The sequence below is a fragment of the Catenuloplanes japonicus genome (genome assembly GCF_000717135.1).
Classification (GTDB): Bacteria; Actinomycetota; Actinomycetes; order Mycobacteriales; family Micromonosporaceae; genus Catenuloplanes; species Catenuloplanes japonicus.
Map to the genome: position 1 here is coordinate 1 of NZ_JNXY01000031.1, position 57,415 is coordinate 57,415.

The following is a 57,415-nucleotide window of genomic DNA, read 5'->3' on the forward strand; positions in this document are numbered from 1 at the left end:
GCGTCGGCCGGGAGGCGACAACCCAGATCAAGATCTCATTCATTTCCCGCTTCCGGCGTGGTCCGGCAGCGTTGCTCCCGCGGGCAAACCTCGCGCCGGGCTCCGCCGGCGCTCCGCACGACGCGAGGAGCCGGTTCCGCCGTGGTCCGGCACACCCGCGCGGGGTGCTGCGATCGGCCACGTCCGGGCGCTCCGCGCCAGGCATCTCTGGATTCAGCGGTCGGGCGGGTTTTCCGGACCACGGCGGCACCGGCAGGGAGGAGCGCCAGCGACGACCGGTGCCCGCGGGAGCAACGCTGCCTCACCACGCCGGAAGCGGGAACATGAATTTGACCTTGAATTTGATCGGTTCTGATCAGGCGGTCAGGCGGGCGGCGCGGGCGCGGAGGTAGTGGCGTTCCGGGAGGCTGGTGGTGAGGGTGGCGGCGCGCAGGTAGCCGTGGCGGGCCGAGACGGGGTCGCCGGCGAGTTCGTGCAGGTGGGCGCGGGCCGAGGCGAGGCGGTGGTGGGTGGACAGACGGGGGTCGGCGGCGAGCGCGGACAGCATCGTCAGGCCGGCGGCGGGGCCGTCCGTCATCGCGACCGCGATCGCGTGGTTGAGCGAGGCCATCGGGGACGGCGCGATGCGGCAGAGCACGCGGTAGAGGAAGCGGATCTGCGGCCAGTCCGTGGGCGCCTCCACGTGCAGCGATGCGATCGCGGCCTGGAGCTGGTAGGGGCCGAGCGGGGCGTGGCGCATCGCGTTCGTGACCAGGTCGGTGCCCTCGTGGATCCGGGCGTGGTCCCAGAGCGACCGGTCCTGCTCGGCCAGCGGGATCAGGCCGCCGTTCGCGTCCGTCCGGGCCGGTCGGCGCGCGTCCGTGAGCAGCATCAATGCCAGCAGGCCGGCCACCTCGCCGTCGTCCGGCAGCGTGCGGTGGATCGTCCGGGTCAGCCGGATCGCCTCCGTGGCCAGGTCGGGGCGCTGCAGGTGCGGGCCGGAGCTCGCGGTGTAGCCCTCGTTGAAGATCAGGTAGAGCACGTGCAGCACCGCCCCGAGCCGGTCCGCGAACGGCGTGCCCGCCACGATGCCGGCCGCGCGGATCCGCTGTTTCGCGCGGCTGATCCGTACCCCCATCGTGGCCTCCGGTACCAGGAACGCGCCGGCCACCTCCGCCGTGGTCAGCCCGCCCACCGCCCGCAGCGTCAGCGCCACCTGTGACACCGGCGTCAGCGCGGGATGGCAGCAGAGGAACAGCAGCTCCAGCGTGTCGTCGCGATCGCCGGGCCGGTCCTCGCCGGGGCCGGGTACCGAGGTGTCCTCGTGATCATCGGCGGCCTCCCGGTCGCGGCGCGCCCGCTCGCTGCGGATCTGGTCCACCGCCCGGCGCGACGCCACCGTGACCAGCCAGCCGCGCGGACGCTCCGGCACCCCGTCCACCGGCCACTGCACCGCCGCCGCCAGCAGCGCCTCCTGTAGCGCGTCCTCACACACCGGAAAGTCACGAAATTTCCGGACAAGGGCGGCGAGAACCTGCGGCGACAGCTCCCGCAGCAGGCCCTCGACCCCGTCACTCACGCCGCGAACACCACCGGCCGCACCTCGACCCCGAGCCCGTCCACCCTCGCGTCCGGAATCATCGCGGCCAGCTCGTGGGCCCGCTCCCGGTTCACGACGTCCACCAGGTAGTACCCGCCGAGGAACTCCTTGGACTCCAGATAGGGCCCGTCACTCACCGACAGCGCCCCGTCCTGCACCCGCACGACCGCGCTGACCTCCGGCCCGGCCAGCGCCACCGTCCCCAGCAGCTCCCCCGACTCCTTGATCCCGTCCAGGAACGGCCCGTGCCCCTCCATCACCGCGCTGCGCTCCTCATCCGTCAGCGCATCCCAGACCCGCGGATTCATATGCATGATCAGCAGAAACTTCACGTCGTCCCCTCCCGGCGGTCGGCACCTCGGATGATGCCGCCGCCCACCGGTCGGAGCCACCGACGACTCTTTGACATGATGCGGATCTGTGAGGGCTCGTCGTCGGCGGAGACCTGATGCGGATGCCCCGCCGGACAACCACGACGCGAAGAAAGATGGTGCGGAAGAGGGGACTTGAACCCCTACGCCCGAAGGCACGGGTACCTAAAACCCGCGCGTCTGCCGATTCCGCCACTCCCGCTGGCGCCTGCGATTCTACGGGCTCATCGCACGAACGGGATCCCCGGTGTCCGCAGCGGCCCGCTCGCGCTCCGCACAGGTGGCGAGGCCGGCCCGTTTCAGGATGGTGGAGACAGTGCCGTGGGCGATCGGGAAGCCGCTCGACCGCAGCTCGCGGGCGATCGACTTCGGCCCGACGGAGGGGTGGGCGAGCGCGAACGTGATCACCTGATCGGCGTTCTCCTCCGATCGGGGACGGCGGCGTGGCGCGGGCGCCATCGTGCCCTCGTCCCGCAGCCTGCGCCGGAGCCGGTACACGTGGTTGCGATGGCAGCCGATCAGCCGGGCGGCCGCGGAGACGGTGAGATCTCCGCTGTCCACGCGGGCCAGCACGGCCGTGACCTCGGACGTGTCCGCCAGCAGGAACCTGGTCGTGCCTGGCGGCGACGGCACGACGGGCGCGAAGATCCGGCGGTTGCGGCCGGCATACGTGCCGGTCTGGCTGTGACAGTTCGGGCAGAGGAAGCGGAGGTTCTCCCGGCGGCAGTCCGCGAAGTCGCCGTTGATGTGATCGACGTGCAGCGTGAGCGGACGCCCCTGCCACTCGTCGCCGACGTTGCAGGCCGTGCACCGGTACGCCACCCCGGATTCGGCCAGCGCACGGCGCAGCATGTCCGGGTGCGCGCGCCGGACGTCCGAGGCGCGCACCACGAGGATCTCCTCGGCAGTCCTCCGGCGTCGCGAGACGTGGCCGCGACCGTGCGCCCGCCCGAGGAAGTGCGACGTGTCTATGCCGAGCGCGTCGATGCGGCGCCGCAGGTGGGCGTGGGCGCCGCCGTTGAGCGTGAGGCCGAGGTGCCGGAGCACGTCGGCCATGCTGCGGGCGTCGCGGACCGCCTCCCGCAGCACGTCCTCGGTGTATTTCACGGCTCAGTCCAGCCCCAGGTCCTTGCGGAGCTTGGCGACGTGGCCGGTGGCCTTGACGTTGTAGAAGGCGTGCGACACGCGGCCCTCCTCGTCGATGACGAAGGTGGAGCGGATGACGCCGACGACGGTCTTGCCGTAGAGCTTCTTCTCGCCGTAGGCGCCGTACGCGGTCAGCACCGACTTCTCCGGGTCCGACACCAGCGGGAACGTGAGGGCGTCGTGCTCGCGGAACTTTGCCAGCTTGGCGGGGGTGTCGGGGGAGATGCCGACGACCTGGTAGCCGGCGGCGGTCAGGGAGGCGAGCGAGTCGCGGAAGTCGCAGGCCTGCTTGGTGCAGCCGGGGGTCATCGCGCTGGGGTAGACGTAGAGGATGACCTTGCGTCCGCGCAGGTCCGACAGGGACAGCTGCTCCCCGGTGTCGGTCGGGAGGGTGAACGAAGGTGCGGTGTCGCCGGCGGCGAGACGGATGGCGTCGGTCATGTGCGTCAGGTTACCGGGGACACAGGGCGGCTCAATTGCAAGTTCTTGGCAACAAGGTGCATGACCCAATAGTCTGAGCGCGACCTGAGAGAAGGAAGCGGCGCTCATGATTCCTGAGGCCCTGCACATATCGAACGGTGTCCTCAACGGGCCCGTCTCCATCGCCTACGCCGTCCTCGCCGCCGTCGCGATCGGGGTCTGCGTCGTCAACGGCCGCCGTGACCTGGAGGACCGCCTGGTCCCGATGGCGGGGCTGGTCGCCGCGTTCATCTTCGCGGTGCAGATGCTCAACTTCCCGGTGCTGCCGGGCGTCAGCGGTCACCTGCTCGGTGGCGCGCTCGCGGCGATCCTGGTCGGGCCGTGGGTCGGCGCGCTGTGCGTGACGATCGTGATCACGGCGCAGGCGCTGTTCTTCGCGGACGGTGGGATCACCGCGCTGGGGCCGAACATCACGAACATGGGCCTGGTCTCGACCGCGGTCGCGTTCGGGGTCACGGTCGTGCTGCTGCGCGTGCTTCCGCGTACCCCCGCGGGCCTGTCGATCTCGGTTTTCGTGGCGGCCGTGGTGAGCGTGGTGGTGGCGTCGCAGAGCTTCGTGCTGCAGTACGCGCTGGGCGGCTCGACGGAGCTGACCGGTGGCGGCCTGGCCGGCGTGGCGGCGACGATGGCCGGCACGCACCTGCTGATCGGCGTCGGTGAGGGGCTGATCAGCGCCGCGACCGTGGCGACGGTCGCCCGGGTCCGCCCGGACCTGGTCTATGCCCTGCGTGGTCTCAAGACGGGAGTCGCGGCATGAGGAAGTTCATCCTGGCCGGGCTCCTGGCGGCGCTGCTGCTGGCCGGCGTGGTGAGCAGTTTCGCGTCGAGCTCGCCGGACGGGCTCGACTCCGCGTCGACCAAGGGCTGCACCACGGACGCGGACGGCGAGATCACCGGCGGCACCTGCATCGCGCAGGGCGCGAAGGATCACGAGCTGGCGGACAGCCCGCTGGCGGACTACGGGATTCGCGGCATCGACAACGCCTACCTGTCGACCGGCCTGTCCGGCATCGCGGGCGTGCTGCTGGTCTTCGCGGTCTCCGGCGGCGCGTTCTGGCTGCTGCGAAGCCGGAAGCGCTCCTGATGCTGTACCGGGAGGGCGCCACGCCGATTCACCGCCTGGCGCCCGAGGTGAAGATCGCGGCCACGGTCGCGATCACGGTCGCGATGGTGGCGACGCCGCGCGAGGCGTTCTGGGCGTTCGGCGTCTACGCGCTGCTGGTCGTCGCGCTGGCCGCGACCGCGCGGATCCCGGGCCCGTGGCTGGTCAAGCGCAGCCTGGTGGAGACGCCGTTCGTGCTGCTGGCGCTGCTGATGCCGTTCGTCGGCGCGGGCGAGCGGATCGAGTGGCTGGGCCTGCACCTGTCCGTGGAGGGGCTCTACGGCGGGTTCAACCTGCTGGTCAAGGGCACGCTCGGCGTGCTGGTCTCGCTGATCCTGGCCGCGACCACCACCACCCGGGACATCATCGTCGGCCTGGACCGGCTGCGCTGCCCGCACGTGCTCACCCAGATCGCCACGTTCATGCTCCGCTACCTGGACGTGCTGACCGGCGAGGCCCGCCGCATGCACATCGCGCGCCTGGCCCGCGGCGACGACCCGCGGTTCCTCTGGCAGGTGCGCGGCTTCGCGACCGGCGTCGGCGCGCTCTTCCTGCGCGCGTTCGAGCGCGGCGAGCGCGTCTACCTGGCGATGCTGTCGCGCGGCTACACCGGCACGCTGTTCCCGCAGAGTCCGGGCGCCGGGGTCGCGCAGTGGGCGACGGCCGCGACCGTACCCCTGGTGACGGCCGCGATCGCGGTCACCGCCACGATCGTCACATGACCGAAGCCTCGAGCCTGGACGTCCGCGACGTCCGCTTCGCCTATCCGGACGGCCACCGCGCGCTCGACGGCGTCTCCCTGACCGTCGGCCGCGGCGAGCGGGTCGCGCTGCTCGGGCCGAACGGCGCGGGCAAGACCACGCTGGTCCTGCACCTGAACGGGATTCTCACCGGCGGCGAGGGCACCGTGACCGTCGCCGGTCTGACCGTGACCAAGGACCGCGGCACGCTCACCGAGATCCGCCGCCGCGTCGGCATCGTCTTCCAGGACCCGGACGACCAGCTGTTCCTGCCGACCGTGGCGGAGGACGTGGCGTTCGGCCCGGCGAACCTCGGGCTGCGCGGCGCGGAGCTGGAAACCCGGGTGAACGAGGCGCTGGACGCGGTCGGCATGCGCGAGCACCGCGAGCGGATCCCGTCGCACCTCAGCTTCGGCCAGCGGCGGCGGGTGGCCGTGGCGACCGTGCTGGCCATGCGGCCGGAGATCCTGGTGCTCGACGAGCCCAGCTCCAACCTCGATCCGGCGTCGCGGCGCGAGCTGGCGGACATCCTGCGCGGCCTGCCGGTCACGGTGCTGATGGTCACGCACGACCTGCCCTACGCGCTCGAGCTCTGCGACCGCGCGGTCATCCTCGACGACGGCCGCATCGTCGCCGACGCCCCCGCCCGCACGCTCCTCGCCGACCAGGACCTGCTGGCCACGCACCGGTTGGAGCTTCCCTACGGCTTCTCGGTCCCGGCGATCTAGACCTCACAAGCAAAGATCAAGATCCAAGAGCAGACTTGCATTTTCCCGCTTCCGGCGTGGTCCGGCAGCGTTGCTCCCGCGGGCACCGGTCGTCGCTGGCGCTCCTCCCTGCCGGTTTCGCGGTGGCAAGAACCCGGCCCCGTGCGGTCGTCCGGCGGCGTTGCCGCGCGAGGTCGTCAGCGCCGGGCGCACGCCGCACGGTCCGTTCGCGAGCGCGTGGATGTCCCCGTGGTGATCTGGGCGTCCCCGATGCTGTCAGAACGACATGATCACCGGTGGGGGCGTCAGTCGTCGTCCGGATTCTCGAGCGCGGCCTTGAGCGTCAGCGGGGAGCGATGGGCACGCGCGGGCACCGGCGCGGGCGCATCGCCGGACGCGGGCGCATTCCCCGACGTGGGCGCATTCCCGGACGTGGGCGCGGGAGCCGGGCCGGCCGGCGTGGCCGCCATCGCGGCGGCGCGCATCCGGAGCACGGCCGCGGCCATCAGTCCGAAGCCCAGACCGAGCGCCAGCACGTCCAGCACGCGGGCGACCACCGGTGGCCAGGGCGCGGGCACGACGGAGTTGACCAGCGCGCCCGCGTTGGCCAGGCCGACGAACACGCCGATGCAGACGCCGGCCAGCGCCAGTGCGAAGTCTGCCGAAGGGCGTCTGGCCAGTGCGAACGCGGCCGCGGCGAGCCCGCCGAGGCCGGTGAGCGCGGGCCAGAGCTGGGTGGAGAGCAGCGCCGGGAGGGCGGTGCCGAGCGTGTCGTTGCCGGCGTCCAGTTCGCGGCCGAGCGTGTAGGCGAGCGCGGCCAGACCGCCGGCCGCGGAGAGCAGGGCCAGGGCCGGGCCGGTCCAGCGCGCGCGGATCAGGCCGAGCAGCGCGACGAGCGCGCCGGTCAGGACCACGGCGGCCCACCAGGTCCCGGCGTAGGGCGGCGGCGCCCAGTCGAGCGTGCCGCTGACCGTGATCGGGGTGACGCCGTCGCGGAGGACGACGGCCCAGTCCCGTACCCGCTGAGGCTGTGTGGGGTCGGCGGTCACGGCCGGGGGAGGGGCGTCGCTCATCCAGTAGGTGCGGTGATCGTGCCAGCGGACCGTCGGCGAGTCGGAGATCTTGCGCCACGTCGGCGGCACGGTCGGTCCGGCCGTGGGCGGGATGGTGGTGGACGTGCTGATGCTCGTGTTGAGGTACGTCGCGGCCGAGTTGACGTTCTCCCAGACGCCGTCCGGGGTGATGCGCAGGTAGGGCTCGTTCTCGTAGCCGAGCACCTCGATCTCGCGCGCGGACGTGCTGGTCAGCTCCAGGCGTGAGCCCGCCTCGATCACCCGGACGCGGACGCCGGGCGTGGCCGGCGACGTGCCGGTGATCCGCGCGCGGTAGTTCGTGCCCGCGGGGGCCTCGCCGCCGTGTGCGAGCGCGGGCGCGGCCGGGACCGGCGTGAGGAGCAAGCCGGCCACGACCGCGGCCGCGACGCGGGCTACTTGACGGCGGACTCGACCGCGGTGGTCAGCCCGGCCGGCGATCGGTCCTTGAGCGCGGTTCCGGCGACGTAGACGGTCGGCGTGCCGGTCACCCCGCGCTCGCTCGACTTGTCCGTGATCTGTGCGCTCCACGTCTTGTATTTTCCGTCCTGCACGCACTGCGTGAAGGGATCCCCCAAACCCAGTTCGGTGCCGAGCGAGATCAGCTTGGTGTCGTCGAGGCCGGGCGTGTTCTCCTCGGGCCGGTTCGCGAAGAGCACCTTGTGGTATTCGGCGAACTTTCCGCCGTCCGCGGCACAGGCGGCGGCGCCGGACGCGCGGGTGGAGTAGTTCGTGCCCTGGGAGAACCGGTCCAGGATCGCGATCGGGTGGTAGACCACGGTGACCTTCTTGTCCGTGACCAGCTGCGCGATGGTGGCGCCGGCCGTGCTCTCGAACTCGCCGCAGGCCGGGCACATGAAGTCCTCGTAGACGTCGACCGTGACCGGGCCGGTGCCGACCGCGAAGCCGCTGCCGTCCGCGGTGGCGGCCGTGGGCGTGAAGACGTCGCCGGAGCGCTGCGCGGCGAAGATGCCGTAGCCGACCACGCCGGCCACCAGCAGTGCGGCGGCGGCGATCACCGAGGTCCAGAGCGTGGCCTTGCGGCGCTGCTCCCGGGCGAGCTGCTCGCGTACCATCCGATTTGCCTGCTTTTGATCTTTGCGCGAACTCATGCGATCTACCTTTGAGCTGGGCCGGCGGTGAAACGGCGGTCGGCGGAGAAACGGGAGTCGGGACGGAGGAGCAGGTAGCCGGCCAGGATCAGGAACCCGATGTCCCGGGCGATCTCCCAGCCGTAGGTCGGGCTCTCGCCGGAGGCGAGCTGCCCGCCGCTGCCGAAGCAGCCGCAGTCGATCTGCAGGCCGCGCGCCCACGCGCTGGCGATGCCGACGATGAACACGGCCAGCAGCAGCGCGGAGAACGCGGCGGCTGTCCGGGTCGCGAGGCCGGCGAGCAGCAGCAGCCCGACGACGATCTCGACCAGCGGCAGCATCGCGCCGATCACCTGGGCGACGCCGAACGGCATGATCTGGTACGCGTTGACCGCCCGCCCGGACGCCGCGAGGTCGCCCACCTTGGTGCCGCCCGCGTACAGCCAGACGCCGGCGAGACCGAGCCGGGCGACGAGCCCGGCCCACGGTCCGGCTCGATCCCACACAGAGAAGTCCACCCTCCTTGGTCGGCCCGGACCGTCGCCCGGTTCCGTGCCTACCGTCGCGGGCGGGCTGCCCGGCGGGCACGGCCGAAGGTCCCGTGATCGCCGGGAACTTTTCGGCCGTTCCGCGCGACTACCACGGCATGGTGTGCCGACCCCCGCTAGATGTCCCATTTGACCCAATATGCGGGGTCGAGATGGTAGGTGTAGGACACGCCACGCCGACCACGAGCGATCATCACCACATACGTGGGAGAGCATGTCGGGCATGACTGCCGATCAGAGACGCCGATGGGCCGTGCTCGCCGCCCTCCTGCTGGGCGCGCTCACGGCGCTCCTCGGCCCGGCGAGCCCGGCCAGCGCGCACGCCGTCCTGCAGCGGACCACGCCCGCCGCCCAGTCCGTGGTCCAGGCCGCGCCGACCGAGGTCACGCTCACGTTCAGCGAGGGCGTGCGGCCGGTCACCGGACGGGTCCAGATCATCGCGCCGGACGGCTCGCGTGCCGGCGGCGAGCCCACCGCGGACGGCTCCTCGCTGTTCATCCCGCTCACCGGCGACCAGCGCGGCACGTACCTGGTCAGCTACCGGGTGATCTCCGCGGACAGCCACCCGGTCAGCGGCGCGTTCACGTTCTCGGTCGGCGCCGCGTCCGCGGTGCCGTCGCTCACCGACGCCGGCGACAAGACCGACCCGGTCGTCTCCAACGCGATTCCGGTCGCGAAATTCATCGGGTACGCCGGACTCGTGCTGGTCATCGGCCCGGTCCTGGTGCTGCTGTTCCTCTGGCCGACCAGGCTCGAGCGCCGCGTGCCGGCGCGCGTCGTGAACACCGGCCTCGGCCTGATCGCGCTCAGCACGCTCCTCGCGCTCTACCTCCAGGCGCCGTACACCACCGGCGGCGGCCTGTTCAGCGCCGGCGCGCTCGGCGACGTGATCGCCAGCTCGTTCGGCACCGCGCTGCTGGTCCGCCTCGGCCTGCTGGTCGCGATCGCCATCATGCTCCGCCCGATCCTCGCGGAGCGCGCGGACGGCGTGCGGAGCGGTGACGGCCCGGTCGACCTGATCGTGCTCGGCACGCTCGGCGCGGCCGCCGTGATCACCTGGCCGCTCACCGGCCACCCCTCGGCCTCGCCGGTCGCGGCCGTCTCCGTGGTCGTCGACGCGATCCACCTGATCAGCATGGCGGTCTGGATCGGCGGCCTGGTCATGCTGCTCGGCTTCCTGCTCCGCCGGGCCAGCGCGCGCGAGCTCGGCGCGATCCTGCCGATCTGGTCCCGGTGGGCCGCGCTCGCGGTCAGCGCGCTGCTGCTGGCCGGCGTGGTCAACGCGCTCATCGAGATCGGCACGCTGGACGCGCTCACCGGCACCACCTACGGCCGGTTCATCATCGCCAAGACCGCGCTGTTCGGGGCCGTGATCGGCGTGGCCGCGTACTCCCGGTCGCTGGTCCGCAAGCACGTCGCGGCCGAGCAGCCGGGCCGGATGCGCGTGGCGATCTGGGCCGAGGTCGCCATCACGGTGGTCGTGCTCGGCCTCAGCTCCGTGCTCGTCCAGCAGACGCCCGCGCGCACCGAGGCGGAGAACGCGAGCACCGAGGACGGCGGGTACTACTCGGTGCTGGTCGACAGTCCGCTCTACACGCTGCAGGTCGAGCTGGACCCGGCGAAGACCGGCAACAACTCGATGCACCTGTACGCGTACCAGCCCGGCACCACGAACCCGCTCGCGGTCGAGGAGTGGACCACCACCACCGCGCTGCCCGCCGCCGGGATCGAGCCGATTGACCTGCCCATGCTCCGCTTCTCCCCGAACCACGCGATCAGCGACTTCCAGATGCCCGCGGCAGGCGACTGGGAGTTCAAGTTCACGCTCCGCACCTCCGAGATCGACCAAGCCACCGTCACCGTCACGGTGAACGTCACCTCCTGAAAGGTTTCCTCCCGATGATGTCCCGTACCGCTCGCGCGGCCCTGCTCAGCCTCGGCGCCTCCGTCGCCGGCGTGCTCGCCCTCGCCGGACCGGCCTCCGCCCACGTCACGGTCAACCCCAGGGAGGCGGTCCAGGGCGGGTACGCCAAGGTCGACTTCCGGGTGCCGAACGAGAGCGACACCGCGTCCACCACGAAGATCGAGGTCTTCCTGCCGGAGACCTCGCCGATCGGCTCCGTCTCCACCCAGCCCGTGCCCGGCTGGGAGGTCGCGATCGAGAAGGGCGCGCCGGCCGTGCCGGTCACCGCGCACGGCACGCAGATCACCGAGGTCGTCAAGAAGGTCACCTGGACCGCCGCGGCCGGCTCGGAGATCAAGCCCGGCACGTTCCAGGAGTTCGGCGTGTCCCTCGGGCCGCTGCCGGAGACGGACCAGCTGGTGTTCAAGGCGCTCCAGACGTACTCGGACGGCGAGGTCGTGCGCTGGATCGACGAGCCGGTCGCGGGCGGCGAGGAGCCGGAGAGCCCGGCGCCGGTGCTCACGCTGACCGCGGCCGGGGCGGCCACGGACGAGGGCGCGGAGGAGACGTCGTCGGAGGCGGCGCCGGCGTCGGAGGGCGACTCCGGGCCGGCGCTGGGGATCGCGATCGCGGGCCTGGTCGCGGGCCTGATCGGGCTGGTGCTGGGCGGGCTGGCGTACACGCGTGGCGGGGCGCGCCCGGCCTCCGCTGTTCCCGCTGCTTCCGGCGCCCCGGCCGCTGCCGCCGCCCCGGCCTCGGAGCCCGCCTCGGACAAGTGATCCGCTCCCGGCGGCCCGGTCTCCTCGTTGCGGGACCGGGCCGCCGGTCTGTTCGGGCACGTTTCACCGGCCGGATGGCCGTGTCGATGTCGCCGATTCGGACGTTTCCCCCTGTAGGGGGCGATAACGGGCCGAGAGGGAGCGTCGATGCGTTTTGTTCGCATGATCGTCGGAATGTTGCTGCTCACGGCCGGGCTGCCGATCCTGCTCGCGGCCGGCGGGCTGTGGACGGTCGCGCAGCACCGCGACGCCGGCGGCGCATTCCGGGCCGATCTGGAGAAGCTCGACGTACCAGGGCAGGCTCTGATCGTCGAGGACCTCGACGGGCTGCTCCGGCGCGACGCCGCGTTCGCCCGCACCGGCCGCACCGAACTCCGGATCACGGCCACGACCGGCGACGGCCCCGCCTTCATCGGGCTGGCGCCCGCGGCCGCGGCCACCGACTACCTCCGGACCGCACGGCACACCAGATTCGAGCACCTTGCGCTCACCAACGGACCTCTGCCGGTACGGGTGAGCACGGTCGGCGGCGGGACCACGCGCGATCCGGTCGCCAACCCGGGCCGGCAGGAGTTCTGGGAACGGTCCGGCGAGGGCGGGCTCACCTGGACCGCGGACGAGGTCCGCGACCGCGACCTGGCGCTGGTCATCATGAGCGAGTCCGGGCGGGCCGCAGGTCCGGTCACGGTGACGGCCGAACTCCGCCCCGACTGGCTGACGGCCGCGACCTGGGGCGGCCTCGGCGGCGGCCTCCTCCTGATCATTCTCGGTATGGCGGTGCTGGCCTGGCCTTCGCGTCCGCGCGAGCTCGTCTACCTGGTCGCCCCGTCCCACTTCCCGGACGTCGAGGCCCGGCTCGGCTCCCGCGCCTCGATCATCCGTAGCGGCGCCGACGGCATGCTCATCACGACGGCCGCGGGCCGCCCCGTCCGCGGCGGCCGGACAGCGACGCTGCTCGCGGCCCACGGCGCCGCGACGGCGGGCAGTTCCGCGACGACCGGTGATGACGCGGTGAGCGGCGATGCCGAAACAGCCGGCGAACGCGCGGTGAGCGGTGATGCCTCGATCAGCCGCGATCGCGATGCGGTGACCTCGCGGCCGGCGACGCTCGCGGAGGCGACGAGCGCGACGGTCACCGCCGATGCCGCTGTTCCGGCTCAGGATGTCGTGGAGGCGCTTCCGGCCGGTTCCGCCACACGGCCGAAGCGGCGGACCCGCCCGCGTCCGCCGGTGACCCCGCAGCTCACCTGGCCGCCGCTGACCCGCGATCCGGCCCTGGCCACGCCACCGCCGATCCCCGCCGACGCCACCGGCGGTTCCGGCCTGGAGCCCGCCGCCTCCGGACCGGTCGACGTGCCGGAGGCCATGCCAACCGCCTCCGCGGCCGCGGCCGACGCGCTGAAAGGGCACGTGACCGCCGAGGAAGTGCACGCGCCCGAGGCTGTCGTCGGCGCGTCCGTAAATGCCGCGGACACGGAGGAAGCGCGCACCGTCGAGGTGCCGCAGGCGCGCACGGAGGCGGCCGACGGCGAGAGCCCGGTGGTTACGCGGCGGGCGCGGGCGCAGACACCCCGTACCCCCGCAAAACGCTCCTCTGCCGCGCGAAGCGCCGCGAGCGCGGTGCCGGTGGCCGATGGCGAGACGCCCGCGGAGGCCGCGCGGGCGGGATCGGTGCCGGTCGGCGACCAGGCGGCGTCCGCCCCGGTCAAGCGCCAGCCGCGCCGCGCGTCGGCGGCGGCGTCCACCACACCCGCCTTGATCGCCGAAGAAACCGCGCCCGTCGACCCGGCACCGCCGGCGCCGCGCGTGGGACGGCGGCGGAAGGCGGAACCTGCTGCGGAGTGAGAGCCGCACGTCGAGCGGCCCTCCACGGGGGTGGAGGGCCGCTTCACCGGGGGGAACGGTGAACCTTGCCGCCTTATGGTCGAGTTTAGGCTTTTAGGTGTGATCCGACCAGATCTGTCCATCTAGGCGATGATCTGCTATAACGTGATCGCCGGGCGGGGAGACGGAATCCTTCCCTCACGCAGCGCCGGTAGGTGAGAGCAGCGCGTAGGCTGTCGGCGTGGCTGATCTTCTGGTGTGGGTGGACTGCGAGATGACCGGGCTCGATCTGGGCAAGGATGCCCTGATCGAGGTGGCGGCGCTGGTGACCGACCCCAACCTTCAGGTGCTGGGCGAGGGCGTCGACGTGGTGATCCACGCCGACGACGACGTGCTGGCCAACATGCCGGACGTGGTTCGCGACATGCACGCCAAGTCGGGCCTGACCGAGGAGGTCCGCGCCTCGAAGGTCACCATGGCCGAGGCCGAGGACCTGATCATGGACTACATCACGCAGTTCGTGCCGGACCCGCGCTCCGCCCCGCTGTGCGGCAACTCGATCGCGACCGACCGCGGCTTCCTCGCCCGCGACATGCACCGCCTCGACTCCCACCTGCACTACCGCATGATCGACGTCTCCTCGATCAAGGAGCTGTCCCGGCGCTGGTTCCCGCGGACGTACTTCGGCCAGCCCGCCAAGGGCCTCTCCCACCGCGCCCTCTCCGACATCAAGGAGAGCATCCGCGAGCTGGAGTACTACCGCCGCACCATCTTCGTCCCGCCGCCCGGCCCCGACGTCGAGACCGCCAAGGCCATCGCCGCCCAGCTTTGAGGTAACCCGCTCGACGTCCGCCCGGGGCGTGTGGCTATCATTGGTCAGCACGCGATACGGGCCGATGGTTCGGGTGAGCGGCATGGTGGTCGTAGCTCAGCTGGTAGAGCACCGGGTTGTGGTCCCGGGGGTCGCGGGTTCAAGTCCCGTCGATCACCCTTTGGTTAGCCCAGATCAGGGGCCCTCACCGCGAAAGCGGTGAGGGCCCCTGACTGTTGGACGTCCGGATTTGGGAGCGGAGCCGCTCGGAGCGTGGTCGGGCCGATGTCGGGGGCGCCACGATCGTGGCGCTGAGCATCGGATCAGCCGGGTCGGTCTACCTGAATCGTGTCCCAATCCTCGGAGCGGGGATTGCGGCGATAGGTTCGACATCTTTCTTGATTTGGAAGCGTCTCGGGTGGCTGACGCGTATGGGAAAAGCAAAGCCGGGCCTTGGGGCGGTGCCGCTCGGTAAGCCTTCATGGTTGTCGATATTGCATGCTCGGGGAAGGCGGAAATGTTACTCTCGTGCGGCCGGATCTGACTCGACCAGCGATCTCGTGATGAGCTGGTAGGAGTGGCCGCGACCGTTGCATTGAGCCCGTTGGCTTGGGTTCTGTTTCTGCTTCTGATGTTTGGTGCGTTCTGTCTCTCCTGCATCCTTTCGGACCTCATTGACGAGTTCGATTCACCGAAGGAGGGCAACATGAACGGTGCGAAGAAGGCAATCTGTTCGATGCTGAGCGTTGGCTCGGCCGTCCTGATTAACTTCGCAGCAGCAGCGACGGGCTGAGTGCAGCGTTCGTGAGTTTGACGAGGTGGAGGCGACGCGGCTCTGGGAGGCTCGGTCGGTTGCGGCCAGAGAAGGAGTCCGAACCACGCTGAGCTTGGGAAACCGGAAAGAAGCGGGACCGTTGGGTGGGGATGTGGTCCTGCCGCCAACTCCTGTAGATCACCCTTTCGGGTTGAGGCCGGTCCGTTCGCGGACGGGCCTCAACCCATTTCTTACCATTCCACCGGCAGGCGGCTCGGCCCGGACATGAGCGCGCCCGCCGGGAACGTCGCCTCCCCGGCCACCCACAGCCCGGAAGAGCGCGCGAACAGCGCCGGCAGCGTCACTCGCAGCTCCTCCCAGGCCAACTGCTGGCCGAGGCACCGGTGGATGCCGTGCCCGAACGTCACGTGGCCGGTCGCGCCGAACGGGCCAGGTCCAGCACGTCCGGGTCCGCGAAGCGTGACGGGTCGCGGTTCGCGGCCGGGATGGAGACGGCCACGGACTCGCCGGTGCGGATCAGTGTGCCGTCCAGCTCCAGGCCCTCCAGCACGGTCCGCACCGTGAACGGGACGATGCTCAGGTGGCGCAGCAATTCCTCGACCGCGCGGGGGCGGAACACATGATCGGACCGCGACCGGCCTCAACAGGCAAAACGCGTTGCCGCAGCTCGCGCCCGAGACAAATCGTGCAATGACCCTGCCGGTAGATGCATCAAGGACGGTGGCCCGGATGCCCGGAACACGACTTACGCCGCGGACCGCCTGCGCATCGCCGAGGGCCTGTGGTCCGGCTCTACGGTCAGCCGCGAGGTGGCGCGCGCCGGTACAAGCCGCGCCATGCCCAGCAGGCGACGGACTGGCGCGCCCGCCGCACTCTACGGCCCGTCCACCCCGGTCGGCGACCGCATTGCACACCGACAGCCTCTTCTTCCAACACGTCCGCCACGACATGGCCGCAGCCACGGAACACTGGCGGGCCACACTTGCCAGCACCCGTAACCGTCTATGACGATCCACATTCGGTTACGAGATTTGATCGTCATTAGATGCCCCCCGGTCGGGCCCCTGGATGATGTGGCCGCAATAATGGTGCTGCCGGACACCGAATGGGAACGAATGCAAATTACTCCATATCGACGCGGCGCCGAACGTCTTCGAGCACGATGAAGATAGCTCGAACTGTCTGCGTGCGGGGGTGACCAGCATGGGGGGCGACTAGTTGTCCGACCGCCTCTGCGTTCCGCTAACAGGGACGCAGAGGCGGCGGGAAACCGCTGACTGTGCGACTTTCATCAACGTTGTTTGGCAGGGATTGGCTTTCTGCTGTTTGGCCATTCCCGCATGAGGCCGTACGAGTGGTGAAGCCTGGGGTTCTTCTGTACGACTGTGTAGATGACGCCCCCCGCGTTGTCCCGGGTTCGTTCGAATTCGATTTTGCCTATTTTCTGCTGCCGCCTCATCACCCGGCCGGCAGTGTTCCACACCGCACCCGATATCTCCGTCGGTTCGTAATCCACGGGGAACCGCACCTCGACCCTGACCTCATCGGTCTGGTAGCGGCCGCCGCCTTGGCAGAAGTAGGGACGCTGTGGGGTCACGTTGTCGGAATGTGTCTGCAGCACCTCGACGTCGAGGGGTTCGCCTCGGCCCAGCGAACGCCCTGGATAAACCCATCGGTGCACGCGTCCGTCCTCTTCCGGGTGGCCACCGTCGAGGAGTTTCCCGCCGCCGGGCCTGATCAGTTCGATTTTCGGTCCACCGGGGGAGCCTGCGCCGGTCCAATGCTCGCGGAACTCCACCAGCCGCAGGTTGTCCCGGGTCGCCTCGATCTGCTGGCGCCTGCGGTATCGGTACTTTCGATAGGTGCCCGACGGCTCCACATCCATGCAACCTTCGAGCAGGATGATCCGATAGAAGGCGGGGTCGTAGCGGCGGACGACGAATCGCCACCCGAGCAGACCTGCGACGATCAAGGTCAGGCACAACGTGGAGAGGATGCCGATGTATACCCTCGGGGACCACGCGCGAACGCCACTGGTCGCAACGAGGCCGACGAGCAGCGACACCAGAAACATTGACGCGGTAATGGTGCCGACAAGGGTGCGAGTGTTCTTCAGTAGCGGGGCATCCAACACCTTCTCCAGGCTCACGACACCCCTCCCAGGCCACCGCCACCGTCGGTAACGACCCCATAATGCCCCAGGTAGGCAAGCATCACGGAAGGCGTTAACCCGGACGAGGCATGAATGAGTCGCGTCACGCATGAATTCATGAGCCTGTCGAGTTCCGGCGGTGCAGTGGCCAGCGTCGGCGCAGCACTCGGTGCCCATGGCTGGATTCATGGCGCGAAAACCGGATCGCGCGCATAGGACGCTCGGACGATCCTGGCCAGATGAGATGTCATAAAAGAAATCCCGGTCGGATCAGGGGATCCGACCGGGATTTTTGGAAGTGCGCCGCGTAGGACTTGAACCTACAACCCGCGGATTAAGAGTCCGCTGCTCTGCCAGTTGAGCTAGCGGCGCTTGCTCGGCAACGGAGAGGACACTAGCACGAGGCGGGGCAGGGGTTCCAATCCGTTTGGGGAGGGCGTGGAATGAGTGTGATCGGTGACGGGCTGTCCTATCGTGGCGACAATCCGCTTGTCCTTGCGGCCACGGATCGTGCAGGGAGGAGCGCCAGCGACGACCGGTGCCCGCGGGAGCATGCGGACCGCAACCACGCTGGAAGCGGGTATATGAATTGGCTTTTGGGGTTATGCCGCAGGCATAGGAAACACAAATCACCGGGTCGACGCCAGGTCGACCCGGTGAATGAGGAGTGCGCCGCGTAGGACTTGAACCTACAACCCGCGGATTAAGAGTCCGCTGCTCTGCCAGTTGAGCTAGCGGCGCTCGTCGGCAACGGAGAAACATTAGCACGGCCCTCCGCCGCACTTCCAATCGGTTACCGGCGCCGGCGGCAGGTGTGTCCGACGCAACGTGACCGGCCGTGCGGGGCTTGCCATGGTCAGGCAGGATGGTGCGGTATCTCGGCTGGTCAACGGATGAACCGGGCCGAGACACATCACGGCGGGGCATACATGCGTAGAAGGCTGGGTCGGATGGGGTGGATCTCTCGGCGTACCGCCGTGGTGGCGGCGCTGGCGATCATGGTGCCGCTGGGGCTGGCGGCGTGCGGTGGCGACGGCGACGACCGGGCGGAGGCCTCGCTGCCGTCGGCCGAGGTGACGACGCCACCGCCGGTGGAGACCTCGCCCGCGGTGCCGCTGGAACTGGCGATCACGCCGGCGGACAAGGCGAAGAACCAGCCGGCGAGCGTGGAGATCGGCACGAAGGTGGCCGGCGGCACGGTCGACACCGTGAAGGTGGTGGACAGCGCCGGCAAGGAGGTCGCGGGCGCGATGCGGGCGGACGGCAGCTCGTGGGTGCCGGCGAAGACGCTGGCGTTCGGCGCGAGCTACTCCGCGACCGTGACCGCGAAGAGCCCGTCGGGTGAGGCGATCACGCGGGCGACGAGCTTCACGACGATGGGCCGGCCCGGCAACGAGACCGGCACGGGGCTGTACCTGTTCGACGACCACACGTACGGCGTGGCGATGCCGGTCGTGGTCGAGTTCATCCCGGGCGTGCCGGAAAATTACCGGGCGGCGGTGGAGAAGCGGCTGTTCGTGCAGACGGATCCGCCGCAGCCGGGCGTGTGGTCGTGGGTCAAGGGCGGCAGCCAGGCCTACTACCGGGCGCCGGAGTTCTGGCAGCCGGGCACGAAGCTGACCGTGCGGATAGGGATCGGCGGCCTGGAGACCGCGCCGGGCACCTACGGGAACACGGACCGGACCGCGACCGCGGAGATCGGGCGCAAGCTCGAGATGAAGGTCGACAACTCGGACAAGCAGATGAAGGTGTTCGAGGACGGCACGCTGATCCGGACGTTCCCGGTGAGCCTGGGCCGGAAGGCGATGCCGTCCGCCAGCGGCGTGATGGTGGTGATGGAGAAGAAGGAGCAGACCGTCTTCGACACCCGTGAGCAGTTCGGCCCGGTCGAGGGCTACCGGGTGGACGTGGAGTTCGCGCAGCGGCTCACCTGGAGCGGTCAGTTCATCCACGCGGCACCCTGGTCCAACGCCCAGCAGGGCAGGGAGAACGTGTCACACGGCTGTGTGAACGTCTCCCAGGAGGGCGGCCAGTGGCTGTTCGGGAAGACGCTGATCGGCGACCCGGTGACCGTGACCGGCACCGAGGACAAGGTGGCCGTCGGCGACGGCTGGACCGCGTGGAACGTCAGCTGGGACGAGTTCATCAAGGGCTCCGCTCTGCCGATTCCGGACAATCTGAAGAGCGTCACACCGGCGCCGTCGAACACTCCCTGAGGCAGTAGCCAGTAGGGATCACTACGAGTAACGGGTTAAGAAGGCGTTACGACAATCGGTTCGTCCTTTTGGCCGTGTGTGATCTCGCCAGGTCCGGGTACCGTTACGGACCTGGCGCGTGGTGCAAGCCTGCATCCCCGCCGCCCGAAGGGGCCCGGCCGTCTCCACGTCTCCTCTTGCGTCGAGGTGCAACCGGAACCCGCTGTACCACGTGTAACAGGCACAAGCGGCTTCGGGATCGAGACCTGGGGTTAGGGGACAATGCACGCTTCCGGATCAGGCCGGGCACATTGGGGTGTGCCCGGCTCACGCATACGCCGGCGCGCGTTCGGCGCGCTCATCATGGCCGGGGTCATAGGCTTCGGCAGCGCCTGCAGCGGCGGGGACGATTCGCCCGCCTGGCAGGACAACGGTGCGGGCGGCACGCCCAGCGCGCCGCCGGTCTCGGAGAGCCCGGTGCCGATCGGCGCCGCGCTCAAGAGCCCGGCCGAGGGTGCCAAGGACGTCCCGATCACCCAGGACATATCGTTCGACCTGGTCAACGCGGTCTCCGCGACGGTCAAGGTGACGAATGCGAAGGGTGAGGACATACCCGGCGAGCTGTCCCAGGACGGCAAGACGTGGCTTCCCAACAAGAAACTCGCCTACGACACCGCGTACACGGCGGTGTTCACCGGCACCGACGCGGCCGGCAAGACCGGCACGACCACCGGCACCTTCACCACGATGAAGACGCCGAAGAACCAGGTCCGCACCGTGAGCTTCATGGGCGAGGGCGCGGTCGTGGGCGTCGGCATGCCGATCATGATCTCCTTCAGCCAGGCCATCCCGGACAACTACCGGGCCGAGGTCGAGCGGCACCTGAGCGTCGTCTCCGACCCGCCGCAGGAGGGCACCTGGGGCTGGACGTCCGACGACGAGATCCAGTACCGGCCGAAGGAGTACTGGAAGGCCGGCACGAAGATCACGTACCGGGTCGACCACGCCGGGGTCAAGATGGGCAACGGCTGGTGGGGCAAGACGGACTACGACGTCAACGTCACGATCGGCTCGCAGCTGATCATGGAGGTTGACAACAAGACCAAGCACATGACCGTCATCAAGGACGGCCAGAAGGTCAAGGACTTCCGGGTCAGCCTCGGCCAGCCGAAGTACCCCTCGGTCAGCGGCACGATGCTGGTCATGGAGAAGCTCCGCAAGACGGTCTTCGACACGTACGGCCAGTTCAGCGACGACGACGCCTACCGCGTCGACGTGGAGTACGCGCAGCGCCTCACCTGGGGCGGCCAGTTCATCCACGCCGCACCCTGGTCCGACGCCTCCCAGGGCCGGGAGAACGTCTCGCACGGCTGCGTCAACGTCTCCCAGGACGCCGGCAAGTGGCTCTTCGAGCAGACCAAGCTCGGCGACCCGGTCGTGGTCAAGGGCACCGGCGTGCCGCTGGTCAACGGCGACGGCTGGACGGCCTGGAACCTCAGCTGGGACAAGTTCAAGGAGCTCAGCGCGCTCTGAGTCTGCGTGACGGCCCCCGCCCGGAACGATCGGGCGGGGGCCGCTTTCTGCGGCGGTGGCGCATGATGTGCCGCGTGAGGCTTCGATCGGTACGGGCACGATCCGCTGTCGCCGCGGCGGCCGCGGCAGCGGTGATGATGGTCTGCGGCGCCGTCTGGATGCGGCACGAGGTGCGGGAGCAGCGGCTCGACGCGGCCTGGAAGAGCGCACGCATGCAGGCCGACACGATGCGGGTCCTGGTCGACGGGTCCTGGAACAGGCTCGATCCCGCGCTGGAGGAGGTGCTCCTGTTCGGGCCGGTGCAGTCACCGCTCCCGCCTCCGGCGTTCTTCCCCGGCGTCACCTACGCGGTCGTCTCGGCCGAGGGCCAGCTGGTCGAGACGACCGGCGACCTGGAGCCGTTCCGGTCGGCCGGCCTGTCGCTTCCGACACCGCAGCTCCTCCACGCGGACATGTCGTCCGACGCGATGCGGGACGGGCCGACGGTCACGCTCGGCGAGGTGCCGGGCAGCCCGCTCTCCGGACGCCGGATGCGCACGGTGCGCGTCGACGTGAACATCCTCGGGTGGCGGTCGAAGTCGACCCCGCAACGTACCTTCGCGATCTACGTGTTCGCCACGCCGCTGGACGCCGAGGGAGCGGTGGCGGCCGTCGACCGGATCCTGCTGCCCGCCGTACCGATCGCCGTGCTGCTGGTGTCGATGGTCGCCTGGTACGCGACCCGGCGCGCGCTGCGGCCGGTCGAGGCGATCCGCGCGCGTACCGCCTCCGTGTCCGCGGAGAGCCCGAAGGAGCGGGTGACGGTTCCGGACACCGGGGACGAGATCGCCGCGCTCGCGGTCACCATCAACGAGACGCTGGCCCGGCTCGAGCACGCCGGCGAGATGCAGCGCCGCCTGATCGCGGACGCGGCCCACGAGCTGCGCAGCCCGCTGACGGTCCTGATCGCGGGCCTGGAGGTGGCGCTGGTCCATCCCGGCACCGCGGACTGGCAGGACACCGCCGGCACCGCGCTCGCCCAGGGGCGGCGGCTGCAGCGGCTGACCGAGGATCTGCTGCTCATGGCACGGATCGATGCGGGCCTCCGGCCGGGCGCGGAGGCGGAGACCGTCGTGGTCGGCGATCTCGCCCGCGCCGTCGCCGGGCCGGGCGTGCCGGTGCACGACGACGCGGGCGTGACCGCGCGGGTGGTCCGGGCTGACCTGGAACGCGCGCTGCGCAACCTGATCGAGAACGCGGTCCGGCACGCCACGTCCGCGGTGACCGTCACCGTGACCGGCGACGGCGAGACCGTGCGGGTGCTGGTCGCCGACGACGGGCCGGGCATCGCGCCGGAGGACCGGGAGCGCGTCTTCGCGCGTTTCACCCGGCTGGACGAGGCCCGCGGCCGGGAGCACGGCGGCAGCGGACTGGGCCTCGCCATCACGCGTCAGCTCGCGGGCCGGATGGGTGGCGACGTCCGCGTCGTCGACGGGCCCGGTCCGGGCGCGCACCTCCGGCTCACGCTCCCGTCATGATCTTTTCAGGAGCAGAAAACCCGCCTCCCGGTGTACGACCCGATAGCCGGCCCGCTCGGCCTCCGCCACACGCACACCGCGATCCCCGACCGAGAGCGGGAAGCCGCTGCCGCCCGTCAGGTCGACGGCGATCCAGTCCGGATACGGGCGGTTCGCCGGCAGACCGGCGAAGAGGAAGACCGTGGTCCGGCCGGTCAGCTGGGGTGCCAGGTTGTTCGACGCGGCCACGGTCGTACCGTCGGGAATGCGGTCGAGAAGACGGTGCGCCGCGGCAACCCGGGGATCCGCGCGCCAGGTGTATCCCCGGAACGGCTCGAAGAGCGGGAACTGGGGCAGCAGCAGCACGGCCACCACGACCACCGCGGTCAGCTCGACGCGTATCAGCCGGCCGGCGGGCCTGAGCGCGTCGACCAGCGCGGCGAAGACCACCGGCATCAGCACCGCGCTGTAGTGGAAGCCGGTCCCCCAGTAGTACGGATTGTCCGAGGCGAAACGCCAGGCCAGCGTGGGGACGGCCACCAGGATCAGCGGCGAGCGGACTGCGGCGAACCCGGTGATCGCCACCAGCATGAGCACCGTGCCGACCTTGGCGGGCGCCAGCAGCGTGTCCTTCACATACCGTCCCGGCGTGACCGGATCGGTCTGCCCGTCCACGATCATCCCGGTGTACGCGTAGGCGTCGTCCGGATTCAGGGCCGGCAGCAGCACCGTCACGATGAGCGCCATGCCCAGCAACCCGGCCGCCGCGACCCCCAGCCCGAGACGCCGCCCGCCGTAGCCGGCGATCAGCAGGCCGATCGCGGCGACCGTCAGCCCCATGTCCTCCTTCACCAGCAGCAGCGGCAACGCCCACAGCGCCGCCGCGGTCAGTCGCCGCCGGCCGAGCGCGGACAGGCTCATCGCCAGCATCGGCACCGCGAACGCGATCTCGTGGAAGTCGAAGCCGATCGCCTGCGCGATGCCCCACGACAGGCCGTACCCGGTGCCCACCGCGAGCGCGGCGCCCGTGCCCAGCGCCCGGCGCGCCCAGCCGGCCAGCGGCACCACCGCGACCGCCATCAGCGCGGCCTGCGCCACCAGCAGCGTGTAGACGCTCGGGAAGACCCGGTAGACCGGGGCGAGGAGCATCAGGATCGGCGAGAAGTGGTCGCCGAGCTGCGGATAGTCCGGCCCCTTGATGTCGGTGATACCCATCCGGCCCTCGGCGTACGAGCGGACGACCTGGTGGAAGATGCCCAGGTCGTACCCGGTCGTCTGCAGTTGCTGGTGCGCCCGGACCGCGGTGACGGTGTAGAGCGCGAAGAGCACGAACGCGAGGCCCCATTCCGTGGGCAGCGTCCGCTGCCGGAGCGTGGACGGCGCCTGTTGCGTGATGGTCATGACCCGCAACATGCGCCGGGCACGCTGACCCGACGCTGAAGCTTCCTGATGCTCCTGTCAGGATCGGCGGGTGCGCATCCTGGTGGTCGAGGACGAACGGGAGCTGGCCGACATCCTCCGTCGCGGGCTGACCGCGGAGGGTTACTCCGTCGACGTGGCCCACGACGGTCGGCAGGGCCTGGAGCAAGCCCGATTCGACGAGTACGCCGCGATCGTGCTGGACCTGATGCTCCCGCGGCTCAACGGTTTCCAGGTGTGCGCCACGCTCCGGCGCGAGGGCAACACCACGCCGATCCTGATCCTGACCGCCAAGGACGGCGACTACGACCAGATCGAGTCGCTGGACACCGGCGCGGACGACTACCTGGCGAAGCCGTTCTCGTACCCCGTGCTGGTGGCCCGGCTGCGCGCCCTCCTCCGCCGCGGCCCCGCCACGCTCGGCCGCGTGCTGACCGTCGGCGACCTGGCGATCGACTCCGTCGCCCGCACCTGCCACCGGGCCGGGACCGCCGTGGCGCTCACCCCGCGCGAATTCGGCATCCTGGAACTGCTGGCCCGCCAGCCCGGCGTCCCCCGCACCAAATCGGAGATCCTGCACCACGTGTGGCCCGACGTCGTCGAGGACCCGAACCTGGTCGAGGCCCGGATCAGCGCACTTCGCCGCAAGGTCGACGCCGCCTTCGGCCGGGCCTCGCTGCAGACGGTCCGCGGCATCGGCTACCGCCTGATCGACGACCGCCCGGCCTGAATTCAAAGGCAGAAATTCATTTTCCCGCTTCCGGCGGGCCGAGTTCCGCATGCTCCCGCGGGCACCGGTCGTCGCTGGCGCTCCTCCCTGCCGGATCCGTGGCCGCAAGGACACAACCCGGCTGGCCGCTGTCTTGACCGTTCATGACGACGATCGAGATGGCCAGATTCACGGTGCACGAGGGCGCGGAGGCGCAACTGCTCACGGAGCGCCCGGCGATGGTGGAGGCGCTGCACCGCCGCTTCCCCGCCTGCCTCGCCGCGTACCTGACCCGCGAGGACGACGGTGCCTGGCTGGACGTGATCCTCTGGCACAGCCGCGCCGAGGCAGAGGAGGCCGCCCGCCTGATCGACTCGGCGCCGGAGTGTGCCTCCTGGTTCCGGCACATCGCAGAGTCCGGCGGGTTGCGGCACGTGGAGGTGGTGGTCGCCTGAGCTTGGATGTCAGGCAAGCACGCTTTCCTGTCGCAATTCGCTCCCGCCCTACCTCCGCTCTTCCAGCGGCCGAAACACATTGATATCGCGGTCGTCTCCGCCCCACGCCTGGGCTCTGCTTGCCTGCGATTTCAAATACGTAACCGGCACAGCGTCGTAACTTACCGTGTTGCTGGTTCGTTCCCTGCGGGGATTTAACTTTCAGGAACAGCACACCCTTGGAGAAATATGTCGGAAACCACAACCTGGGAGTACGCACGTCTTATGCAGCTTGCCGATCCCGAGGGGCGGCTCTTCGGCGTGACGCTGGAGACGGCTCAAGGGAGCGAGACCCTCACGCCGACCTTCCGCCACGAGCCATGCGACCTTGAGTTCCTCGATGACCTTGGTAGGAAGGGCTGGGAGGCATTTGCATTTGAGCGGTTTCCCCACCCGCAAAGACAGCAAGGCACGGTTGGTCAGTATCACCTCAAACGGCGAACGCGAGGATAGTGCCAAACAAGCCTTGACAGATTGATTGCCGGCCGACCTCCGGGAGGCTCTCGGTCTGCCGGCGGTTTGCCGCTCTCGAGGGCATTGTGGAGACCGTCGGTCCAGAGCGGTCGCTTGCGGCCTGAATCGCCGTTGTGACAACCGTGCAGCGTAACGCGCCCTGTCGGCGCTGCTAGCGGACCAGTTTCGAAGTGCCCTGACAACGTATGAGAAATTCCTGCCCGTCGGGAAATGGGCGGCGAAAAGGGCGCGACCCGAGATTCGGGTCGCGCCCTGCTCCGAGCGGAGCTAGATCCGCTGGGTCTCGGTGGTGGCGGGGTGCAGCTCGGTCGTCGTCTCGCGGACGAAACGGCCGGTGCTGGCGCTGCGGTTGACCTCGCGCTCGTCGCGGGCGTCGTCGGAGTCGCCGCCGACGTGCTCGGTGACGGTGGTGTCGGGGGAGCGCTCGGCGGTGGTTTCCTTGACGAAACGGCCGCTGCGAGTGCTGCGGTTGATGTCGTATTCTGCCATCGTTATCAGCTCCTCGTATCTCCTCTTATGGCTACCCGGGAAGCACGATCCGAAACGGGTGTTCAGCGAACGAGGCCGGCGACCGCGTCGTGGACGTCCACGCGGTAGGGGTCGGGATCGGCCCAGTTCCAGTTCGGGTGGGCGCGGTTGGTCAGCAGCACGACCACGACGCGGCGCACCGGGTCGACCAGCAGGGACGTGCCGGTGAAGCCGGTGTGGCCGAACGTGCCGGGGGACGACAGCGCGCCCATGAACCACGGCTGGCCCATGACCACGCCGAGGCCGTAGGCGGCGGTCCGTCCCGCGTGCTCACCGGCCGCGACCGGCATGCCGGGGTTCGCGTCCGTGCGCATCCGGGCGACGATCTCCGCGGAGAGGATGCGCGTGCCGCGGTAGGTGCCGCCGTCCAGCAGCAGCTGGCCGATGACCGCGACGTCCGCGGCGGTGGCGAAGATGCCGGCGTGCCCGGCGACGCCGCCGAGCGCGTCGCAGATGTCGTCGTGGACCTGGCCGCGCAGCAGGCCGCGGGACGTCCGGGCGTCGGTGGCGGCGATGCGCGAGGGGTCGCGCACCCAGGTCAGCGGCAGGTAGCCGGTGTCGGAGAGGCCGAGCGGGCCGGTGACGTGCTCGCGCAGCGCCCGGTCGAGCGGGAGCCCGGTCTGCTTCTCGATCAGCCGGCCGAGCACCATCGGGCCGACGCCGGAGTAGCGGAACACGGTGCCGGGCGCGGCGGCCGGTGGCGTGCTCAGGAACCCGGCCGGCGTCGCGGGGGAGACCGGCAGCCCGCTGGTGTGGGTGAGCAGCATCGCCGCGGTGACGCCGGGCGCGGTGAACTGCGGAAGAAAACGCGACAGGGGTACGTCGAGGTCCAGTTTCCCCTGGTCGACGAGGCGCAGCGTCAGGATGGCGGTGTAGACCTTGGTGATCGACGCCAGGTCGAGGATCGAGTCGGCGCGCATCGCCTCGCGGTCCGCGGCCGGTAGTTCGACCGGGCCGGCGCGGTAGCGCAGCGCGTCACCGACCGTGGCCGACGCCAGCGGCAGGCCGTCCTGCCACGCGATCGCCACCGCTCCGGCGTACCCCGGATGCTGTGGATGTTCCGGGCTCGGCGAGAGGTGCCGGGTCAGGACGGAGTGGATGGCGGCGTCCGCGGCCGGCGACGACGCGGCGCGCGGTGCCGGAGTGGGTTCCCCCGGCGGCGAGGGCGAGGGGGCCGCGGGAGATGACGGTGTGCCCCACAGAGGCGGAGACGGCTCGGCGCAGCCGCTCAGTGCGAGAGCGGCTGCGCCGAGACCGGAGCTCAGGACGGTACGTCGCGTGACGGGCACGCCGACGATGATGGTCCTACTTGCCGGTGAACGTCCAGTTCGCGATCCAGTCGCGGGTGTCGGTCAGGTTGGTGTTGCCGGTGCCGGCGCCGAAGCCCGCGTAGACCTTCGCGCCGCCGAACTTCTTCGCCAGGTCGATGGTGTGGCTGAGCATCGGTGAGCCGGGCTTCGAGGTGCTCTGGCTCGCGTAGACGCTCAGCTTCTTCGCGCCGGCGTCGTAGTCGATCCACACGTTCGTGGGCGTGCCGACGCGCATGTCGAACTTCACGTCGGCCCAGGCCAGGTGCGTGCTGAGGTCGCCGTCGGGGAGGACCGCGATGTGCTGCTCCGAGTTCGGGTCGTTGTCGGCGCGCCACGTGTCGAACTCGACCGCGATGCTCGGGCCGATGCCGGAGTAGCCCATGCCGCCGCCGGTGCCGCCGATCGCGCCCGGTCCGGAGCTCTGCAGCAGGAACGCGTAGCCGTCGGTGGGCTGGGTGATGATGCCGGCGAACGAGGTGCTGAACGACCGCGACGGGTCGATGGTGGTGCCGGAGTAGGCGCTGCCGGCCTGGTTCAGCCCGGTGGTCAGGTTGAGCCGGCCGTTCGCGACCTTGGCGGAGCCGTTCAGCTTCAGCCCGTTCGCGCTGGTGAAGCTCGGGTAGCTGAATGTGACCAGGTCGGCGGGCTTCGGCGCGGCCGGTCCGGCGGATCCGGACGGGCTGCCGGCCGACGCGGGCGCGGAGCCCGGCGCGGACGCGGGCGCGGACGCCGGGGCCGAGGCGGGCGCGGAGCCGGACGGCTGCGCGGCCGGGCCGCCACCGATGCGGGTGTCGAGCCGGTAGTAGTCGGCGTAGTCGGCCGCGTTCTCCAGGAATGCGCGGGTCATCGCGTCCGGGATGCCGCCGGCGCGCCGGACCGTGTCCGGGCCGGAGTGGAACGCGGCGAGCGCCAGCAGGTACGGGTCGCCCTCGAAGCCGGCGAACTCGTCGGTCAGGCGGCAGAGCACGTCGCCGACCGCGGGGATGGCGACGTCCGCGTCCCAGGCGGAGGCGCCGGCCGGGCCGTAGGTCTCCCAGACGTCCGTGCGGAACTGGGCGATGCCCTCGCGCCCGGCGACGCCGAGCCGGCTCGGGTTGAACGCGGAGGCGGCCATCACCTCGCCGGCCACGGCCGCGGACGTGACCTCGGGGCAGTACTTCCCGGCGGCGGCGACCGGCGCCACGAACTCCGCGGGCAGCGGCACGGCCTCGGCGGCGGGCCCGGTCGCGACCGACTCCGCGGCCCCGGCCGTGCCGGCGGCGCCGAACTGGGGGAGCTTCTGGTAGTAGTCCGCGTAACCGGTCGCGTTGTCCACGTAGGTCTGGGCTTCCTCGGGTACGCCGCCGGCCGTCACCACGGCCTCCCGCCCGGACCGGAACGCGGCCAGCGACATCCGCCACGGGTCGCCGCCGACGCCGGACATCCGCAGCTCGCCGCTGAGGCCGCACATCTTGTGGGCCAGCGCGAGCACGACCGCGTTGGTGTCGGTGCGGGCCGCGTTCGGCCACGGCGCCCACTTCTTCCAGTCCTCGTCGTTCAGCCCGGCCAGGCCGGTGCCGCCGGACGCGGTGTCGGTGGCGGCGACGTTCAGCCCGGACTCGGCCATCAGCTGGCCGGCGAGGCGGGATGAGGAGAGCATCGGGCAGGAGTGCCCGGCGCTGAGCACGGCGGCGAGCTGACGGTCGTCGACCGTATGGCCGGTGAGGTCGTCGTTCGCCGCGAGCGCGACGCCCCAGCTGATCGTGGCCGCGGTCATCGTGACCACCGCGAGTCCGGTCAGAACGATGCCGGTGGCGCCGCGACCGACACCGGCAAGTTCTCGGAGGCTTATCTGAGGCACAGCGTCGCACCCTCTCTGAGGCCGAAATCCGCCACAGGAACGAGACGGAGGGCCGCCGAGTTCACGGCCGGACGGAAAAATCGCGGCGCCACTGTGGAGGGTCAGTCGTGGATCTCCGTGATCAGCGTGGCCAGCAGCGCGGCCCGGCCGGGCATGGCCGCGAGGTCGACCCATTCGCCCTCCGCGTGCGCGTTGCCGCCGACCGGGCCTAGGCCGTCCAGCGTGGGTACGCCGCGCGCGGCCGTGAGGTTGCCGTCGGACGCGCCGCCGACCGCCACGCCGGGCAGCGGGGCCTGGCCGAGCCGGGCCGCGGCGCGGTGGGCGAGCCGGTGCAGGCCGGCGGAGGTGGCCGGCGGCATCGGCGGGCGGGAGACGCCGCCGGTGACGGTCAGTGCGGCGCCGGGCAGCACCGGGCGCAGGCCGCGCAGCGCGGTCTCGACCCGGACGAACTCGGCCGGGTCGAAGCCGCGCATGTCGACGGTCAGCGACGCGCCGGCCGGGACCGTGTTGTCGCTGGTGCCGGCCTCGGCGAGGGTGGGCGTGACGGTGGTGTCGCCGAGCCCGAGCGCGGCGATCGCCAGCGTCTGGTGGGCCAGCTCGATCGCGGCGTTCACGCCGAGGTGCGGTTCGAGGCCGGCGTGCGCGGCGCGGCCGGTGACCTCCACCCGGTAGCGGCCGATGCCCTTGCGCGCGGTCTTCAGCGCGCCGCCGGTGGCGCTGGGCTCGCACACGAGCGCCGCGCGGGCTCCGGCCGCGGCGTCGTGGATGAGCTCGCGGGACGTGGTGGAGCCGATCTCCTCGTCCGCGTTGACGACAACGGTGATGCCGTCCAGCGCGGGCCGGGTGCCGAGCGCGTGGAAGAGCTGGACCAGCCCGGCCTTCATGTCGAAGCAGCCGGGCCCGGTGGCGCGGTCGCCGTCGATCGTGAACGGCCAGCGGTCGAGCGTGCCGAGCGGCCAGACCGTGTCGTGGTGGCCGAGGAGCAGGACCCTGGTGGGCCCGTGCCGCCAGATCAGGTGGTGGCCGTGCCGCTCCGGCGCGGCGCCGAGCAGCCGGGTGCCGAGCGCGGCGACGACGTGGGCGCTGGCGTCGAGCGCGCGGTCGTCGGTGGACGGAGACTCGACCGCGACCAGCGTGGCCAGGTCGTCGGTCATGGTGCGGGCGTCCATGGGTCCTCCAACGTTTGGATTGACTAGACAATATGATGTCGGCGGCAGAGCGGGCCCGTCAAGTACATTGTCTAGACGATCTGAAGGAGGAGCATGGAGCCCGCCTACCGGCGCATCGCCGCCGCGTACCGAGACAAGATCTCGTCCGGGGAGCTGGCCCCGGGCGAGCGGCTGCCGACCGAGCACGAGATCGGTGAGCAGTTCGGCGTCGTACGGCAGACCGTGCGTACCGGCCTGGGGGTGCTGGTCACCGAGGGCCTGATCGTGGCGCGGCGGCCGCACGGCTACTTCGTCCGCGAGTGGGAGCGGCTGATCTACCGGCCGCAGGAGAAGTCCCGGCCGATGCCGGCCCGCGCGACCATGGACCGGTTCTCGCAGCAGATCAGCGACGAGGGCCGGGTGCCCAGCATGAGCATCGACATCGCGCTGGTGCAGGCCACGCCGGACCTGGCGGAGCGGCTCCGCGTCGAGCCGGGCGCGACCGTCGTGATCCGCCGCCGGGTGCGGTTCATCAACGGCGAGCCGGTCAACATCAACGACTCGCACTTCCCGCTGGACCTGGTGAAGGACTCCGAGATCGTGTCGCCGTCCTACATCCCGCGCGGCACGGACCAGGTGCTCGCGGACCTCGGTCACAAGCAGGAGCGCGCGGTCGACGAGATCTTCGTACGCATGCCCACGCCGGACGAGATCCGCCGGCTCGGGCTCGGACCGGGCACGCCGGTCGCGGTGCACTACGACACCGGCTACACGGCCGACGACCGGCCGGTGGCGTGCACGGTCAACGTGCTCCCGGGCGACCGCCACCGCATCGTCTTCGAGCGGCGGTGGCGGGAGAACGAACCGCTCAGCTGATCGCCCACTGCTGCGCGCCGGTCGCGTTGCAGTCGTAGATCTGGATCGGCGTGCCGTTGTCCGTCTTCGCGCCGGTCACGTCCAGGCACTTGTTGGTCTGGAGGCTGATCAGCGAGGTGTCCGGCAGCAGCGCGAACGTCTGCGCCAGGCTGCCGTTGCAGGCCGCCACGTGCAGCTGACTGCCGAGGTTCGGGCTGTCGACCTGGACGCACTGGCCGAGCACCTGCAGCGCGCCGTTGCCGGGCAGCGTGAAGATCGTGCCGGGGGTGCCGTCGCAGTCCCAGATGTGGATCGGCGCGGCGGTGGCCGGGTCGCTGCCGGGCACCGCGAGGCACCGGCCGCTGACCGGGTTGACCAGCCGTCCCGCGGGCACGACCGGCGTCAGGTTGGTCGGCACCACCACCGCCCGGGAGGGCGTGGGCGACGCCTTGGTCCGCGACGGCGTCGGGGACGCCGCGGTCGGTGACGGCGTGGGCGAGCTGGTGGCCGTGGGCGCCGGTGCCGCGCTGATGGTCGGCGCATCCGAGATGATGTTGATTTCCGAGGGCGGGTTGAACACCCGCATGCCCAGGATGATCGCCAGGATCAGCACCAGGACCAGCGCGCCGACCAGCAGGTAGAGCGAGCCGTACTCACCGCGTGACCGCGCCGGGGGGTAGCCGCGCCCGGGGATCGGCAGGGACGAGCCCGGCGGGATCTCCACGGTCGGGCCGGCCGGCGCGCGCATCGCGGCCGGCAGCATGGTGGTCGGTCCCGCGTGGGCCGGCGCCGCATGCCGGGGCCGGGCCTGGGACAGCGCGCTGACCGGCACGGACTGGTGGTGGGGCGCGGACTGTGCCGCGTTGCCGCCGCTGACCGCGCCCCCGTCCGGGTTCGCCCAGGTGCCGGACGCCATGCCGGCCCCGGCGTGCGCGGGCGCGCCGGAGAGCGCGTGCCGCAGCAGTCGCTCCGCCTCGAACGCGTCGGCCCGGCGCGCGGGATCGCGGCGCAGCAGGCCCTCCAGCACCGGCAGCAGCGGCCCGGCCTTCTGCGGCATCGGCGGCAGCTCGGTGGCGAGCGCGGCCAGCGTGGCTATGGACGAGGGCCGGGTGTACGGCGCCCGCCCCTCCACGGCCGCGTAGAGCGAGGCGCCCAGCGACCACAGGTCCGCGGATGCGCCCACCGGACCGCCGATCGCCCGTTCCGGCGCGAGGTAGGCGGGGGAGCCCATCACCACGCCGGTGCGCGTCATGCCCGGATCGTCACCGGCCGTGGCCAGGCCGAAGTCGGTGAGCACTATTCGGCCGTCCGTGCCGAGCAGCACGTTCGCCGGCTTGATGTCGCGGTGCAGCACGCCGACCGCGTGGGCGGCCCGCAGCGCGCCCAGCACGCGCAGGCCGATCTCCGCGGCCCGGAGCGGCGTCACCGGCCCGGTCGTCGCGATCACCTTCTGCAGGGAGTCGGACTCGACGTACTCCATGACGATCCACGGCTCGTCGCCGGTGCGGAGCACGTCGAAGATGCGGACCACGTTGCTCTGGCTGACCTTGGCGATGGCCCGTGCCTCGCGCAGCGCGCGCTCGCGGAGCTCCTGCACCTCGTCGCCGGTCAGCCCGGCCGGCGGCACGATCTCCTTCAGCGCGACGTCGCGCTGAAGCATCTCGTCGCGTGCCAGCCAGACACGGCCCATGGCGCCCTGGCCGAGGGGGCGGAGGAGTCGATAGCGGCCGGCGATCTCGCGCTGCGGGGTGTCGGACACGAAGTGGACCGTACCCGGACGAAACCAGTGCGCCGCCACCTGGTTCGTCATCGTTCGCCTCACAGGCCCGCGACCGGCCCATACATCACTATCGGATCTTTGTCATTCGGAGGAGACCCGGTTACGGCCCGATCGCTTGGCGTCGTAGAGGTACTCGTCGGCGAGCTTCAGCAGCGTGTCGACCGACCCGTTCGGGCCGGGCAGACCGGCCGCGACGCCGATGCTCACGGTGACGATGCCGTGCGGTGACAGTGCATGCGGCTCGCGCAGCGCCTCGATCGCGGCGCGTACGCGTCCGGCTACCACAAGTGCGTCCGCGAGCGGCGTCTCGGGCAGGATGATGCAGAACTCCTCGCCGCCGTACCGGGCCACGTAGTCGGTGGAGCGCACGGTCGCGGCCACGGTCGCGGCGACGGTGGTCAGGCAGCGGTCCCCGCCCTGATGCCCGTAATGGTCGTTATATCCCTTGAAGTGGTCGATGTCGATCATGGCGACCGAGAGCGGATGCTTCGGCCGCGCGGCCCGCCGCCACTCCGCGTCCAGCAGCGTGTCCATCCGTCGCCGGTTCGTCAGCCCGGTCAGCGGGTCGGTGACCGCGAGCTGCTCCAGCCGGGCGTTCGCCTCCTCCAGCTCCCGCGTCCGGTCCGCGATCTTCGCCTCCAGCGACGCGTAGAGCTGCGCGTTCTCCAGCGACACCGCGAGCTGGCCGGTGACCAGGCGCACCGCGTCCAGCCGGTCCGCCGTGAACGCGTCGCGGCTGCTGCGGTTCTCCAGGATCAGCACCGCGATGTCCTCGCCGCGTGCCACCACCGGCATCGCCAGCAGCGCGCACCGGGCCACGCCGGCGAAGTAGGGGTCGCGCGCGAACCGGTCGTCACGCACCGCGTCGCCGCTGAGCACGGCCGTGCCGGTGCGCTGCACGTACCGGACCACGGACCGCGGGCCGGAGCCGGTCTCCGCCGCGACCAGCAACGCCACGCCGGTCGCGCCGGTCAGCGCGCGCAGCACCTCGCCGACGCGCTCGCGCAGCGCGCCGACCGTGGTCTCCGAGCTGAGCGTGCGGGCCGCGTCCAGCACGCCCAGCAGGTCGATGTCCAGGTTGTTCAGGCTGCCGGTGGGCGCGGTGCTGGTGCTGTGCGGCCGGTCCGGGTCGGCGCGGCGACCGCTCAGCCAGGGGTGCGCGGCCTCCAGCGCCCGGACCTTCGCGGTCGCGCCCCAGCCGTCGTAGGCGTCCCGGGCCAGGCCGAGCAGCCCGTTGCCGGCGTACTCGTTCCCCTGGGCCAGCTGGAACACGGCCGCGCGCTCCGCGATCACCGCGTAGTGCCACGGCCGCCGTCGCCGGCTCACCTCGCGCAGCGCGGTGTCGTAGCAGGCCGTGGCCGCCCACCGGTCACCGTCCCGCCGGGCCCGCTCCGCCGCGGCCAGCGCGGCCAGGTGCGAGAAGTTGCCGGGCGCGGCCGCGGCCCGCGCGTCCAGCCAGGCGGCGGCGCCGTCCGGGTCCACGCCGGTCAGCACGCACAGCACTCGGGTCGTGGTGCCCAGGTAGAAGCCCGGACTCCGGGGCAGGAGCTCCGCGGCCGCGGCGGTCGAGGCCCGCGCCGTAGCGTCGTCGCCGGCGATGAGCGCGGCGAGCCCGCGCAGCGCGTGCGCGGTGTGCGCGGCCGGCGGGTTCCTGTCGACCCGGGCCAGATGCGCGGCCTCGTCGAAGTCGTCGTCGGGCTCGCCACGCATGACGCACCCGAAATGCCGGAAAGCGCCCTGGATCAGCCCTGCCTGGGCGTGGCCGGTGTACCGCGCGTACCGGATCGCGCCCGCGACCTGCTCGTCCAGCACCCCGATCGTGCCGCTGTCCAGTACGTAGGCGGCCAGGCCGCTGCACGCCAGACCGGCCTGGGTGGTGGCGCCGTCGCGGACCAGGCCGGCGAACGCGGTCCGGGCCACCGGGAGCACGTCCTCCAGCCGCTCGTACCAGTGACCGGCCCACGCGACGAAGGCGAACTGCAGCTCCGCGGTGGCCTGCGCCCAGCCGCGCCGCTCCGCCTCGGCCAGCAGGTACCGGACGATCCGGTAGCCGAGCCGGTAGTCGTCGCGCGCGGCGATCAGCGCGAACGCGCTCGCGGCGACCGGTGAGGCCAGCCGCGCCGCCGGGCCGTCCGTGACCCACAGCCGGTGCGCGGTCGTCTGCAGCCAGGCCATCATCTCCGGGCCGGCCACCACCGCGTTCGGCATCAGAGAGTTGATCAGCTTGGCGCGCGCCTGGTGCGCGCGGTCCCGGTTCTCCGGGCGCGGATCGCCGGCCTCGGTTAGCGCCTCCGCCCACGCGGACACCTGCTCCATGCGCGCGTCGGACGGCGAGTGCACCACCGGCAGCCCGATCCGGCCGAGCAGGTCGCTGCCGAGCTCCAGCGCGTCCGTGAACCGGGTCCGCCTGTTCAGCGAGCTGATCTGCATGCACGCGCTCGGCACCCGGCCGATCGGATCCGGGCAGTGGATCTCGATGTACCGGTACTCCTGGTCACCCTCGTCCAGCCGTCCCAGCCGGCAGAGCGCGGCGTGCCGGTGGGCGTGCAGCGTCAGCAGCGCTGCCGGGTCCGTGCCGTCCGACACCGCGATGGCCGCGCTCAGGTACCGCTCGGACCGTTCCGGGTCGAGGATCTGGGTCGTCTCCGCCGCCTCCGCGAACAGCGGCCCGGCCAGAGCCCGGTCGGCCGGATCGGCCGGCGGCCCGGACGCGAGGAACAGGTCCGCCGCGACCTCGCGATGCGCCGGCGACGCCGCCAGTCGCCGCGCGAGCGCCCGCCGGGCCGCGTCCACGTCCGCCCGCAGCGCCTCCTGGACGCGTTCGTGCCCGGTCCGCACGGTCTCCCCGGCGAACGCCGCCAGACCGTCGTCCAGCGCGGGCGTGAGCGCCTCCAGGGCGGCCCCGGCGGGCCGCCCGCACGCGTCGCCCAGCAGTTCCGGGGTTGCCTGCCCGCCCAGGCAGGAGAGCACGGTCAGCATGTCGCGCGCGGTCTCCGGCAGCGCGGCGATCCGGGCCGCCAGCCGCTCGCCCGCGTCACCCTCGCCGAGATGACGGCGCAGCGCGTCCGCGTCCCACGTCCAGCCGTCCGTGCGGACCCGTAGCGCCCCGGTCGTGCGGAGCTCGTTGAGCAGCGCCAGCACGTCCGCGGGATGCCCTCCGGTCCGGGCGTGCACGGCCGCGGCGAGCCCGGCCGCGTCCGCCACCGGCGCGCGCAGCACGTCCGTGATCAGTTTCGTGACCGCGTCCACGGTCAGCCCGCCGAGTCGCAGGTGCAGCGCCGCCCCGGCCGCCCCGGTCAGCACCGCCGCGGTCTCCCGGTGCGTGACGACCACGGTCAGCCCCGGGATCGGGCCCTCCGCGACGATCGCCTCGACCGCTCGGGCCGCCGTCTGCGGCGCCAGGTGAAAATCATCGAGCGCCAGCACCAGCGGGTACGCCTGTGAGCTGACCACCCGCAGCATGGTGACCGCGGACTGCGTCAGCCGGCTCTCCATCTGCTCCGGGTCCATCGCCTCCGCCGGCGCGCCGGGCGGGACGCCGAGCGCGGCGCCGAAGTCCGGCACCACGCGTGCGGCCAGCGCCGCGTTCTCGCCCAGCACCTCGTGCAGCCGGTGGCGCATCTCGCGCAGCGTCGCCTCCGGCTCGGCGAGCAGCAACCGGCCCAGCGCCCCGAACGCGACCGACAGCCCGTCCTCGCCCGGCCCCAGCCGCCGCGGGTCGAACCGGCCGGTCAGGAAGTGCGCGCCGCACTCCTCGGCCAGCGACCGGCCCTCGGCCAGCAGGCTGGAGCGGCCGATACCGGGCGGGCCGCCGATCGTCACCAGCGCGGTGTCATCACTCATCGCCGTGCGCAGCGCCTCGATCTCCGCGGCGCGGCCGACCGGGCGCGCCGGCGCGGTCAGCCGCGCCGGGAAGTCCCGCTCGCCGAGCACGAAGCCGGGCGTGAGCGCGTGCGACAGGTCGTGCGCCAGGCCCTCCGCGCTCTGGTACCGCCGGTCCGGCTCCTTCTCCAGCAGCCGCATCACGATCGAGGACAGTCCGGCCGGCACGCCCGTGCGCAGCACGGATGGCTCCTCAGGCACCGCCACCAGGATGTCGTGCACCAGCCGCAGCGGGTCCTCGTCCCGGAACGGCGGCCCGCCGGTCAGCGCCGCGTAGACGGTCGCGCCCAGCCCGTAGAGGTCCGCGCGCTGGTCCACGCCCCGACCGGTACGCCCGGTCTGTTCCGGTGCCACGTAGGCGAGCGTGCCGATCAGCCGTCCCGCGTCCGGGCCCTCCACCTGCGCGGTCGCCAGCCCGAAGTCGATCAGCGTCGGCGCGCCGTCCGGGCCGAGCAGCACGTTCGCGGGCGTGATGTCTCGATGCAGGATGCCGCGCCGGTGCAACCCGGTCAGCGAGTCGGCCAGCCCGCGCGCGAGCAGGAGCGCCGCGTCCGAGGACAGCGGGCCGTCGGTGAGCGCGACCGCGAGCGTGCGACCGCCGGTGACGTCGCCGATCAGCGCCACCACGTCGTCCTCGTCCCGGCCGGTCGCGAGCCGGGGGACGCCGGGCAGCCCGGCCGCGCGCTCCAGCATCGCGCGCTCGTGCCGGGCCCGGTCCTCCGCCTGCGGCCCGCGCAGCCGCTTGAGCACGATCGGGACCGCGCCGTCCGTGCGGCGCCACGTCACGAGGGTGCGCTCGCTCTCGTAGAGCACCTCGTCGACCGGGACCATCACGGCAGCGCCTCCAGGGACGTCGTCGTCCGGCGTGCGGAAAAACACCCGTCACGCACCCATTCGGCACCCTGACGGCCGTCTTCAGCTTTTCGCCTCGCGAACATCCAGTACACGTCGCGTCCAGGTTCGTACCCGGATCGTGACCGTCTGGCCGGGCCGCAGCCCGTCGCGCTTCCCGCTCGGCAGGCCCCACGCGGTGGTGCGGTCGCCGTCGTCGACCGCCGGGTAGAACAGCCACGGCGGGGCGCGCGCCTCCGCGACGAGTTCGAGCAGCGTGGCGGTCTCCGCGCGGGCGGTGACGGTTCATCGATGGGTCAGCAGCCCGGCCACCGCCGGTGGCTCCGGGCCGAGCGGGCCGTCGGACGGCGGGCCGGGGTGGACGTGGACGACCGGCGCGCTACGGCGCATGACCAGGGCGAGGCGGCACTCCATGATGGACTCCCGGGACGCCGCGGAGAGCCCGATGATCAGGCCCGGCAGGCCCGTGATCCCGTGTCTGTCACCGATCGGACGCCGCGGGTCTCTGTGGACCTCCCGCGTTCATGTGCGGTGCACCCTCCGAAAGCGTGAATCCGTCCGCATAATGTCCACATGGTCAAGTGGGAGTACGCCTTGCTCATCCGTCGGCGCGTTCCGGACGGGGGGCAGTGGCGGATCACGTTCGCCTGGTACGCCCCGGACGGCACGGTCCAGGACGTGACCGTCTACGGCACCGCCGTGATCTCGCAGCTCAACCAGGCGGGCGCCGCGGGCTGGGAGATGATCACCGCGGTCGAGGACGTGAACAACCTCCAGGGCACCACCGAGGTCCACCGCTACCACTTCAAGCGCCCGATCGACTGACGTTCCGGCGCGCCGGGGCCCGGCCCGCCGGGCTGAATCTGAATAATGCCCCTATGTCGGATGAATCGGACAAGAGGGCTCGGGTCGAGTGGGGTGCCGATCCGGTCCTCGGCACCCCGGACGAGGTCACGGCCGCGCTGCAACGCATGGTGACCGGCCTGCTCCGCACGCCCGACGGGGCGCCGCTGCGCGCGCTCGAGGCCGGCGCCGGCAAGCGCATCCGGCTCGACGTGCCGGACGACGCCTACATCGTCGGCGTGGACACGGACGACACCGCGATGGGCCTCAACCCCCGGCTGCACGAGCGCATCGTCGGCGACCTGCACGACTACACCGCCCCGGCCCGGTCCTTCGACCTGATCACCTGCTGGTACGTGCTGGAGCACGTCGAGCGGCCGGAGGTGCTGATCGCCCGCTTCGCGGAGATGGTCGCGCCCGGCGGCCTGGTCGTGCTCGCGGTCCCGCACCTGCACAGCCCGAAGTCGGTGTTCACCAAGTGCACGCCGCACGCGTTCCACGTCTGGTTCCGTCGCCGCGTGCTCGGCTTCCCGAACGCGGGCAAGCCGGGCTACGGGCCGTACCCGACCACGCTGCGCCCCGCCATCGCCCCGGCCGCGATCACGGCGCTGGTCGCCCGGCACGGACTCGCGCCGGTCTTCGAGGGCTACTTCGAGGACGACAAGCAGACCCGGTTCCGCCACAGGGTCGGCGTCAGGGGATGGCGGTGGTCGCTGGCCCGCGGCCTGGTGCGCGCGCTCAGCCTCGGCCTGCTGGACGCGGCCCGCAGCGAGTACGTCGTGGTGCTGCGCCGCGACCCGGCCCGGACCCCGGTCAGTACTCGACCCGGTCCGGTCGGTTCGCCCAGGCGGTGAACGGCGCCACCCGGTCCCCGGCCTCGGCCTGGGCGACCAGCACCGGCCACTCGTCCCGAGGCCGCGCGAACAGGTCGTAGAACGCCCGGTCGTCGAAGCCCGCGTCCGCCGCGTCGTCCCGGTCCGCCGCGTAGACCACCCGGTCCACCCGGGCCCACAGCGCGGCGGCCAGGCACAGCGGGCACGGCTCGCACGAGCTGACCAGCACGCAGCCCTCCAGCTTGAACGTGCCGAGCGCGCGGCAGGCGGCCCGGATCGCCACCACCTCCGCGTGCGCGGTCGGGTCCAGCGTGGCCGTGACCTGGTTGACGCCGGTCGCGACCACCTCGCCGCCGCGCATCACCAGCGCGCCGAACGGGCCGCCGCCCTCGTGCACGTTCGTCACCGCGGCCGCCACCGCCAGATCGAGAAACTCCCTGTCATCGGTCATCGTCGCTCCACCGCCGTCTCCTCGGGCAGCCCGGCCGGCGCGTGCGGCACCGGGCCGCCGGGTGGGTCCTCCGCCGTGACGCCCGCGGCCGCCAGCGCCTCCCACACCCGGTCCCGGCCCAGCGGCAGCGACGTCAGCCGCACGCCGGTCGCGTCCCGGACCGCGTTCGCCAGCGCGGGCGCGACCGGGTTGAACGGGCTCTCGCTCATCGACTTCGCGCCCATCGGGCCCAGCGAGTCCGCGGTCTTCGCCACCAGCACCTCCGTGTGCGGCACGTCCGCGAACTGCGGCACGTGATAGCCGCGGAACGCCGGATTCACCACCCGGCCGTCCGGCCCGATCCGCATCTCCTCGTAGACGGCCGCGCCGACCGCCTGCGCCACGCCACCCTCGATCTGGCCGACCAGCTGCATCGGGTTGAGCACCACGCCGGCATCGGCGGCCTGCACGCTCCTCAAGATCCTGATCTCGCCGGTACGCGGCCGCACCGCGACCCGGAAGCCGTGCACGTTGAACGCGACCGAGCGCGGGGACCCGTCAGTGCTCGCGTGCGCCTGCACCGGCAGCCCGGCCTCGGTGGCGCGGCGGTGCAGCTCCGGCAGGCCCAGCACGGTCCCGGAGCCGCAGACCACGCCCTCCTCGGTCAGCTCGCACTCGTCCGGCGGCAGAGTGGTCAGCACCGCGGCCGCGTCCTGCAACCGGCGTCGCAGCGCCTGCGCGGCCAGCAGCGTCGCCCGGCCCGCCACCACCACGCCGGTCGAGCCGTACGCGCCGGTGTCGTGCCCGACCAGCGCGGTGTCCGACTGCCCGATCGCGATCCGTTCCGGTGTGGTGCCCAGCGCGGTCGCGGCCAGCTGCGTGTGCACGGTCGAGGTGCCGTTGCCGAACTCGGTCGTGCCCACCAGCAGCTGATACGTCCCGTCGGGCAGCAGCCGCAGGTCCGACTCCGCGAAGTGCCCGCGCGGCGGGATCGTGTTGATCAGCGCCAGCGCCACGCCGTCGCCGACCAGCCAGCCCGGCCCGGGTGCGGCCTCCGGCGAGTCCGCCAGCGCGTCCCGGACCAGCGTCAGGCACTGGTCGAGGCCGTAGCTGCCGTACTCCACGTCGTCCAGCTCGTTGCTGACCGAGACCATCGGGTCGCCGGGCCGGACGATGTTGCGCTCGCGGAACGCGACCGGGTCGATGTGCAGCAGCCGGGCCAGCTCGTCCATGGTCGACTCGATCGCGAAGACGGTCTGGCTCAGGCCGTACCCGCGGAACGCGCCCGCGGGCACCGTGTTCGTGTAGACCGCGTACGCGTCGACCTTCTTGTTCGGACACCGGTAGACCGCGACCGACTCGCCGCAGCCGTGATGCAGCACGCCCACCGCATGGTTCGCGTAGGCGCCGGTGTCCGACACCACGCGCAGCTGCAGCGCGGTCAGCGTGCCGTCCTCGCGCGCGCCGGCCCGTACCCAGATGGCCATCGGGTGCCGGCTGGTCGTGCCGGTGAACTGCTCCTCGCGGGTCAGCTCCAGCTGCACGGGCCGGCCCAGGCGCAGCGCGGCCAGCGCGGCAACGTCCTCGACCAGCATCTCCTGCTTGCCGCCGAAGCCGCCGCCGACGCGCACGGTCAGCACGCGCACGTGCTCCGGCGGCAGGTTGAACACCGCGCACAGCGCCTGCCGGGTCAGGAACGGCACCTGTGTGCTGGTCCGCACCGTGAGCGCGCCGCGCTCGTCCACCCAGGCGACGCAGCCGTGCGTCTCCAGCGCGGCGTGCTGGACCCGCTGCGTGTGGTAGATCTGCTCGTAGATCACGTCGGCGGAGTCGAAGCCGGCCGCGACGTCGCCCAGGTTGCCGTGGATCTCCGCGACCGTGTTCCGCTCCGGGAACGCGATCCGGGTCTCCGCGGCCGGCTTGGCGTGGATCACCGGTGCGCCGGGCCGCATCGCCAGCTCCGGGTCGAAGACCGCGGGCAGCACCTCGTATTCGACGACGAGCGCGCGCACGCCCTCCTCCGCCGCGGCCACGGTCTCGGCCACCACGGCCGCGACCCGCTGCCCGACGTGCCGCACCACGTCGTCCAGCACGCGGGTGTCGTCCGGGTCGTCCGTCATGTGCTCGTGCCGGCCGCTGGAGTACAGCCGCGGCGGCGCGTCCTCGTGGGTGAAGACCGCATGCACGCCGGGTACGGCCAGCGCCGCGCTGGTGTCGATCGCGACGATCCGGGCGTGCGCGTGCGGCGAGCGCAGCAGCTTCAGGTGCAGCAGCCCGTCCGGCGGCAGGTCCAGCGTGAACAGCGCCTTCCCGGTGACGATCGCGCGCGCGGCCGGCGCCGAGGTGTTGTGGCCGGCCGAGTGGCCCGCCTCCGGCGTCTCCACGTGCGGGACGCCGTTGATCGAGTCCTCGATCGCGCGGTAGCCGGTGCACCGGCACAGGTTGCCCTTGAGTGCGTGTGGCAGGTCGGCGCGCTGCTCCGGCGTCAGCTTCGCGGCCGTCATGATCATGCCGCTGGTGCAGAACCCGCACTGGAACCCTTGCGCCTCCACGAAGTCGCGCTGCACCGGATGCAGCGTGTCGCCGTCGGCGAGGCCCTCCACGGTGGTGACGTCGCGTCCCTGCGCCCGGAACGCCGGTGTCACGCAGCTGTGCACCGGCGTGCCGTCCAGCCACACGGTGCAGGCGCCGCAGTCGCCGGCGTCGCAGCCCTTCCGCACGCCGAACGTGCCCTGCTCCCGCAGGAACGTGCGCAGGCACTGCCCAGGCCGTGGCGTGGCGCCGACCTCGGCACCGTTGATCGAGTACGTCATGCCAGCTCCGCCCGGATCTCCTCGGCCAGCTCGAACGTCATGTGCCGCCGCCAGGCGGGGGAGCCGTGCACGTCGTCGTGGTACGCGTCGGCCGGGATCGCCGCGACCGCCTCCCGCACCGCGGCCGCGCTCGGCGGCGCCTCGAACGACAGCCGCAGCGGCCGGGTCACCGACGCGGTCACGGTCAGCTCCAGCCCGGCCGTGCGCCGCCCGATCAGCAGCGCGGCGGACCGGCCCGCCGGGCTCAGCGAGACCTGCCGGAACGCGGCCGTCTCCCGCAGCGCCGCGGCCGGCAGGAACACGGACCGCAGCAGCTCACCGGGCTCGAGCGCGTTCCGCTGCGGGCCGGTGACGAGGTCGGGGACGGCCAGCGCGCGCGGTCCGTCCGGCCCGAGGATCGTGCAGACGCCGTCCAGCGCCGCGGTCAGCGAGATCATCGGCCCGGCCGGCAGCGCGAGGCAGAGGTTGCCGCCGACCGTGGCCGCGTTCCAGATCTTGAAGCTGCCCAGCAGCGCGCGGCAGGCCTGCGGGAAGAGCCGGGCCGCGGCCCACCCGTCCGGCGCGGTGAACGCGTGCAGCTCCGCGAGCGTGCAGGTCGCGGCGATCTCCAGGCCGTCGTCCGTGACGGTCAGCGCGGGCCAGCGCAGGCTCGGCAGGTCGATCAGGCGGCGCAGGTGCGGCTGCGGCTCGGAGAAGAGCCAGGTGCCGCCGCCGAGCCAGGCGTCGCCGGACCGCCACGTGGCGGGGTCCGGCGCGTCCGGCGCCGCGATCATCTCGGAGATCGTGTGCAGATCCACGCAGCCTCGGCTCCCGTCAGCCCACTGATGATGAGCGATCCAGGCTGTCGTGGGCAGGTGTCGTCCGGATATACCGGTTGTCGCCGCCGTGTTACCGACCCGGCAGATCCACCCTAGATTATTTAGTCCGCCCGGCCAGCCACTCGGCAAAGCTGGGCCCGCCCCGCCGCACGTCGTCGCCGTGCAGAAGCTGTCCGCCCTCGCGCGCGGCGCGTCCGTACCCGCCGGGCATCCGGAACGGCACCAGCAGCCGCCGCGAGCCCTGGAAGCGCAGCTCACGGCGCATCAGGTCGGCCAGGTCCTCGCGCTGCGGGCCGCCCACGTCCGGTGCGCGGCCGGACGGGCCGCGTTCCACGGCGTCGGCCAGCGCGGCCGCGACCTCGGCGGTGGCGACCGGCTGCACCGGCAGACGCGGCGCGAGCACGAACGGGCCGGCCGACGTCCGCGTGATCATCTGCGCCGCGAACTCGTGGAACTGGGTGGCGCGCACGATCGTCCAGGGCACGTCGCCGGCCTCGACGACGGCCTCCTGGCGCAGCTTGGCCGCGTAGTACGGGTTCGGGACGCGGTCGATGCCGACGATCGAGAGCAGCACGTGGTGGCCGGTGCCGGCGCGGCGCGCGGCGGCCAGCAGGTTGGTGGTCGCGGCCGTGAAGAAGCGCGCCGCCCGCGTACCCGAGAAGGTGGTGATGTTGGTGGTGTCGACGACCGTGCCGATGCCGGTCATCGCCGCGTCCAGCCCGTCGCCGGTGGACACGTCGGCTCGGGCACCGCCGGCGCCGCTACGGCTCAGCACCGTGACCGTGTGGCCGCGCCGGGAGAGCTCCGCGACGACCGCGCGACCGACCACGCCGGTGCCGCCGGCGACCAGAACGCTTTTTCGGGAAGTCATGCCGCCTGGACGAGCGGCGGCGGTCAGGTGTGACGCGGCGTGAGGCCGGTCACCGGCAGCGACGCCAGACCGCGTCGGAGCGCGTCGAGCGCGGCCCAGACCTGCACGCGGCCCATGGGCGTGCCGTCCTCCGCCAGCTGCTGGCCCTCGACCAGCTGCCAGCGCTCGTCGCGCAGGCCGAGGCGCTCGATCCGGATCCAGATGGACCAGACGCCGGCGCGCTGATCGTCCTTGGCCAGCCGGAGCACGGTGCCCGCCGGTATGACAAGCGGCTCCGCCGCCGCGTCATGCCCTGACCTCATGCGGCCCCCGCTCGTTCGGCTCGTATCGAAGTTAGTGCACCGTTTCACCACGTCACAAGGTGCGGAGGAGTGGTTGGCACACCACCCTCCACAGTGTTTTGAAAACGCTCTCGCCGCGCGCCGACCGTGATCATACGGGCCGTCTGAGCTGTTGAAATGGACAAATCTCTATTTCGACGTGTTGACGTGCAACGATGCGGTAATCGATTCGTCATCTCTTGTGCATGGGAGGGCTCCCATGCAAAACTCACCGCAGTCGCATCCGGAGCCGATGCGAGCGGGCCAGCCAAGGGCACGCGGGCGGTGTCACACCACCTGCGAGGCGGGCCGACTTCTGCTTCATGGTGCTCGCCGACCGGGTTGGGCGGGCTGTTCACCGGCGTGTCTCCTCGTGGGCCAGTGCGCCCCGCGAGCGATCGCGCCCCGCCGAGCGGAAACACAGTGCGCCCTCGGCGATCTGCGACAACCTAGGAGAACACAGCATGAGACTCGTCTCGGGTCCTTCGAGGCGGTGGCGCCGCGGCCTCACCGCGGTCACCGCGCTCGCGCTCGCCACCACCGGCATCGTCGTGGCCGCCTCGCAGGCCAGCGCGGCCGCCGGCTGCAAGGTCACCTACTCCGTGAACCAGTGGAACACCGGCTTCACCGGCAACCTGACGGTCACCAACCTCGGCGACCCGATCACCTCCGGCTGGAACCTGACCTGGAGCTGGTCCGGCAACCAGCAGGTCACCCAGGGGTGGAACGGCGAGTTCACCCAGTCCGGCACCTCGGTGACCGTGCGGAACCCGTCCTGGGGCGCGGCGCTGGGCACCGGCGCCTCGGTGACGCCGGGCTTCCAGGCCACCTACTCCGGCACGAACACGGCGCCGACCGCGTTCTCGCTGAACGGCACGGTCTGCACCGGCGCGGTCGGCGGCACCAGCTCGCCGACGCCGGGCCCGACCACACCGACGCCCGGCCCGACCACACCCGGCCCGGGAACCGGCGCCAAGGTGGACAACCCGTACGTGGGCGTCGCCGGCTACGTCAACCCGGAGTGGAAGGCCAAGGCGAACGCGGTCTCCGGCGGCAGCCGGATCTCCAGCAACCCGACCGCGGTCTGGATCGACCGGATCGCCGCGATCGAGGGCACCGAGGGCAGCAGCTCGAACGGTGCGATGGGCGTGCGTGACCACCTGGACGCGGCCCTGGCGCAGGGCGCCGGCTACATCCAGTTCGTCATCTACAACCTGCCCGGCCGCGACTGCGCCGCGCTCGCCTCCAACGGTGAGCTCGGCCCGACGGAGCTGCCGAGGTACAAGACGCAGTACATCGACCCGATCGCGGCGATCCAGGCCGACTCGAAGTACGCGAGCCTGCGCATCATCAACATCATCGAGATCGACTCGCTGCCGAACCTGGTGACGAACGTCGACGGCGCGGCCGGCACCGACATGTGCCGCACGATGAAGGCGAACAACGGCTACGTCGAGGGCGTCGGATACGCGCTGGCCAAGCTCGGCCCGATCGGCAACGTCTACAACTACATCGACGCGGCGCACCACGGCTGGATCGGCTGGGACAGCAACTTCAGCCCGTCCGCGACGCTGTTCTACCAGGCCGCCACCGCGTCCGGCAGCACCGTGGCGAACGTGGCCGGCTTCATCACCAACACGGCGAACTACTCCGCGCTCAAGGAGCCGTTCCTCACCATCAACAGCACCGTCAACGGCCAGTCCGTGCGGCAGTCGAAGTGGGTGGACTGGAACTTCTACGTCGACGAACTGTCGTTCGCGCAGGCGTTCCGTACCGAGCTGATCTCCAAGGGCTTCCGCTCGGACATCGGCATGCTGATCGACACCAGCCGCAACGGCTGGGGCGGCTCGGCCCGGCCGACCGCGGCCAGCACCTCGACCGACCTGAACACCTGGGTCAACGAGTCCCGCATCGACAAGCGCATCCACGCCGGCAACTGGTGCAACCAGTCCGGTGCGGGCCTGGGCGAGCGGCCGAAGGCGGCGCCGGAGTCCGGCATCGACGCCTACGTCTGGGTCAAGCCCCCGGGCGAGTCGGACGGCTCCAGCACCGAGATCCCGAACAACGAGGGCAAGGGCTTCGACCGGATGTGCGACCCGACCTACACCGGTAACGCCCGCAACGGCAACAGCATGAGCGGCGCGCTGTCCGGCGCTCCGATCTCCGGCGCGTTCTTCCCGGCGCAGCTGACGCAGCTGATGCAGAACGCTTACCCGGCGCTGTAACAGACCTTCCGCTGGGGTGCCCCCGGTCCGGCCGCGTGCCGGGCCGGGGGCCTTTGCGCGTACCCGCGAAGATTTGATGATCGTGAATTTGATCCGTTGTCGCAGGATGGGCGTCGTCCGTAAAACCCGCCCTTGACGACCTCGGATGTTAACGCTAACAATGTTCCCCACATCACGGCGTTGTGAACGGCGGATTTCGGGAGGCGGTGAGCCGCGCATGCCGCGCAGACGGACGGCGGGCCCACCCATCATGGCCGACGTGGCACGCCTGGCCGGCGTCTCCCACCAGACGGTCTCGCGCGTGCTCAACGAGCACCCCAACGTGAAGGCGGAGACGCGCGACCGGGTGCTGGCGGCCATCGAGGAGCTCGCCTACCGGCGCAACTTCTCCGCGCGTGCGCTGGTCACCAGCCGCACCCAGACGCTCGGCGTGGTCGCGTTCGACACCACGCTGTTCGGCCCGGCCAGCACGCTCTACGGCATCGAGCAGGCCGCGCGCGAGGCCGGCTACTTCGTCTCGATCGTCAGTCTCAAGACCATCACCCGCGAGACGGTACGCAAGGCGCTCGACTACCTGTCCGCCCAGTCCGTGGACGGCTACATCGTGCTGGCGCCGCAGCAGGCCGCGATCGAGGCCATCCTCGACCTGCCGGCCGGGCTGCCGGTCGTCGCGGTCGAGGGGCCCAACGCGGGCGACGTCCCGATCGTGGCCGTCGACCAGGCCGGCGGCGGCGCGCTCGCCACTCAGTACCTGCTCGACCTCGGCCACCGTACGGTCTGGCACATCGGCGGCCCGGCCGACTGGCTGGAGGCGGACGCGCGCGTGCGCGGCTGGGAGTCCGCGCTCACCGCGGCCGGCGCGCTCGTGCCGCCACCGATCCGCGGCGACTGGAGCCCGCGCTCCGGCTACCAGGCCGGCGCGGACCTGGTCGCGCGGGCCAAGGCTTCGCCAGGGCTTATCACCGCGATCTTCGTCGGCAACGACCAGATGGCGCTGGGCGCGCTCCGGGCGCTGCGCGAGGCCGGCATCCGCGTTCCGGAGGACGTGAGCGTGGTCGGCTTCGACGACATCCCGGAGGCGGAGTTCTTCCCGCCGCCGCTGACCACGGTGACCCAGGACTTCACCGAGGTCGGCCGCCGGAGCATGCGCATGCTCCTGGCGCAGCTGGAGTCCGAGCGGCTCCCGCCGGACGCGCTGCGCGACATCGTGCCCGCGCGGCTGGCGATCCGATCCAGTACCGCCCGTTTCCCCGTCAAGTAAAGGATCTTGTTGTGAGCGCTAACAGCGATCGCGTGGTGATCGGTGTCGACTACGGCACGCTCTCCGGGCGCGCCGTCGTGGTCCGTGTCTCCGACGGCGCCGAGCTGGCCAGCGCCGTGTTCGAATACCCGCACGCGGTCCTGGAGCGCACGCTGCCCGGCTCGTCCGTGCGTCTCGCGCCGGACACCGCGCTGCAGGTCCCGGAGGACTACCGCGAGGTGCTCCGCCGGACCGTGCCGGCGGCGCTGGCCTCGGCGGGCGTGCCCGCGTCCGCGGTGATCGGCATCGCCACCGACTTCACCGCCTGCACCGTGCTGCCGACGCTGGCCGACGGGACGCCGTTGAACGAGGTCGCGGGGTTCGCGGACCGGCCGCACGCCTACACCAAGCTGTGGAAGCATCATGCGGCGCAGCCGCAGGCGGACCGGATCAACGCGCTGGCGCACGAGCGCAAAGAGCCGTGGATCAACCGGTACGGCGGGAAGATCTCGTCGGAGTGGGAGTTCGCGAAGGGCCTCCAGGTGCTGGAGGAGGACCCTGCGGTCTACGCGGCTGCGGAGCGGTGGATCGAGGCGGCGGACTGGATCGTCTGGCAGCTGACCGGAGTGGAATCACGCAATGTGTGCACCGCCGGTTATAAAGGGATTTATCAGGACGGCGGATGGCCGTCTTCCGATTTCCTGGGTGCGTTGAATCCGGACTTTTCCGGTTTTGTCGACAAGCTGCGGCTGGACCTGTCGCCGCTCGGCGGGCTCGCGGGCACCCTCTCCGCCGAGGCCGCGGCCTGGACCGGGCTGCCCGAGGGCATCGCGGTCGCGGTCGGCAACGTCGACGCGCACGTCACCGCGCCCGCGGCCGCCGCGGTCGAGCCCGGCCAGATGCTCGCCGTCATGGGCACCAGCACCTGCCACATCATGAGCTCGGACGCGCTCGCCGAGGTCCCGGGCATGTGCGGCGTGGTCGAGGACGGGATCATCCCGGGCCTCTGGGGCTACGAGGCCGGCCAGAGCGGCGTCGGCGACATCTTCGGCTGGTTCGTCGACAACTTCGTGCCCGCTTCTTATGCCGCGGCAGCCGCCGCTGAGGGACTTTCCCTGCACGTCTACCTCACGTCGCTGGCCGCCGCGCAGGCCGTCGGGCAGCACGGGCTCGTCGCACTCGACTGGCACAACGGCAACCGATCCGTGCTCGTCGACGCGAACCTCTCCGGCGTGATCATCGGCGAGACGCTGGCCACCCGGCCGGAGGACGTCTACCGCGCGCTCATCGAGGCCACCGCGTTCGGCACACGCACGATCGTGGACGCGTTCGAGCGGTCCGGCGTGCCGGTCAACGACTTCATCGTCGCGGGCGGGCTGCTGAAGAACGAGTTCCTCATGCAGATCTACTCCGACGTGCTGCGCCGGCCGCTGCACCTGATCGACTCCGACCAGGGGCCCGCGCTCGGCTCCGCCATCCACGCCGCGGTCGCGGCCGGGGCGTACCCGGACATCCGGGCCGCGGCCGCCGCCATGGGCAAGGTGCGGCGCGACGTCTACACGCCGGACCCGGCACGCGCGGACGCGTACGACGCGCTCTACGAGATCTACAGCGAGCTGCACGAGCAATTCGGCCGGAGCAGCAAGTCCCTCCACCGGCTTCGCGCCATCCGTAACCAGGCGGTGTCCTCATGACCGTTCCAGCCTCCCTGACCGACACCGTGGCCAAGCTGCGTGCCGAGGTCTGTCTGCTCCACTCCGAACTCACCCGCTGGGGCCTCGTCACCTGGACCAGCGGCAACGTGTCCGCCCGGGTACCCGGCGCCGACCTGATGGTGATCAAGCCGAGCGGGTTGTCGTACGACGACCTGACGCCGGAGTCGATGGTGGTGTGCGACCTGGACGGCACCGTGGTCGACGGTGAGCACGCGCCGTCCAGCGACACGGACTCGCACGCGTACGTCTACCGCTCCATGCCCGAGGTCGGCGGCGTCGTGCACACGCACAGCCCCTACGCGACGGCCTGGGCCGCGCGCGGCGAGGAGATCCCGTGCGTGATCACCGCGATGGCCGACGAGTTCGGCGGCCCGATCCCGATCGGGCCGTTCGCGCTGATCGGCAGCGATGACATCGGCAAGGGCATCGTCGAGACGCTCTCCGGGCACCGCTCGCCGGCCGTGCTCATGCGCAGCCACGGCCCGTTCACCATCGGCAAGAACGCGAAGTCCGCGGTGAAGGCGGCCGTGATGTGCGAGGACGTGGCCCGCACGGTCCACTTCGCCACGCTCCGCGGCCCGGTGCAGCCCCTCCCGCAGCACCACATCGACTCGTTGTACGCCCGATACCAGAACGTCTACGGCCAGCAGCCCCCCAAGGCCTCCTGACCCTCCGCGCCGCGGCCGCACTCCTCAGACCGTGCGGCCGCGCCGCTCCTGTTATGCGCTTACCGAGTTTTCGGCGCCAGGGTGAGGATGCCGTGGCCGCAGGCCGCTAAATCACGAAATTTCGGGCACGGAGGTGCCCGCTTGATCGCGGTGGGTCCGGGCCTCGACGCCGAAAGGTCAGAATCGTGCTGGCGTGACGCCCCGCGCTGGTGTGACGCCCCGCGTTGGTGTGATGCCCCGCGCTGGCGCGCGTGCCGGTCTGCTTACGTCTGGCGGCGGCTTGCGTCTCTAGCGGCGGCTCGTCGTCTCTTGCGCCGGGTTGCCGGGTCCTCGTGCGTGGCGGCGGCTTGCTGTCTCTTGCGCCGTCTCGTGTCTTGCGCCGTCTCGTGTCTTGCGCTGGGCAGCGTCTCGCGCTGGGCAGCGTCTCGCGCTGGGCAGCGTCTCGCGCCCGAATTTCGCGGCGCGACGCCGCGACGTCGTCGGCCTATAGAGCTTCCGCGCCCAGGGCTCGGCCCGACGTGCGATCTTCGGGCACTCCGTGCCCGAAATTTCACGAAATAGCGGTCCGGGAGCTTCGGCTCGGCCTCGCTCTGGCGCGCCTGAAAACCAGGGTTCAAGATCCTTGCATACACCACCGCTGTTATTCGGCCTCAATAACAGCGGTGGTGTATGCAAGGATCTTGAACCGCTATTCGGCGCCGCCTCGCGTGCGATCGGGCGTGCCGCGTCGCGGGCGACATGACGGATTGATGCGACACCGCACGCTTGCCCCGCCGGTCGGCGCGAAGCCGTGACGCGCGGGAAACTCGTCGTCATGTCGCGGCCGCGAGCAGAGATTCCGAGGAGCCTGGCGGTCCATCCGTTCCGGGGGAGCAGTGCTCTCGCCGCCGCCACAATTACCGAGCCGATGCTTCGCGGACCCTGCTATAGCAGGATTTTTCCGGACATCTATGTTGCCGCCGATGACCTCGTCGCCATGAGCCACCGCGTCTGGTGCGAAGCTGCGACCCTGCTCCTGCCACCGGGCGGCGCGGTCGGCGGCCTTTCCGCGGCTTGGCTCTGGGGCGTCGACCTGCTCCCGTTGACGGCACCGCCACCGGTCTCGGTCGTGATTCCGCACGGGAGACGGCTGCGCGGCACGCCGTACCTCGCGATCGTCCACGCCGTGCTGCCGGCCGATGACGTGACGACGCTGGCGGGCGTCCCGGTGACCACGCCGGCGCGGACCGCCTTCGACCTCGGGCGGCAGCGCAACAAGGCCGATGCGGTGATCGCGCTGGATGCGATGTTGCATCGGAGGTTGATCACCAAGCGGCGCGTCGAGGAGTTGATCGGCGTGCGGAGGGGGCTCAGAGGCGTACCCGCGCTGCGGTGTGCCCTGGCTTTTGCGGATCACCGGACCGAGTCGCCGATGGAGAGCAGGGTGCGGCTGCTGCTGCACGATGCGGGGCTGCCCGCGCCGGTTCCGCAACATCGGATCTTCGCCGGTCGCAGGTTCCTGGCACGGGTGGATTTCGCGTATCCCGGGGAACGGCTGGTGATCGAGTACGAAGGTGATCACCATCGGGAGCGGCACGTGTTCCGGTTTGACGTGGCGCGGCTGAATGATCTGCATGCCGCCGGCTGGCGGGTGATCCGGCTGACGGCGGACGACGTGCTGCGGTCGCCGGCGGAGACCGCCCGCAGGATCGAAGCGACGCTGAGATCAACCATCCGCCTTACAGCCTAGATTTCCCGATTTTTCGGGATATGAGGCGAGCAGCCCTCACGATGAGCTTATGGGCATCAGAGACCGGTCGGTCGGCGTCAAGATCGGGTCCATCGTCGTGTTCGCGCTGCTCTCCCTCGTGGTGACGGCCGGGATGGCGATGACCGCGCTGGGGGACGTCACGGCGCGGGCGGGCGAGCTCGAGCGCGCCTCCGTCTCCACCCGCCAGGCGCTCGAGGCGGACATGGCCCACGATGCCATCCGCGGCGACGTGCAGCGCGCGCTGCTGGCCACCACCGCGGACGAGCGGCAGGAGGCCGCGTCCGACCTGTCCGCACACATCGAGATCATCACCCAGAAGATCAAAGACTTTGCCGAGGGTACGGGTGAGAGTGCCGCCGTCCGCACCGCGGCCCAGGCCGTGCTGCCCGTGATCGAGACCTACACCGGCCTGGCCACCCGGACGATGGGCGCGATCACCACCCCCGGCCAGGCGCCCGCCTCCTACGCCGATTTCGTGGCGAGTTTCAGCGCCGTGGAGGATCAGCTGCCGACCGTCAGCGACGCGCTGGCCGCACAGGCCTCCGCCGCGTCCGCCGCGGTCCAGGACCAGCAGAGCAGGGCTCAGTGGCAGGTGGGCCTGTCGCAGGCGACCTGTGCGGTGCTGCTCGGCGCGCTGGCCTGGTTCGTGCTGCGCGCGATCCGGCGACCGCTGCTGGAGGTCGTTGAGGTGCTGGCCGCGCTGGCCCAGGGCGACCTGACCCGCAGGGCGACCGTCTCCTCCAAGGACGAGCTGGGCCGGATGGCGGGCGCCGCGAACGCCGCGATCGACAGTGTCCGGACCACGATGGTGGCGTTCCTCGACTCGGCCCATGAGATCCACCGGTCGTCGCGCCGGGTGTCGGAGGCGGCCGGGCGGATCACGGCCGCGGCCGAGGGCGCGAGCGAGCGGGCCGGCGGCGCCACCGAGGCGTCCGCGCAGATGTCCGCGAACATCGGCACGATCGCGCAGGGCAGCACGGAGATGAGCGCGTCGATCCGGGAGATCTCGCAGAGCGCGAACGAGGCGGTCCGGGTGGCCACGGACGCGGCTGCCGCGGCGGCGGCCACGAACGACACCATGACGAAGCTGGGTGAGTCCAGCGCGGAGATCGACCACGTGGTCCGCAGCATCACCGCGATCGCGGCGCAGACGAACCTGCTGGCGTTGAACGCGACGATCGAGGCCGCGCGCGCCGGCGAGATGGGCAAGGGCTTCGCGGTGGTGGCCGGCGAGGTGAAGGATCTGGCGCAGGAGACGTCGCGGGCGACCGAGGGCATCGTCGGGCAGGTGCAGGCGATCCAGGCGGACACGCAGGCGGCGCAGGAGGCGATCGCGCAGATCACCGGCATCATCGAGCGGATCAACGAGTTCCAGACCACGATCGCGGGCGCGGTGGACGAGCAGTCCGCCACCACCGGCGAGATGAACCGGAACATGTCGGAGGCGACCGGGCGCGGCGAGGAGATCGCGGGCACCATGGGCGAGGTGTCGCGGGCGGTCCGGGTGACGCTGGACGAGTCCGCGACCTCGCGTGAGGAGGCGGACCGGCTGAGCGGGATGGCCGATGAGCTGGTCGGACTGATCGGTCACTATCGCCACTGAGCGACGCAGGTGACAACACCATTTCATTCACGTCCATCACAGGGCGTTCTGCGCTATTCGGCCGCACAATGTGGCTATGGGTGACCGACTGGACGCTTTTAGTGGTGCTCGCGAGGCTCGTGGTGCTCGCGAGACCGGCCGGGCCGCCAACTCGTTCGTGATCCATCAGCATCACGCGCGCCGCCTGCACTGGGACCTCCACCTGGAGCGCAACACCTGGGCCGTGCCGCGCGGCCTGCCCCGCGACCCGTGCCGCCACCACCTGGCCGTGCGCACCGGCGATCACGTGGGGGACCGCGGCGAGTTCGGCGGCGGCCCGGTGACCGTCTTCGACCGTGGGCGGTACGAGGTGGAGGCGTGGAGCGACGACGAGGTGGTCGTCGTGCTGCGCGGCGACCGCGTCTCCGGGCGTTACGCGCTGCACCGCACGCGCGACCGGGACTGGATGATCCGCCGGGTGGATCCGGCCGAGCCCGGCTGGACGCCGATGCCCGACCACGTGCTGCCGGTGCGCCCGCTCCCCGCCGCGCGGCTGCCCGAGGGCGACGGCGACTGGGCGTTCGAGATGGAGTGGGACGGCGCCCGCGCGATCGCCTGCGTGGAGGGCGGCCGGGTGCGGCTGCTGGACGCGGACGGGCACGATCTGACCGGCGCGTTCGGCGAGCTGCGCGGGCTGGCCGAGGCGCTGGCGCCGACCGAGTGCGTGCTGGACGGCGTGGTGGTCGCGTTCGACCGGGAGGGGCGGGTGAGCAGGTCGGCGCTGCGGTCCCGGATCGAGGGCGGTTCGCGGCGGCGGGCCGGGCGGATTCCCGTACAACTGCTGGTCTTTGATCTGTTGTGGTTGGAGGGCCGGTCCACGGAGGATCTCGGCTATGCGGACCGGCGTTCGCTGCTGGCCGACCTGGACGTCTCCGGCGAATCGTGGCAGACCCCGCCGTACTTCTCCGGTGGCGGCGCCTTTGCCGTGGACGCCGCGCGCGCCCACGAGCTGCCCGCGGTCATTGCCAAGAGGCTCGACGCTCCTTACCGGCCGGGCTCCTGGCTGCGGGTTTCCGTCTGAAGGGCTGCGGAGCGGAGCCGGTGGCAGCCGGCCCCGCTCGACGCGTACGGCGGAAGTCGGCTAATGATGCCGATCTTGCCTTGATCGCGAAAGCCGGTCGCCCGGGTCTTAAGGGAAACTTGAGGCAGCAAAGGCCCAAAAGCTCCAAAAGCCACTTAAGGGGTACGGAGTGGGTCCGTTGTTCTAACTACGCAGAGTATTATTCATGTTGCGCAAGTGGTCCATGTGGCCCCTGCGGCACCCGGACCACCCCGTGATCGTCCCCGGAGCGGAGATCGACCGCCGCCACCGCGTCCGGACCGGCAAGATCGCCCGGCGCGCGCTGCCCCCAGCGTTTTCGCGCTCTCGTCGGGAATCCCGGAGGTCGTGCCGCCGCCCGGCCCGGATGGCCGGCGTCCGGGAAGGAGATGTCCGGCACATTGACGGCACTGAGAGCGGAAGATCGAGCCCGTGAGCTGGAGATCGTCACTCTTCGTACCGGCTTGGATTGCCTCTGTTCTATCGGCGGCGCTCAGCCTATGCTCCCCCATTGTCGGCGTAACTCGACCGGCGAGCCGCCCCGCCGACCGGGGCGCGGAGCAGGACGGCCCATGGGGAGGGCCGCGCGGGAAGTGGGGCGCGGAGCGGTTCAATCGGCTGTCGGGATCAGCAACAAATCGCGACGCCCCGCGCAAATGGGGCGTGTGTGAGCATGTCCGTCCATCGGCGCCTGTGATGAACGGGAGGAGGGCCTTCATCGATGCACCGGGTGCAGCTGCACACCACGAGAAGGGTCCTCGCGATCCTTGTGTCCCTTGGCCTCGCGGCCGCGCTGAGCGCGTGCGGAGGCGGCCTGGAGGGCCCCGAGGCGGCATCGCTCGACCCCCCGCCGTCCGCGGCCTCCACCGAGACCACCGACCGGTCGAAGGCGGCCGACGCCGCACTGGCCGCGTACACCGGATATATGGACGCGGTGCAAAAGGCATCGGCGATCCCGGATCCGCGCTATCCCGATTTGCGGAAATACCTGGCTGATCCATTATTGGGTCGGGTGCAGGCCGGAGTCAGCCTTCTCCAGCGGGAGGGCGCGATCCGGGAAGGGCGCCTGATCACCAATCCGACGGTCACTGTTGTTGATCTCGAAAGCGCGCCTAAGACGGTTCAGATTCAGGACTGTGTCGACGGGACGGATTACAAAATGGTCTACAAGACAACGCGATCCGCGGTCCCCGGCAAGCAGAACGTCCGCTATGTCGCCACCGCCACCGCCACGTTCTACCCGGAGCTGGGCTGGCTGGTCAGCCAGGGCCTGTCGCACGAGGACCAGCCGTGCTGACCCGCCGGACCCGCCTGCGCCTCGCGCTCGCCACGCTGCTCGCCGGCGTCCTCGCCACCACCGGCGTGATGCTGATCCGCGGCCCGGACGTCTTCGCCGCACCCCCGAACTGCGAGAACACGCCGGACAACGTCGAGTGCGGCATCGGCGGCGGCGTCGGCGGCACCAATCCCGGCAACGGCGGCGGAAACCCCGGCGGCGGGGGCGGTGGCGGGGGCACCTGCACGTGGAAGGGCGCCGAGGTCGCCTGCTACATCGAGGGCGCGGGCTCGTTCAACGCCAACGACGGCTGCTACTACCGGGTCGCCTCGCCGCAGCCGACGGATCAACCGGAGGGCCTGACTCTCTACTACAAGTCGTGTATCGACAACAACCTCATTCAGGTGCCGGTCGACCTGGCGAACCCGCCGGTGCTGTTCGTGCCGGATCCGGCGGAGATCGCGCTGGACCTGTTCGCCAGGATGGTGTTCCGCACGCCCACGATCGAGTTCGCGCCGGGCACGTCCGGGGTGCTGGGCATGCCGGTCTGGATGTGGATCTCCAACGGCGCCGCCACCCCGCCTCCGCCGGAGAGCGACACCCAGGCAGGGCTCGGTGTGTCGCTCGCCGCGACGCTCGACCGGGTCACGTGGGACATGGGCGACGGCCACACGGTCGTCTGCCAGGGCAACGGCAAGCCATGGACCGCGGCGGCCGGTGCCACCCGCTCGCCGGACTGCGGATATCCGACGGCCGGCGGCGACGCGTCCGGCTACCAGGTGGCCAGCGCGCTCGCGGGTCACAAGGACGGCTACCTGGTCCAGGCGACCACGTCCTTCACGCTTCACTGGGTCGCCACGGACGGCCAGGAGGGTGACCTACCAGGCGTGTCGCCCCCGGCCGGTCAGGACCTTTACGTGGTCAACGAGCTCCAGGTGGTGAACCGATGACGCTGGCGCAGGCGCGTCCCGCTCCCGGAACGGCAGAGACCCCGATCGCCCCGCCCAAGGTGGTGCGCCAGCGGCGTACCCGCCCGGGGCTGCTGGGTCTGGCTCTTCTGCTCATCGCGCTCGGCGGCCTCGGCGCCGCCTTCGCGGTGAACTCCGTGCGGGCCACCGGCCAGTACATCGGCGTGGCCCGGCCGGTCGCGGTCGGCGCCGTGATCGTGCCGGAAGACCTGATGGTGGTGCAGCTCGGCGGCGGACAGGGCCTCACCCCGATCGCCGCCGCCGACCAGGACAAGGTGCTCGGCCGGCACGCCGCCGTGGCGCTCTCGCCCGGCAGCCTGCTCACGCCGGACCAGATCACCGACAAGCAGC

Annotated in this window: 50 protein-coding genes and 4 tRNA genes (1 of these 54 cut by a window edge); 28 read left to right on the forward strand and 26 right to left on the reverse strand. The window is 71.3% G+C overall.

What is annotated here, in order from left to right; translation table 11 throughout:
* Positions 1-355 precede the first annotated feature (355 nt).
* The 5 genes from OP04_RS35765 to bcp form a co-directional block, all read right to left on the reverse strand.
* Positions 356-1,558 (reverse strand): RNA polymerase sigma factor, encoded by a 1,203-nt coding sequence (locus tag OP04_RS35765; protein ID WP_033344390.1) that lies wholly within the window; start codon positions 1,556-1,558, stop codon positions 356-358.
* The gene (locus tag OP04_RS35770) at positions 1,555-1,911 is read right to left on the reverse strand and encodes a YciI family protein (RefSeq protein ID WP_033344391.1); all 357 of its coding nucleotides are present in this window, start codon (positions 1,909-1,911) and stop codon (positions 1,555-1,557) included. Before OP04_RS35770 ends, OP04_RS35765 begins: the two co-directional genes overlap by 4 nt.
* 156 nt (positions 1,912-2,067) lie before the next feature.
* Positions 2,068-2,152, reverse strand: a tRNA-Leu gene (locus tag OP04_RS35775).
* Positions 2,153-2,166: 14 nt separating this feature from the next.
* Positions 2,167-3,057, reverse strand: a complete 891-nt coding sequence (locus OP04_RS51210; protein ID WP_063746759.1) for a helix-turn-helix domain-containing protein — start codon at positions 3,055-3,057, stop codon at positions 2,167-2,169.
* Positions 3,058-3,060: 3 nt separating this feature from the next.
* A complete protein-coding gene (gene bcp, locus OP04_RS35785; RefSeq protein WP_033344392.1) occupies positions 3,061-3,537 on the reverse strand; it encodes a thioredoxin-dependent thiol peroxidase in 477 nt (158 codons plus the stop codon).
* Positions 3,538-3,643: 106 nt separating this feature from the next.
* On the opposite strand from bcp, the gene OP04_RS35790 reads away from it, so the two are divergent.
* Genes OP04_RS35790 through OP04_RS35805 form a run of 4 tightly spaced genes read left to right on the forward strand, consistent with a single transcriptional unit; the run spans position 3,644 to position 6,145 of the window.
* A complete protein-coding gene (locus OP04_RS35790; protein WP_033344393.1) occupies positions 3,644-4,333 on the forward strand; it encodes an energy-coupling factor ABC transporter permease in 690 nt (229 codons plus the stop codon).
* A complete protein-coding gene (locus OP04_RS35795; RefSeq protein WP_033344394.1) occupies positions 4,330-4,659 on the forward strand; it encodes a PDGLE domain-containing protein in 330 nt (109 codons plus the stop codon). Before OP04_RS35790 ends, OP04_RS35795 begins: the two co-directional genes overlap by 4 nt.
* Complete coding sequence (cbiQ, locus tag OP04_RS35800) at positions 4,659-5,399, forward strand: cobalt ECF transporter T component CbiQ (protein WP_033344395.1); 741 nt, start codon at positions 4,659-4,661, stop codon at positions 5,397-5,399. Before OP04_RS35795 ends, cbiQ begins: the two co-directional genes overlap by 1 nt.
* The gene (locus OP04_RS35805; RefSeq protein WP_033344396.1) at positions 5,396-6,145 is read left to right on the forward strand and encodes an energy-coupling factor ABC transporter ATP-binding protein; all 750 of its coding nucleotides are present in this window, start codon (positions 5,396-5,398) and stop codon (positions 6,143-6,145) included. The genes cbiQ and OP04_RS35805 overlap by 4 nt, the downstream gene beginning before the upstream one ends.
* A gap of 284 nt (positions 6,146-6,429) precedes the next feature.
* Here OP04_RS35805 and OP04_RS35810 read toward each other — a convergent pair whose 3' ends face one another.
* The 3 genes from OP04_RS35810 to OP04_RS35820 are packed head-to-tail and all read right to left on the reverse strand — an operon-like array spanning position 6,430 to position 8,824.
* Positions 6,430-7,590, reverse strand: a complete 1,161-nt coding sequence (locus OP04_RS35810; protein ID WP_063746761.1) for a hypothetical protein — start codon at positions 7,588-7,590, stop codon at positions 6,430-6,432.
* A 20-nt stretch (positions 7,591-7,610) separates the two neighbouring features.
* Complete coding sequence (locus tag OP04_RS35815) at positions 7,611-8,291, reverse strand: DsbA family protein (protein ID WP_232323867.1); 681 nt, start codon at positions 8,289-8,291, stop codon at positions 7,611-7,613.
* A 41-nt stretch (positions 8,292-8,332) separates the two neighbouring features.
* Positions 8,333-8,824, reverse strand: a complete 492-nt coding sequence (locus tag OP04_RS35820) for a MauE/DoxX family redox-associated membrane protein (RefSeq protein WP_033344398.1) — start codon at positions 8,822-8,824, stop codon at positions 8,333-8,335.
* 244 nt (positions 8,825-9,068) lie between these two features.
* On the opposite strand from OP04_RS35820, the gene OP04_RS35825 reads away from it, so the two are divergent.
* The 6 genes from OP04_RS35825 (at position 9,069) to OP04_RS35850 (ending at position 14,964) form a co-directional block, all read left to right on the forward strand.
* Positions 9,069-10,739 (forward strand): copper resistance CopC/CopD family protein, encoded by a 1,671-nt coding sequence (locus OP04_RS35825; protein WP_033344399.1) that lies wholly within the window; start codon positions 9,069-9,071, stop codon positions 10,737-10,739.
* 17 nt (positions 10,740-10,756) lie between these two features.
* The gene (locus OP04_RS35830) at positions 10,757-11,536 is read left to right on the forward strand and encodes a YcnI family copper-binding membrane protein (RefSeq protein ID WP_033344557.1); all 780 of its coding nucleotides are present in this window, start codon (positions 10,757-10,759) and stop codon (positions 11,534-11,536) included.
* Between the two features lie 147 nt (positions 11,537-11,683).
* Positions 11,684-13,381 carry a hypothetical protein gene (locus OP04_RS50495; RefSeq protein WP_157240820.1) on the forward strand — a complete coding sequence of 566 codons (1,698 nt, stop codon included), beginning with the start codon at positions 11,684-11,686 and terminating at the stop codon, positions 13,379-13,381.
* Between the two features lie 220 nt (positions 13,382-13,601).
* Positions 13,602-14,192: an oligoribonuclease gene (gene orn / locus OP04_RS35840; protein ID WP_085067042.1), complete on the forward strand. Its 591-nt coding sequence runs from the start codon at positions 13,602-13,604 to the stop codon at positions 14,190-14,192.
* A gap of 85 nt (positions 14,193-14,277) precedes the next feature.
* Positions 14,278-14,350, forward strand: a tRNA-His gene (locus OP04_RS35845).
* 398 nt (positions 14,351-14,748) lie between these two features.
* On the forward strand, positions 14,749-14,964 hold the full coding sequence (locus OP04_RS35850) for a hypothetical protein (protein WP_033344400.1): 216 nt from the start codon (positions 14,749-14,751) through the stop codon (positions 14,962-14,964).
* A gap of 212 nt (positions 14,965-15,176) precedes the next feature.
* Here OP04_RS35850 and OP04_RS54970 read toward each other — a convergent pair whose 3' ends face one another.
* The 5 genes from OP04_RS54970 to OP04_RS35870 all read right to left on the reverse strand — a co-directional run bounded on the left by OP04_RS54970 (position 15,177) and on the right by OP04_RS35870 (position 17,839).
* Entirely contained in the window at positions 15,177-15,353 is a 177-nt protein-coding gene (locus tag OP04_RS54970; protein ID WP_198154102.1) for a hypothetical protein, read from the reverse strand.
* On the reverse strand, positions 15,350-15,565 hold the full coding sequence (locus tag OP04_RS54975; RefSeq protein WP_033344401.1) for a cytochrome P450: 216 nt from the start codon (positions 15,563-15,565) through the stop codon (positions 15,350-15,352). Before OP04_RS54975 ends, OP04_RS54970 begins: the two co-directional genes overlap by 4 nt.
* Positions 15,566-16,237: 672 nt before the next feature.
* Entirely contained in the window at positions 16,238-17,095 is an 858-nt protein-coding gene (locus tag OP04_RS35860) for a hypothetical protein (RefSeq protein WP_033344402.1), read from the reverse strand.
* A 302-nt stretch (positions 17,096-17,397) separates the two neighbouring features.
* Positions 17,398-17,470 (reverse strand) — tRNA-Lys (locus OP04_RS35865).
* 296 nt (positions 17,471-17,766) lie between these two features.
* A tRNA-Lys gene (locus OP04_RS35870) sits at positions 17,767-17,839 on the reverse strand.
* 209 nt (positions 17,840-18,048) lie between these two features.
* Between OP04_RS35870 and OP04_RS35875 the strand changes: the two genes are divergently transcribed.
* The 3 genes from OP04_RS35875 to OP04_RS35885 all read left to right on the forward strand — a co-directional run bounded on the left by OP04_RS35875 (position 18,049) and on the right by OP04_RS35885 (position 22,343).
* On the forward strand, positions 18,049-19,314 hold the full coding sequence (locus OP04_RS35875) for a L,D-transpeptidase (RefSeq protein WP_033344403.1): 1,266 nt from the start codon (positions 18,049-18,051) through the stop codon (positions 19,312-19,314).
* 342 nt (positions 19,315-19,656) lie between these two features.
* Positions 19,657-20,826 (forward strand): L,D-transpeptidase, encoded by a 1,170-nt coding sequence (locus OP04_RS35880; RefSeq protein WP_051799654.1) that lies wholly within the window; start codon positions 19,657-19,659, stop codon positions 20,824-20,826.
* Positions 20,827-20,900: 74 nt separating this feature from the next.
* A complete protein-coding gene (locus tag OP04_RS35885; RefSeq protein ID WP_157240822.1) occupies positions 20,901-22,343 on the forward strand; it encodes a sensor histidine kinase in 1,443 nt (480 codons plus the stop codon).
* On the opposite strand, the gene OP04_RS35890 is transcribed toward OP04_RS35885, so the two are convergent.
* Entirely contained in the window at positions 22,338-23,723 is a 1,386-nt protein-coding gene (locus tag OP04_RS35890; protein ID WP_051799608.1) for a DUF2079 domain-containing protein, read from the reverse strand. The genes OP04_RS35885 and OP04_RS35890 overlap by 6 nt on opposite strands.
* 70 nt (positions 23,724-23,793) lie before the next feature.
* Between OP04_RS35890 and OP04_RS35895 the strand changes: the two genes are divergently transcribed.
* Positions 23,794-24,471 (forward strand): response regulator transcription factor, encoded by a 678-nt coding sequence (locus tag OP04_RS35895; RefSeq protein ID WP_033344404.1) that lies wholly within the window; start codon positions 23,794-23,796, stop codon positions 24,469-24,471.
* 143 nt (positions 24,472-24,614) lie between these two features.
* Entirely contained in the window at positions 24,615-24,905 is a 291-nt protein-coding gene (locus OP04_RS35900) for an antibiotic biosynthesis monooxygenase (protein ID WP_033344405.1), read from the forward strand.
* A gap of 780 nt (positions 24,906-25,685) precedes the next feature.
* Here OP04_RS35900 and OP04_RS35905 read toward each other — a convergent pair.
* The 4 genes from OP04_RS35905 to OP04_RS35920 form a co-directional block, all read right to left on the reverse strand.
* A complete protein-coding gene (locus OP04_RS35905; RefSeq protein ID WP_033344406.1) occupies positions 25,686-25,907 on the reverse strand; it encodes a hypothetical protein in 222 nt (73 codons plus the stop codon).
* A gap of 62 nt (positions 25,908-25,969) precedes the next feature.
* Positions 25,970-26,974: a serine hydrolase domain-containing protein gene (locus tag OP04_RS35910; protein ID WP_232323868.1), complete on the reverse strand. Its 1,005-nt coding sequence runs from the start codon at positions 26,972-26,974 to the stop codon at positions 25,970-25,972.
* Positions 26,975-27,251: 277 nt separating this feature from the next.
* On the reverse strand, positions 27,252-29,096 hold the full coding sequence (locus OP04_RS35915; protein WP_157240824.1) for a lectin-like domain-containing protein: 1,845 nt from the start codon (positions 29,094-29,096) through the stop codon (positions 27,252-27,254).
* Positions 29,097-29,197: 101 nt separating this feature from the next.
* A complete protein-coding gene (locus tag OP04_RS35920; protein ID WP_051799610.1) occupies positions 29,198-30,265 on the reverse strand; it encodes a M20 family metallopeptidase in 1,068 nt (355 codons plus the stop codon).
* Positions 30,266-30,358: 93 nt separating this feature from the next.
* Between OP04_RS35920 and OP04_RS35925 the strand changes: the two genes are divergently transcribed.
* Positions 30,359-31,120 carry a GntR family transcriptional regulator gene (locus tag OP04_RS35925; protein WP_033344408.1) on the forward strand — a complete coding sequence of 254 codons (762 nt, stop codon included), beginning with the start codon at positions 30,359-30,361 and terminating at the stop codon, positions 31,118-31,120.
* On the opposite strand, the gene OP04_RS54980 is transcribed toward OP04_RS35925, so the two are convergent.
* The 3 genes from OP04_RS54980 to OP04_RS56590 all read right to left on the reverse strand — a co-directional run bounded on the left by OP04_RS54980 (position 31,113) and on the right by OP04_RS56590 (position 38,027).
* Entirely contained in the window at positions 31,113-32,858 is a 1,746-nt protein-coding gene (locus OP04_RS54980; RefSeq protein ID WP_232323869.1) for a protein kinase domain-containing protein, read from the reverse strand. The genes OP04_RS35925 and OP04_RS54980 overlap by 8 nt on opposite strands.
* Before the next feature lie 102 nt (positions 32,859-32,960).
* On the reverse strand, positions 32,961-37,592 hold the full coding sequence (locus OP04_RS35935) for a diguanylate cyclase (RefSeq protein ID WP_063746767.1): 4,632 nt from the start codon (positions 37,590-37,592) through the stop codon (positions 32,961-32,963).
* 306 nt (positions 37,593-37,898) lie between these two features.
* The gene (locus OP04_RS56590; RefSeq protein ID WP_269746726.1) at positions 37,899-38,027 is read right to left on the reverse strand and encodes a hypothetical protein; all 129 of its coding nucleotides are present in this window, start codon (positions 38,025-38,027) and stop codon (positions 37,899-37,901) included.
* A gap of 159 nt (positions 38,028-38,186) precedes the next feature.
* Between OP04_RS56590 and OP04_RS35940 the strand changes: the two genes are divergently transcribed.
* Both OP04_RS35940 and OP04_RS50500 read left to right on the forward strand, forming a co-directional pair.
* Complete coding sequence (locus tag OP04_RS35940) at positions 38,187-38,438, forward strand: hypothetical protein (RefSeq protein WP_033344409.1); 252 nt, start codon at positions 38,187-38,189, stop codon at positions 38,436-38,438.
* Between the two features lie 53 nt (positions 38,439-38,491).
* The gene (locus tag OP04_RS50500) at positions 38,492-39,310 is read left to right on the forward strand and encodes a class I SAM-dependent methyltransferase (RefSeq protein ID WP_051799612.1); all 819 of its coding nucleotides are present in this window, start codon (positions 38,492-38,494) and stop codon (positions 39,308-39,310) included.
* Here OP04_RS50500 and OP04_RS35950 read toward each other — a convergent pair.
* The 5 genes from OP04_RS35950 to OP04_RS35970 all read right to left on the reverse strand — a co-directional run bounded on the left by OP04_RS35950 (position 39,270) and on the right by OP04_RS35970 (position 44,523).
* Positions 39,270-39,740: a nucleoside deaminase gene (locus OP04_RS35950; RefSeq protein ID WP_033344410.1), complete on the reverse strand. Its 471-nt coding sequence runs from the start codon at positions 39,738-39,740 to the stop codon at positions 39,270-39,272. The two genes, OP04_RS50500 and OP04_RS35950, sit on opposite strands and share 41 nt — an antisense overlap.
* Complete coding sequence (locus OP04_RS35955; protein ID WP_063746769.1) at positions 39,737-42,532, reverse strand: molybdopterin-dependent oxidoreductase; 2,796 nt, start codon at positions 42,530-42,532, stop codon at positions 39,737-39,739. Before OP04_RS35955 ends, OP04_RS35950 begins: the two co-directional genes overlap by 4 nt.
* Entirely contained in the window at positions 42,529-43,329 is an 801-nt protein-coding gene (locus OP04_RS35960; RefSeq protein WP_033344411.1) for an FAD binding domain-containing protein, read from the reverse strand. Before OP04_RS35960 ends, OP04_RS35955 begins: the two co-directional genes overlap by 4 nt.
* 118 nt (positions 43,330-43,447) lie before the next feature.
* Positions 43,448-44,221 carry an SDR family oxidoreductase gene (locus tag OP04_RS35965; protein ID WP_033344412.1) on the reverse strand — a complete coding sequence of 258 codons (774 nt, stop codon included), beginning with the start codon at positions 44,219-44,221 and terminating at the stop codon, positions 43,448-43,450.
* Between the two features lie 23 nt (positions 44,222-44,244).
* Positions 44,245-44,523 carry a hypothetical protein gene (locus tag OP04_RS35970; RefSeq protein WP_033344413.1) on the reverse strand — a complete coding sequence of 93 codons (279 nt, stop codon included), beginning with the start codon at positions 44,521-44,523 and terminating at the stop codon, positions 44,245-44,247.
* A 482-nt stretch (positions 44,524-45,005) separates the two neighbouring features.
* On the opposite strand from OP04_RS35970, the gene OP04_RS35975 reads away from it, so the two are divergent.
* From OP04_RS35975 to OP04_RS36020, 10 genes are all read left to right on the forward strand, one after another.
* Complete coding sequence (locus OP04_RS35975; protein WP_033344414.1) at positions 45,006-46,766, forward strand: glycoside hydrolase family 6 protein; 1,761 nt, start codon at positions 45,006-45,008, stop codon at positions 46,764-46,766.
* A gap of 250 nt (positions 46,767-47,016) precedes the next feature.
* Positions 47,017-48,027 carry a LacI family DNA-binding transcriptional regulator gene (locus OP04_RS35980; protein ID WP_033344415.1) on the forward strand — a complete coding sequence of 337 codons (1,011 nt, stop codon included), beginning with the start codon at positions 47,017-47,019 and terminating at the stop codon, positions 48,025-48,027.
* Between the two features lie 11 nt (positions 48,028-48,038).
* Complete coding sequence (locus OP04_RS35985) at positions 48,039-49,700, forward strand: ribulokinase (protein ID WP_033344416.1); 1,662 nt, start codon at positions 48,039-48,041, stop codon at positions 49,698-49,700.
* Entirely contained in the window at positions 49,697-50,389 is a 693-nt protein-coding gene (locus OP04_RS35990) for an L-ribulose-5-phosphate 4-epimerase (protein ID WP_033344417.1), read from the forward strand. The genes OP04_RS35985 and OP04_RS35990 overlap by 4 nt, the downstream gene beginning before the upstream one ends.
* A gap of 907 nt (positions 50,390-51,296) precedes the next feature.
* Positions 51,297-52,118, forward strand: a complete 822-nt coding sequence (locus tag OP04_RS35995) for a type IV toxin-antitoxin system AbiEi family antitoxin (protein WP_198154105.1) — start codon at positions 51,297-51,299, stop codon at positions 52,116-52,118.
* Between the two features lie 49 nt (positions 52,119-52,167).
* Positions 52,168-53,742, forward strand: a complete 1,575-nt coding sequence (locus OP04_RS36000; protein ID WP_033344418.1) for a methyl-accepting chemotaxis protein — start codon at positions 52,168-52,170, stop codon at positions 53,740-53,742.
* A gap of 76 nt (positions 53,743-53,818) precedes the next feature.
* Entirely contained in the window at positions 53,819-54,802 is a 984-nt protein-coding gene (locus OP04_RS36005) for a DNA polymerase ligase N-terminal domain-containing protein (RefSeq protein ID WP_033344419.1), read from the forward strand.
* A gap of 739 nt (positions 54,803-55,541) precedes the next feature.
* A complete protein-coding gene (locus OP04_RS36010; RefSeq protein WP_051799614.1) occupies positions 55,542-56,117 on the forward strand; it encodes a hypothetical protein in 576 nt (191 codons plus the stop codon).
* The gene (locus tag OP04_RS53930) at positions 56,111-57,046 is read left to right on the forward strand and encodes a hypothetical protein (RefSeq protein WP_051799615.1); all 936 of its coding nucleotides are present in this window, start codon (positions 56,111-56,113) and stop codon (positions 57,044-57,046) included. The genes OP04_RS36010 and OP04_RS53930 overlap by 7 nt, the downstream gene beginning before the upstream one ends.
* Positions 57,043-57,415: the 5' portion of an SAF domain-containing protein gene (locus tag OP04_RS36020; protein WP_033344420.1), read on the forward strand. 302 nt of this gene lie beyond the right edge of the window; 373 of the gene's 675 nt are visible here — the first part of the coding sequence; the start codon lies at positions 57,043-57,045; its stop codon lies beyond the right edge, outside the window. The genes OP04_RS53930 and OP04_RS36020 overlap by 4 nt, the downstream gene beginning before the upstream one ends.

Excerpts from the sequence above, each read along its gene's own strand:
- bcp (WP_033344392.1), bottom strand. The coding sequence starts at position 3,537 with ATGACCGACGCCATCCGTCTCGCCGCCGGCGACACCGCACCTTCGTTC.
- OP04_RS35790 (WP_033344393.1), top strand. The coding sequence starts at position 3,644 with ATGATTCCTGAGGCCCTGCACATATCGAACGGTGTCCTCAACGGGCCC.
- OP04_RS35795 (WP_033344394.1), top strand. The coding sequence starts at position 4,330 with ATGAGGAAGTTCATCCTGGCCGGGCTCCTGGCGGCGCTGCTGCTGGCC.
- cbiQ (WP_033344395.1), top strand. The coding sequence starts at position 4,659 with ATGCTGTACCGGGAGGGCGCCACGCCGATTCACCGCCTGGCGCCCGAG.
- OP04_RS35805 (WP_033344396.1), top strand. The coding sequence starts at position 5,396 with ATGACCGAAGCCTCGAGCCTGGACGTCCGCGACGTCCGCTTCGCCTAT.
- OP04_RS35815 (WP_232323867.1), bottom strand. The coding sequence starts at position 8,291 with ATGGTACGCGAGCAGCTCGCCCGGGAGCAGCGCCGCAAGGCCACGCTC.
- OP04_RS35825 (WP_033344399.1), top strand. The coding sequence starts at position 9,069 with ATGTCGGGCATGACTGCCGATCAGAGACGCCGATGGGCCGTGCTCGCC.
- OP04_RS35830 (WP_033344557.1), top strand. The coding sequence starts at position 10,757 with ATGTCCCGTACCGCTCGCGCGGCCCTGCTCAGCCTCGGCGCCTCCGTC.
- OP04_RS50495 (WP_157240820.1), top strand. The coding sequence starts at position 11,684 with ATGCGTTTTGTTCGCATGATCGTCGGAATGTTGCTGCTCACGGCCGGG.
- OP04_RS35875 (WP_033344403.1), top strand. The coding sequence starts at position 18,049 with ATGGGGTGGATCTCTCGGCGTACCGCCGTGGTGGCGGCGCTGGCGATC.
- OP04_RS35880 (WP_051799654.1), top strand. The coding sequence starts at position 19,657 with ATGGCCGGGGTCATAGGCTTCGGCAGCGCCTGCAGCGGCGGGGACGAT.
- OP04_RS35890 (WP_051799608.1), bottom strand. The coding sequence starts at position 23,723 with ATGACCATCACGCAACAGGCGCCGTCCACGCTCCGGCAGCGGACGCTG.
- OP04_RS35900 (WP_033344405.1), top strand. The coding sequence starts at position 24,615 with ATGACGACGATCGAGATGGCCAGATTCACGGTGCACGAGGGCGCGGAG.
- OP04_RS35905 (WP_033344406.1), bottom strand. The coding sequence starts at position 25,907 with ATGGCAGAATACGACATCAACCGCAGCACTCGCAGCGGCCGTTTCGTC.
- OP04_RS35920 (WP_051799610.1), bottom strand. The coding sequence starts at position 30,265 with ATGGACGCCCGCACCATGACCGACGACCTGGCCACGCTGGTCGCGGTC.
- OP04_RS35925 (WP_033344408.1), top strand. The coding sequence starts at position 30,359 with ATGGAGCCCGCCTACCGGCGCATCGCCGCCGCGTACCGAGACAAGATC.
- OP04_RS35935 (WP_063746767.1), bottom strand. The coding sequence starts at position 37,592 with ATGGTCCCGGTCGACGAGGTGCTCTACGAGAGCGAGCGCACCCTCGTG.
- OP04_RS56590 (WP_269746726.1), bottom strand. The coding sequence starts at position 38,027 with ATGGAGTGCCGCCTCGCCCTGGTCATGCGCCGTAGCGCGCCGGTCGTC.
- OP04_RS35940 (WP_033344409.1), top strand. The coding sequence starts at position 38,187 with ATGGTCAAGTGGGAGTACGCCTTGCTCATCCGTCGGCGCGTTCCGGAC.
- OP04_RS50500 (WP_051799612.1), top strand. The coding sequence starts at position 38,492 with ATGTCGGATGAATCGGACAAGAGGGCTCGGGTCGAGTGGGGTGCCGAT.
- OP04_RS35950 (WP_033344410.1), bottom strand. The coding sequence starts at position 39,740 with ATGACCGATGACAGGGAGTTTCTCGATCTGGCGGTGGCGGCCGCGGTG.
- OP04_RS35955 (WP_063746769.1), bottom strand. The coding sequence starts at position 42,532 with ATGACGTACTCGATCAACGGTGCCGAGGTCGGCGCCACGCCACGGCCT.
- OP04_RS35965 (WP_033344412.1), bottom strand. The coding sequence starts at position 44,221 with ATGACTTCCCGAAAAAGCGTTCTGGTCGCCGGCGGCACCGGCGTGGTC.
- OP04_RS35970 (WP_033344413.1), bottom strand. The coding sequence starts at position 44,523 with ATGAGGTCAGGGCATGACGCGGCGGCGGAGCCGCTTGTCATACCGGCG.
- OP04_RS35975 (WP_033344414.1), top strand. The coding sequence starts at position 45,006 with ATGAGACTCGTCTCGGGTCCTTCGAGGCGGTGGCGCCGCGGCCTCACC.
- OP04_RS35980 (WP_033344415.1), top strand. The coding sequence starts at position 47,017 with ATGGCCGACGTGGCACGCCTGGCCGGCGTCTCCCACCAGACGGTCTCG.
- OP04_RS35990 (WP_033344417.1), top strand. The coding sequence starts at position 49,697 with ATGACCGTTCCAGCCTCCCTGACCGACACCGTGGCCAAGCTGCGTGCC.
- OP04_RS35995 (WP_198154105.1), top strand. The coding sequence starts at position 51,297 with ATGCTTCGCGGACCCTGCTATAGCAGGATTTTTCCGGACATCTATGTT.
- OP04_RS36000 (WP_033344418.1), top strand. The coding sequence starts at position 52,168 with ATGGGCATCAGAGACCGGTCGGTCGGCGTCAAGATCGGGTCCATCGTC.
- OP04_RS36005 (WP_033344419.1), top strand. The coding sequence starts at position 53,819 with ATGGGTGACCGACTGGACGCTTTTAGTGGTGCTCGCGAGGCTCGTGGT.
- OP04_RS36010 (WP_051799614.1), top strand. The coding sequence starts at position 55,542 with ATGCACCGGGTGCAGCTGCACACCACGAGAAGGGTCCTCGCGATCCTT.